The organism is Acidobacteriota bacterium (genome assembly GCA_039028635.1).
GTDB lineage: Bacteria > Acidobacteriota > Thermoanaerobaculia > Multivoradales > JBCCEF01 > JBCCEF01.
The window spans coordinates 1-55,376 of record JBCCHV010000030.1 but is presented as its reverse complement, the minus strand read 5'-3'; the positions used below and the strand labels follow the sequence as shown (position 1 = coordinate 55,376).

General features: G+C 64.8%; 57 protein-coding genes and 1 riboswitch (1 of these 58 running past the window's edge). Of the genes, 36 read left to right on the top strand and 21 right to left on the bottom strand.

Features of this window, described 5'->3' with window-relative positions:
* On the bottom strand, nucleotides 1–202 hold the 5' portion of the coding sequence (locus tag AAF604_13550; GenBank protein MEM7050685.1) for a metalloregulator ArsR/SmtB family transcription factor. It extends 131 nt beyond the left edge of the window; only the first 202 of its 333 coding nucleotides appear in the window; the start codon lies at nucleotides 200–202; the stop codon falls past the left edge of the window.
* A 1-nt stretch (nucleotide 203) separates the two neighbouring features.
* Entirely contained in the window at nucleotides 204–842 is a 639-nt protein-coding gene (locus AAF604_13545) for an SRPBCC family protein (protein MEM7050684.1), read from the bottom strand.
* A 273-nt stretch (nucleotides 843–1,115) separates the two neighbouring features.
* Here AAF604_13545 and AAF604_13540 point away from each other — a divergent pair, with 273 nt between their 5' ends.
* Nucleotides 1,116–1,820 (top strand): hypothetical protein, encoded by a 705-nt coding sequence (locus AAF604_13540; GenBank protein MEM7050683.1) that lies wholly within the window; start codon nucleotides 1,116–1,118, stop codon nucleotides 1,818–1,820.
* Here AAF604_13540 and AAF604_13535 read toward each other — a convergent pair.
* The 3 genes from AAF604_13535 to AAF604_13525 form a co-directional block, all read right to left on the bottom strand.
* The gene (locus AAF604_13535; GenBank protein MEM7050682.1) at nucleotides 1,817–2,173 is read right to left on the bottom strand and encodes a nuclear transport factor 2 family protein; all 357 of its coding nucleotides are present in this window, start codon (nucleotides 2,171–2,173) and stop codon (nucleotides 1,817–1,819) included. The two genes, AAF604_13540 and AAF604_13535, sit on opposite strands and share 4 nt — an antisense overlap.
* 415 nt (nucleotides 2,174–2,588) lie before the next feature.
* Nucleotides 2,589–2,936, bottom strand: a complete 348-nt coding sequence (locus AAF604_13530) for a ClpX C4-type zinc finger protein (protein MEM7050681.1) — start codon at nucleotides 2,934–2,936, stop codon at nucleotides 2,589–2,591.
* A 135-nt stretch (nucleotides 2,937–3,071) separates the two neighbouring features.
* Nucleotides 3,072–3,920 carry an SDR family NAD(P)-dependent oxidoreductase gene (locus AAF604_13525; protein ID MEM7050680.1) on the bottom strand — a complete coding sequence of 283 codons (849 nt, stop codon included), beginning with the start codon at nucleotides 3,918–3,920 and terminating at the stop codon, nucleotides 3,072–3,074.
* 131 nt (nucleotides 3,921–4,051) lie between these two features.
* Here AAF604_13525 and AAF604_13520 point away from each other — a divergent pair, with 131 nt between their 5' ends.
* The 3 genes from AAF604_13520 (at nucleotide 4,052) to AAF604_13510 (ending at nucleotide 8,408) form a co-directional block, all read left to right on the top strand.
* Nucleotides 4,052–4,654: a TetR/AcrR family transcriptional regulator gene (locus AAF604_13520; GenBank protein ID MEM7050679.1), complete on the top strand. Its 603-nt coding sequence runs from the start codon at nucleotides 4,052–4,054 to the stop codon at nucleotides 4,652–4,654.
* A gap of 87 nt (nucleotides 4,655–4,741) precedes the next feature.
* Nucleotides 4,742–7,135: an LPS export ABC transporter permease LptG gene (lptG, locus tag AAF604_13515; protein MEM7050678.1), complete on the top strand. Its 2,394-nt coding sequence runs from the start codon at nucleotides 4,742–4,744 to the stop codon at nucleotides 7,133–7,135.
* Between the two features lie 46 nt (nucleotides 7,136–7,181).
* Nucleotides 7,182–8,408: a multidrug effflux MFS transporter gene (locus tag AAF604_13510; protein ID MEM7050677.1), complete on the top strand. Its 1,227-nt coding sequence runs from the start codon at nucleotides 7,182–7,184 to the stop codon at nucleotides 8,406–8,408.
* A gap of 242 nt (nucleotides 8,409–8,650) precedes the next feature.
* On the opposite strand, the gene AAF604_13505 is transcribed toward AAF604_13510, so the two are convergent.
* Complete coding sequence (locus tag AAF604_13505; GenBank protein ID MEM7050676.1) at nucleotides 8,651–8,962, bottom strand: Tn3 family transposase; 312 nt, start codon at nucleotides 8,960–8,962, stop codon at nucleotides 8,651–8,653.
* Nucleotides 8,963–9,716: 754 nt separating this feature from the next.
* Nucleotides 9,717–10,610 carry an AraC family transcriptional regulator gene (locus AAF604_13500; protein ID MEM7050675.1) on the bottom strand — a complete coding sequence of 298 codons (894 nt, stop codon included), beginning with the start codon at nucleotides 10,608–10,610 and terminating at the stop codon, nucleotides 9,717–9,719.
* Nucleotides 10,611–10,770: 160 nt separating this feature from the next.
* Between AAF604_13500 and AAF604_13495 the strand changes: the two genes are divergently transcribed.
* Nucleotides 10,771–11,760: an alpha/beta hydrolase gene (locus tag AAF604_13495; protein ID MEM7050674.1), complete on the top strand. Its 990-nt coding sequence runs from the start codon at nucleotides 10,771–10,773 to the stop codon at nucleotides 11,758–11,760.
* 278 nt (nucleotides 11,761–12,038) lie between these two features.
* Nucleotides 12,039–12,647, top strand: a complete 609-nt coding sequence (locus AAF604_13490) for an alpha/beta hydrolase (GenBank protein MEM7050673.1) — start codon at nucleotides 12,039–12,041, stop codon at nucleotides 12,645–12,647.
* Between the two features lie 7 nt (nucleotides 12,648–12,654).
* Here the strand turns inward: AAF604_13490 and AAF604_13485 are convergent, their stop codons facing one another.
* The 3 genes from AAF604_13485 to AAF604_13475 form a co-directional block, all read right to left on the bottom strand.
* Nucleotides 12,655–12,990 (bottom strand): tRNA-binding protein, encoded by a 336-nt coding sequence (locus tag AAF604_13485; GenBank protein ID MEM7050672.1) that lies wholly within the window; start codon nucleotides 12,988–12,990, stop codon nucleotides 12,655–12,657.
* A 79-nt stretch (nucleotides 12,991–13,069) separates the two neighbouring features.
* The gene (locus tag AAF604_13480) at nucleotides 13,070–13,552 is read right to left on the bottom strand and encodes an anthrone oxygenase family protein (GenBank protein ID MEM7050671.1); all 483 of its coding nucleotides are present in this window, start codon (nucleotides 13,550–13,552) and stop codon (nucleotides 13,070–13,072) included.
* A complete protein-coding gene (locus AAF604_13475) occupies nucleotides 13,549–14,385 on the bottom strand; it encodes an NAD(P)H-binding protein (protein MEM7050670.1) in 837 nt (278 codons plus the stop codon). Before AAF604_13475 ends, AAF604_13480 begins: the two co-directional genes overlap by 4 nt.
* Before the next feature lie 234 nt (nucleotides 14,386–14,619).
* On the opposite strand from AAF604_13475, the gene AAF604_13470 reads away from it, so the two are divergent.
* Together AAF604_13470 and metB are read left to right on the top strand one after the other, a co-directional pair.
* Nucleotides 14,620–15,564 carry an AraC family transcriptional regulator gene (locus AAF604_13470; GenBank protein ID MEM7050669.1) on the top strand — a complete coding sequence of 315 codons (945 nt, stop codon included), beginning with the start codon at nucleotides 14,620–14,622 and terminating at the stop codon, nucleotides 15,562–15,564.
* 101 nt (nucleotides 15,565–15,665) lie between these two features.
* A riboswitch (SAM riboswitch) is annotated at nucleotides 15,666–15,784 on the top strand.
* A gap of 96 nt (nucleotides 15,785–15,880) precedes the next feature.
* Nucleotides 15,881–17,077, top strand: a complete 1,197-nt coding sequence (gene metB, locus AAF604_13465; protein ID MEM7050668.1) for a cystathionine gamma-synthase — start codon at nucleotides 15,881–15,883, stop codon at nucleotides 17,075–17,077.
* A gap of 28 nt (nucleotides 17,078–17,105) precedes the next feature.
* On the opposite strand, the gene AAF604_13460 is transcribed toward metB, so the two are convergent.
* The 8 genes from AAF604_13460 to AAF604_13425 form a co-directional block, all read right to left on the bottom strand.
* Entirely contained in the window at nucleotides 17,106–17,639 is a 534-nt protein-coding gene (locus AAF604_13460) for a sigma-70 family RNA polymerase sigma factor (GenBank protein ID MEM7050667.1), read from the bottom strand.
* A gap of 157 nt (nucleotides 17,640–17,796) precedes the next feature.
* Nucleotides 17,797–18,420 carry a sigma-70 family RNA polymerase sigma factor gene (locus AAF604_13455; protein MEM7050666.1) on the bottom strand — a complete coding sequence of 208 codons (624 nt, stop codon included), beginning with the start codon at nucleotides 18,418–18,420 and terminating at the stop codon, nucleotides 17,797–17,799.
* A gap of 127 nt (nucleotides 18,421–18,547) precedes the next feature.
* Nucleotides 18,548–19,945 (bottom strand): tetratricopeptide repeat protein, encoded by a 1,398-nt coding sequence (locus tag AAF604_13450; protein ID MEM7050665.1) that lies wholly within the window; start codon nucleotides 19,943–19,945, stop codon nucleotides 18,548–18,550.
* Nucleotides 19,938–20,471 carry a sigma-70 family RNA polymerase sigma factor gene (locus tag AAF604_13445; protein ID MEM7050664.1) on the bottom strand — a complete coding sequence of 178 codons (534 nt, stop codon included), beginning with the start codon at nucleotides 20,469–20,471 and terminating at the stop codon, nucleotides 19,938–19,940. Before AAF604_13445 ends, AAF604_13450 begins: the two co-directional genes overlap by 8 nt.
* Before the next feature lie 141 nt (nucleotides 20,472–20,612).
* A complete protein-coding gene (locus AAF604_13440) occupies nucleotides 20,613–20,921 on the bottom strand; it encodes a hypothetical protein (GenBank protein MEM7050663.1) in 309 nt (102 codons plus the stop codon).
* 259 nt (nucleotides 20,922–21,180) lie between these two features.
* Nucleotides 21,181–21,708 (bottom strand): sigma-70 family RNA polymerase sigma factor, encoded by a 528-nt coding sequence (locus tag AAF604_13435; protein ID MEM7050662.1) that lies wholly within the window; start codon nucleotides 21,706–21,708, stop codon nucleotides 21,181–21,183.
* A gap of 158 nt (nucleotides 21,709–21,866) precedes the next feature.
* Nucleotides 21,867–23,039 (bottom strand): methionine adenosyltransferase, encoded by a 1,173-nt coding sequence (gene metK, locus AAF604_13430; GenBank protein ID MEM7050661.1) that lies wholly within the window; start codon nucleotides 23,037–23,039, stop codon nucleotides 21,867–21,869.
* A 126-nt stretch (nucleotides 23,040–23,165) separates the two neighbouring features.
* Nucleotides 23,166–23,744: a DUF84 family protein gene (locus tag AAF604_13425; GenBank protein ID MEM7050660.1), complete on the bottom strand. Its 579-nt coding sequence runs from the start codon at nucleotides 23,742–23,744 to the stop codon at nucleotides 23,166–23,168.
* Between the two features lie 96 nt (nucleotides 23,745–23,840).
* Here AAF604_13425 and AAF604_13420 point away from each other — a divergent pair, with 96 nt between their 5' ends.
* From AAF604_13420 to AAF604_13400, 5 genes are all read left to right on the top strand, one after another.
* A complete protein-coding gene (locus AAF604_13420; GenBank protein ID MEM7050659.1) occupies nucleotides 23,841–24,623 on the top strand; it encodes an RNA methyltransferase in 783 nt (260 codons plus the stop codon).
* 57 nt (nucleotides 24,624–24,680) lie between these two features.
* Nucleotides 24,681–25,112, top strand: a complete 432-nt coding sequence (gene rpiB, locus AAF604_13415) for a ribose 5-phosphate isomerase B (protein ID MEM7050658.1) — start codon at nucleotides 24,681–24,683, stop codon at nucleotides 25,110–25,112.
* A 31-nt stretch (nucleotides 25,113–25,143) separates the two neighbouring features.
* Nucleotides 25,144–26,082, top strand: coding sequence for a UDP-N-acetylmuramate dehydrogenase (gene murB, locus AAF604_13410; GenBank protein MEM7050657.1), 939 nt, complete (start codon nucleotides 25,144–25,146; stop codon nucleotides 26,080–26,082).
* Nucleotides 26,083–26,213: 131 nt separating this feature from the next.
* Entirely contained in the window at nucleotides 26,214–27,725 is a 1,512-nt protein-coding gene (locus AAF604_13405; protein MEM7050656.1) for a hypothetical protein, read from the top strand.
* A gap of 332 nt (nucleotides 27,726–28,057) precedes the next feature.
* Nucleotides 28,058–29,575: a hypothetical protein gene (locus AAF604_13400; protein MEM7050655.1), complete on the top strand. Its 1,518-nt coding sequence runs from the start codon at nucleotides 28,058–28,060 to the stop codon at nucleotides 29,573–29,575.
* Between the two features lie 98 nt (nucleotides 29,576–29,673).
* On the opposite strand, the gene AAF604_13395 is transcribed toward AAF604_13400, so the two are convergent.
* Both AAF604_13395 and AAF604_13390 read right to left on the bottom strand, forming a co-directional pair.
* Nucleotides 29,674–30,654, bottom strand: a complete 981-nt coding sequence (locus tag AAF604_13395; protein ID MEM7050654.1) for an electron transfer flavoprotein subunit alpha/FixB family protein — start codon at nucleotides 30,652–30,654, stop codon at nucleotides 29,674–29,676.
* Nucleotides 30,654–31,442 (bottom strand): electron transfer flavoprotein subunit beta/FixA family protein, encoded by a 789-nt coding sequence (locus AAF604_13390; protein ID MEM7050653.1) that lies wholly within the window; start codon nucleotides 31,440–31,442, stop codon nucleotides 30,654–30,656. Before AAF604_13390 ends, AAF604_13395 begins: the two co-directional genes overlap by 1 nt.
* Nucleotides 31,443–31,679: 237 nt before the next feature.
* Between AAF604_13390 and AAF604_13385 the strand changes: the two genes are divergently transcribed.
* From AAF604_13385 to rpsT, 8 genes are all read left to right on the top strand, one after another.
* Nucleotides 31,680–32,492, top strand: coding sequence for an LOG family protein (locus AAF604_13385; protein ID MEM7050652.1), 813 nt, complete (start codon nucleotides 31,680–31,682; stop codon nucleotides 32,490–32,492).
* Between the two features lie 320 nt (nucleotides 32,493–32,812).
* On the top strand, nucleotides 32,813–33,538 hold the full coding sequence (locus tag AAF604_13380) for a MotA/TolQ/ExbB proton channel family protein (GenBank protein MEM7050651.1): 726 nt from the start codon (nucleotides 32,813–32,815) through the stop codon (nucleotides 33,536–33,538).
* Between the two features lie 10 nt (nucleotides 33,539–33,548).
* Nucleotides 33,549–33,980: a protein TolR gene (gene tolR, locus AAF604_13375; GenBank protein ID MEM7050650.1), complete on the top strand. Its 432-nt coding sequence runs from the start codon at nucleotides 33,549–33,551 to the stop codon at nucleotides 33,978–33,980.
* Nucleotides 33,977–34,747: a TonB family protein gene (locus tag AAF604_13370; protein MEM7050649.1), complete on the top strand. Its 771-nt coding sequence runs from the start codon at nucleotides 33,977–33,979 to the stop codon at nucleotides 34,745–34,747. Before tolR ends, AAF604_13370 begins: the two co-directional genes overlap by 4 nt.
* 87 nt (nucleotides 34,748–34,834) lie before the next feature.
* Nucleotides 34,835–36,178: a hypothetical protein gene (locus tag AAF604_13365; GenBank protein ID MEM7050648.1), complete on the top strand. Its 1,344-nt coding sequence runs from the start codon at nucleotides 34,835–34,837 to the stop codon at nucleotides 36,176–36,178.
* 141 nt (nucleotides 36,179–36,319) lie between these two features.
* On the top strand, nucleotides 36,320–36,889 hold the full coding sequence (pal, locus tag AAF604_13360; GenBank protein MEM7050647.1) for a peptidoglycan-associated lipoprotein Pal: 570 nt from the start codon (nucleotides 36,320–36,322) through the stop codon (nucleotides 36,887–36,889).
* Nucleotides 36,890–36,906: 17 nt separating this feature from the next.
* Nucleotides 36,907–37,728, top strand: coding sequence for a tol-pal system protein YbgF (ybgF, locus tag AAF604_13355; GenBank protein ID MEM7050646.1), 822 nt, complete (start codon nucleotides 36,907–36,909; stop codon nucleotides 37,726–37,728).
* 109 nt (nucleotides 37,729–37,837) lie between these two features.
* Nucleotides 37,838–38,107, top strand: a complete 270-nt coding sequence (rpsT, locus tag AAF604_13350) for a 30S ribosomal protein S20 (protein ID MEM7050645.1) — start codon at nucleotides 37,838–37,840, stop codon at nucleotides 38,105–38,107.
* 388 nt (nucleotides 38,108–38,495) lie between these two features.
* Here rpsT and AAF604_13345 read toward each other — a convergent pair whose 3' ends face one another.
* Nucleotides 38,496–39,212 (bottom strand): carboxypeptidase regulatory-like domain-containing protein, encoded by a 717-nt coding sequence (locus tag AAF604_13345; GenBank protein ID MEM7050644.1) that lies wholly within the window; start codon nucleotides 39,210–39,212, stop codon nucleotides 38,496–38,498.
* Between the two features lie 272 nt (nucleotides 39,213–39,484).
* On the opposite strand from AAF604_13345, the gene AAF604_13340 reads away from it, so the two are divergent.
* The 15 genes from AAF604_13340 to AAF604_13270 form a co-directional block, all read left to right on the top strand.
* Nucleotides 39,485–40,135: a cytochrome c3 family protein gene (locus AAF604_13340; protein ID MEM7050643.1), complete on the top strand. Its 651-nt coding sequence runs from the start codon at nucleotides 39,485–39,487 to the stop codon at nucleotides 40,133–40,135.
* Nucleotides 40,136–40,177: 42 nt separating this feature from the next.
* On the top strand, nucleotides 40,178–43,360 hold the full coding sequence (locus tag AAF604_13335; GenBank protein ID MEM7050642.1) for a TAT-variant-translocated molybdopterin oxidoreductase: 3,183 nt from the start codon (nucleotides 40,178–40,180) through the stop codon (nucleotides 43,358–43,360).
* A gap of 3 nt (nucleotides 43,361–43,363) precedes the next feature.
* Nucleotides 43,364–44,734 carry an NrfD/PsrC family molybdoenzyme membrane anchor subunit gene (nrfD, locus tag AAF604_13330; GenBank protein MEM7050641.1) on the top strand — a complete coding sequence of 457 codons (1,371 nt, stop codon included), beginning with the start codon at nucleotides 43,364–43,366 and terminating at the stop codon, nucleotides 44,732–44,734.
* A 9-nt stretch (nucleotides 44,735–44,743) separates the two neighbouring features.
* Entirely contained in the window at nucleotides 44,744–45,283 is a 540-nt protein-coding gene (locus AAF604_13325; protein MEM7050640.1) for a DUF3341 domain-containing protein, read from the top strand.
* Complete coding sequence (locus tag AAF604_13320) at nucleotides 45,273–45,899, top strand: cytochrome c (GenBank protein ID MEM7050639.1); 627 nt, start codon at nucleotides 45,273–45,275, stop codon at nucleotides 45,897–45,899. Before AAF604_13325 ends, AAF604_13320 begins: the two co-directional genes overlap by 11 nt.
* A gap of 11 nt (nucleotides 45,900–45,910) precedes the next feature.
* Nucleotides 45,911–47,107 carry a hypothetical protein gene (locus AAF604_13315; protein ID MEM7050638.1) on the top strand — a complete coding sequence of 399 codons (1,197 nt, stop codon included), beginning with the start codon at nucleotides 45,911–45,913 and terminating at the stop codon, nucleotides 47,105–47,107.
* Entirely contained in the window at nucleotides 47,100–47,627 is a 528-nt protein-coding gene (locus AAF604_13310) for a hypothetical protein (GenBank protein MEM7050637.1), read from the top strand. The genes AAF604_13315 and AAF604_13310 overlap by 8 nt, the downstream gene beginning before the upstream one ends.
* Nucleotides 47,617–48,477 carry an SCO family protein gene (locus AAF604_13305; protein ID MEM7050636.1) on the top strand — a complete coding sequence of 287 codons (861 nt, stop codon included), beginning with the start codon at nucleotides 47,617–47,619 and terminating at the stop codon, nucleotides 48,475–48,477. The genes AAF604_13310 and AAF604_13305 overlap by 11 nt, the downstream gene beginning before the upstream one ends.
* A gap of 1 nt (nucleotide 48,478) precedes the next feature.
* Nucleotides 48,479–49,486 carry a cytochrome c oxidase subunit II gene (coxB, locus tag AAF604_13300; GenBank protein MEM7050635.1) on the top strand — a complete coding sequence of 336 codons (1,008 nt, stop codon included), beginning with the start codon at nucleotides 48,479–48,481 and terminating at the stop codon, nucleotides 49,484–49,486.
* Between the two features lie 9 nt (nucleotides 49,487–49,495).
* The gene (ctaD, locus tag AAF604_13295; GenBank protein MEM7050634.1) at nucleotides 49,496–51,112 is read left to right on the top strand and encodes a cytochrome c oxidase subunit I; all 1,617 of its coding nucleotides are present in this window, start codon (nucleotides 49,496–49,498) and stop codon (nucleotides 51,110–51,112) included.
* On the top strand, nucleotides 51,105–51,764 hold the full coding sequence (locus AAF604_13290; GenBank protein ID MEM7050633.1) for a cytochrome c oxidase subunit 3 family protein: 660 nt from the start codon (nucleotides 51,105–51,107) through the stop codon (nucleotides 51,762–51,764). The genes ctaD and AAF604_13290 overlap by 8 nt, the downstream gene beginning before the upstream one ends.
* A 17-nt stretch (nucleotides 51,765–51,781) precedes the next feature.
* Nucleotides 51,782–52,069 (top strand): cytochrome C oxidase subunit IV family protein, encoded by a 288-nt coding sequence (locus AAF604_13285; protein MEM7050632.1) that lies wholly within the window; start codon nucleotides 51,782–51,784, stop codon nucleotides 52,067–52,069.
* A 294-nt stretch (nucleotides 52,070–52,363) separates the two neighbouring features.
* Nucleotides 52,364–53,791: an alginate export family protein gene (locus tag AAF604_13280; protein ID MEM7050631.1), complete on the top strand. Its 1,428-nt coding sequence runs from the start codon at nucleotides 52,364–52,366 to the stop codon at nucleotides 53,789–53,791.
* A gap of 146 nt (nucleotides 53,792–53,937) precedes the next feature.
* Entirely contained in the window at nucleotides 53,938–54,405 is a 468-nt protein-coding gene (locus AAF604_13275) for a MarR family transcriptional regulator (protein MEM7050630.1), read from the top strand.
* Nucleotides 54,406–54,470: 65 nt separating this feature from the next.
* A partial coding sequence (locus AAF604_13270) for a VOC family protein (GenBank protein ID MEM7050629.1) occupies nucleotides 54,471–55,376 on the top strand: 906 nt, incomplete at its 3' end.

Sequence of the window (55,376 nt, the reverse complement as noted above, 5' to 3'; positions counted from 1 at the left end):
AGAGACGCCGGGCGCCATCCACCCGGGCGTTGGCGAAACCCGCCTCGCGCAAGACTCGCAGGTGCTGCGACACCGCCGATTGGGAGATCCCGAATTCCCGAGAGATGACGGCGACGACCTCTCCCGAGCTGCTCTCAGCGACCAGCAGAAGCTCGAGAATGCGCCGCCGGACTGGGTGGCCAAGGACGTCGAAGGCGTGCAATCTACTGACCTTCGCCGGAATAGAAGACCCGCACCCGCTCGGCGCGAGTCAGGGCGGCCGCCTCATCGGTTCCAGCCGCAATCGCCGCCGTTCCCCAGGCATCACTGCTGAGGCGGATGTAGCCCTTGCCCTCATCGGACAGGGCCCAAGCTTCGGCCGCCTGGGGATCGACCTGCTGGCCGGTCGCGAGATGCTCTTCGAGAGCCCGCAAACCGAGCTCCCATCCGATTCCCGTCGCGCCCGGTCCGAATTGATCCCAAGTGCTGTCCGGCATCGGTGCGAAGTGCTCGAGACGCAGCCGCGTCACCTTCTCTGAAACCTCCGCGAGATCGACCCGCACCCAGCTCACCTGGTCGTTCATGCACCAGGTGACCGCCAATCGCTTCGGCGGCTCGCACTCGGTGATCTCGCCACCGGCGTTGCCCTCGAGCTGATAACGACCGCCCAGCCGGAGGTCTCCGGAGACGGGCAAGAACCAGCGGGGCAAGCGTTCCGGATTAGTCAGGGCATCCCACAGGTCGACGATGGAAGTGGGGTAGTCGCGGCTGGCGACGGCACCGCGCACCGGCTGGCCGTCGACCTCCGCGTCGGTAATCTCTCTCGAAACGGCTCCGATCAGGCGATCGATCTCGAAGTGCATACAGAGCTCCCCTTCCTTCTTCAGCTCGGCAGAGCCAGGATCCGGCTCGCGAGGTTTCAAGGTTTATGCGGCTTCCACGGCAAGACGAGGAAATCGTATTAGATCGATCTAATATTAGTCAAATTTTCTGACCGGGAGCCTTGCTGCGAAAAGGCCCTCCCGACCATCCGAACGAGGCTCAAAACTGAAACCGTCGTAACGAGCCCCATCCTCAGGGCGCCAGAGGGAGGGAGAGTCCTGCCCAAAATCCTTATCTCGAAGGGGGTTCCATCAATGCCCGTCGTCTGGCGACCTGCCTTACCGCTCTTCGTCGTTCTCATCCTGATCATCACCGGCTGCCAATCCTCGACGATCCCGACGGCCGACGTACCCGACTCGTGGCGGGTCCGTCCGAACCGCAACGACGACTCACCACCGATCGTGACCATCGCTCCGCTGAACCTTCGAGCTCCCCAGACCCTTCGCGACGGCTCCTTGGCGCCTCCTCCGCTAGATCCCGTCGGGCCGGACAATCCGATCCACCGATACGTCTTCGACCATCCCGAGGGTGGGGGAGACGACACCGTCCAGGTCATGGCGATCGCTCATGATCCAGAGAGCGGAACCGCCCGCCTGACGATCACCGCCCAGCTCCGTCTCTCCTGTGGCAACTCCCAGCCCCAGCAGGACCCCCGGGGATTGAGCTGCCACGATTCCGGAGCAGGCAAGCTCTGCATTGGCAGGATCGAGGTGACCCAGCTTCGCGCCGCAAGCGTCGACATCAATCTCGGATCGACGCTGAGAATCGACGACCTCGCCGACGTCCAATGCCCGCTCGGCGGCGAGCTCCTGATCCAAGGACTGCTCACCGCCAGCGCCAGCAACTTCGCGGGCCAGACCTCCTTGCCGGCGTTCTATCGCTTCTGTGGCTCGAAGCGGCGTCCAGGCGTCGACCGCATCCACGATCGCGACCTCGAGCAGCGTTGCGGAAGCTCCTAGGAGGAACCGCCGGAACGTAAGTCGGTCGCGTCGTAGAAGGAGTGGATGGCTCGAATCTCGCCTTCGGCGATCCACACCCAGTCACAAACGGGAATGGTGCCGTGAGCGGTTTCCATGTCGAAGCGGACCACCGCCTGACCGGGCTCTGCGAGGGTCGATCGAACGGTGAGCGAGGCCACGTTCTGGCGCGACATCGGCTTGACCGTCGCCAGATAGTGCTGCCGCCCCTCGAGGCGCCCGAAGGGACTGGTGTGCACGAAGTCCTCGGCGAGGGGAATCGAGTCGGGATCACCGGCCTGCCAACCTTCGATCCAGGCCAGGGCGAGGCGTCGGGCCTCCGCGGCGTCGCTCATCGTCGAACCTCCCATTGCAGTCGTATCTCCAGTCCGTAGGGCCCCAAGGCCAATAAAGAGAGGGCGAGGCCCGACCCAAACAGATCTTATCGAGCCATCAACCACGGGATTCTCCCACCTGCCATTCTGGACATAAGTTTACATAATATGTCTTATCGGACTCAATACTTGCCGCTGAATCGGGGGCTCTCTGGATCTCGGTGCCGCCCTCAACGAACCGCCACCTCCGAACCCAACGGGAAAAGGCCCCTGGCGCTCAGCCTCCGCCTCGTCTCCAGACGGAGGCTGCAGACCTACGGACAGAACCGGCGCCGTCGAAAATCATGTTGTCTTCGCTAACCGGCCCGACGCGACACCTGACAGCGGCCAGCCGGCCACCATCGAGAAGGCGCCTGCACGACGGCGCCTGCGATTCTCATGAGAACCGCTCCCAGGCGGCCTGTCGCGACACCCCCAGGGCATCGCCGATCTTCTGCCAACTGATCCGCCGGCCACGGGCCTCGTCGATCTGGTCCTGGAGGACGGCGCGCACCGCGTCGAGGGTCCCGTCTGCCACCCGCAGGCCGGCCAGGAGATCGGCGTCGGAGACGCTCTCCCAGCCGGCAAAGGACTCCGGCACCGCCTCCAGGACGCGATTGCAGACACCGACGCACTGGTCACAGATGTGGACCTTGGGCCCCCCCAGCAGCTTGGCGACCTGGGCCGACGTCTTGGCGCAGAAGGAACAGCTCAGGGACTTACGCTGGAAGATTTTCGAGACCATCTCGGGGCTCCTCATGTTTGTCAGGAACATCTTGACAATAATCATGAGAAGACACTCTGTCAAGATTCTCTTGACAGAGTGTCGCGGTAACGGCCCTGATTTGCGGAGCCTGCTTCCTCCCCCGCCGGAATCGCCTCAGCCCTCGATCGATCGACCTTGCAGCGACTCACCACGAGGTTGACTCATGCCGGCCATGATGCGCTCCATCATCAGCACCCGGCCAGCCCGCGGCAGCGTCGCCAGCGAGCCACCCAGCAGCTTCGACAGCCAACCCGGCCGCACCGTGCCTCCGCGCCGCTGCAGGGCCCGCAGAATTCCCTTCGCCACCTCCGAGGGCGTCGACGTACGGTCCATGTGCATCCCAGCCCGCGCCGCGAAGCCACTGCGAACCGGCCCCGGCGCCGCCGCCACCACCGTCACGCCGGCCGACTTCAGCTCGCGGCCGAGGGCCTCGGCGAGGGATTGCACATAGGCCTTGGTCGCCGCATAGTTGGCGGCGCCGGGAACCCCTTGGAAAGCGACGATCGAGCTCATCAGGATCAACCCGCCGCCGCCGCGGGCAACGAGACGCTCCCCAAAACACAGCGCCTGCTCGAGCACGGCGCGACAGTTGACGTCGACCATCGCCAGCTCTTCGGCGAGAACGCCATCGAGCGCCCTTCCCGAGCTTCCGAAGCCGGCGCAGGCCGCCAACAGGCCGACGTCGAGCTCGCTGGTCGCAGCGACCAGGGCCTCGCCGGCGTCCACCTGGGAGAGATCGAGCGGCAACACACGACAGACGACGTCGTGGCGCTCGGTCAGCTCGGCCGCCAGCTCCTCCAGAGCCGGCCGGCGCCGCGCCACCAAAACCGGGCAGACTCCGATCGCGGCGAGCTCGTCGGCGAGAGCGCGCCCGATGCCGTCGGAAGCACCGGTGATCACGGCCCAGCGGCCGAAGCGTGAAAGGAAGCGATCACGGGAGGACTGTGGGACTCGGCTGCTCATGGCTCTTTTTTTCTCCGCCCTGGAAGTTGACACTGTCAACGTAATCTAGCCACAACCGGTAGACAGTGTCAACCGCAGTCTCCCGTCCGGGAACCCGAGAGCGGTTCGGACGAGGCGGTATCATCGCGCCCATGACGGCTCCTCCCCTGCGCGAAGCCTGTATCCGCGAAGCGCTCGCCATCATCGAGCACTCGGGTCTCGAGAACCTCAGCCTACGCGAGGTCTCGCGCCGCCTCGGGGTCTCCCACCAAGCGCCCTACAAGCACTTTCCGAGCCGCGACCATCTCCTCGCCGAGGTGGTCAAGCGCGCCTTTGCAGGCTTCGGCGAACACCTCGCGACGCTGCCCCAGGGAGACGATCCGCAGGGCGATCTGCGGGCGATGGCGCAGGCCTATCTCGACTACGCGACCCGCCATCCGCTGCAGTATCGTCTGATGTTCGGCACCGCCTTGCCCGATCCTCACGCCCATCCGGAGATGATGGCCCAGGCACAACACGCCTTCAGCCTCCTGCAAGAGCGGGTGGCTCGCCTCGCCGAGGCGCCTTCGACGGCGCCGGCGGTCGCCCTCGACGCCCTCTTCGTGTGGGCGACTATCCACGGTCTGGCGACAATTCTCGAATCCTGCGCCGTGGGGCGCCTCGAGATGCCCGAGGCGATGGTGCGAGCCGCCGACGACCATGTCCTCGGCCGGATCGCCACCGCCCTCGCCGGCGGGCCGGCAGGATCCCGCTGACGGTCACGACCGGCCCGACCGCTGCCGCCCTCGGCCCCTGTCTTTCGGCCGTAGCGCCACCCGCCAGCCTCCGATAAGGTACGAGCCATGCTGCGCCGTCTGGACCGCTATTTGATCTCGGAGATGATCGGCCCGCTGGGGCTGGGCTTTCTGGTCTACACCAGCATCCTGCTGATTCGATTTCTGTTCCAGTCGGCGGAGATGATCATCAAGCGCGGGCTGCCGATCTCGGTGGTCGGCGAGCTGCTGGCCTACACGCTTCCCAACATCGTCGTCCTGACGATTCCGATGTCTCTGCTGTTCGGCATCCTGATCGGTCTCGGACGCCTGGCGTCGGACAGCGAGCTGATCGCCATCCGTGCCTCGGGCATCAGCTTGCTGGCCCTCTACCGGCCGATCATTCTGGTCTCGGGATTGTTGACGGTGATCAACATCCTGGCGTCGATCTACATCTTGCCGCGAGGCAATCACCAGCTCCAGCAGCTCCGGCTGCGCATCATCACCGAGACGGTGGCTCAGCAGATCGAGCCGCGTATCTTCTATCCCGAGTTCGAGGGCTTCCTGCTCTACGTCTTCGACATCCCCGAAGACGACCCCGTATGGCACGGTGTCTTTCTCGCCCAGGCGGTCCCGACCAGCCAGAAGAACAACATCACCGTCGCCGAGCGCGGCCGCCTGCGCCTCGACGAAACTGGCGAGAAGGTCGTTCTCGAGCTCGAGAACGCCTACGTCCACGAGGTCGATCTCGGCGAGCCGGATCGCTACGAGGTGACCCTCAACCGCCGTGCCGAGCGGGTCCTCGAGGACGAGTTCGTCAGCACCCAGAAGGCCAAGATCTCGAGCTCCAAAACCCTCCGCGAGCTCAACCTCGCCGAGCTCCGGGACAAGGCCAGGGACCCCCTGGCCAAGGCCGAAGACCGCAATCTGGCACAGGTCGAGATCCACAAGAAGTTCGCCATTCCGAGCGCTTGCCTGGTGTTCGGACTGTTCGCCTTGCCCCTCGGTTTCAACAATCGCCGGGGCAGCAAAGTCTCCGGATTCGCCCTCTCGATGGGGGTCTTCCTGCTCTACTACGTGCTGCTCAACAACGGTGAGGAAGCGGCACGCTTCGGCAAGCTGCCCCCGGCCCTGGCGATGTGGCTCCCAAATCTGCTGCTCGCCGGCGGCGGCCTGATCCTGTTCGCCCGCCGCAACCGCGACAAGAGCTTGATGCTGTCGAAAATCGACCGCTGGATCCGCCAGGACCTGTGGAGCGGCCTCCTCGCCCTCGACCGGCTGCGCAAGAGCAAACAGGCGCAGCGCAAGGAGCGGCGGATTCGCAAGCTGTCGACGCCGCGGGCGACCAATGGCTCGGCCTCCCTGCGCTTGCGCCTCCCCCGCTGGCGGCTGCGGGTCCCGAACCTCCTCGATCGCTATGTCTTTCGCGCCTTCGTCGGCATTCTGGTGCTGGTGTCCCTCTCCGGCCTGCTGCTCTATGTCGTCGGCGACCTGAGCGAGAACGTCGACGACATCCTGAAGAACAACATCCCGAAGTCGGTGGTGCTGTCGTACTACCAGTACCTTTCCCTCAACATCTTCTATGAAATTGCGCCGATCTTGGTCCTGGTGACCACCTTGATCACCTTCAGCCTGCTGTCGCGCACCAACGAGGTCACTGCCTGCCGCGCCCTCGGAATCAGCCTGTTTCGCATCTCGGTGCCGGCGATCATGGCGTCGATCCTGGTCGCCCTGCTGTGCTTTTTCCTCGAAGCCGAGGTCCTGCCGGCCTCGAACCAGCGCGTGCAGCAGCTCAAGGACCAGATCAAGGCTCGCGAGACGGCGCGCACCTATCGCCGCGCCGACCGCCAGTGGCTCTTCGGTCAGGGGCGCTATGTCTACAACTACCTCAACTACGACGACCGCGCCGAGAGCCTGCAGCGCCTACAGATCTTCGAGTTCGACGACGGCCATCGTCTGGTGAGCCGGCTGTTCGCCAACCAGGCGCGCTACTCCGAAAACGACGAATGGCTGTTCGAGGATGGCTGGGTGCGCGACCTGTCGGGACCCGACGTCGCCTCCTACCAGCGCTTCCCGGGCTCCCTGATCGTCGACTACCCGGAGACTCCGGACTACTTCGATTCCGAGATCCGACCGCCGGACCAGATGGGCTACAACGAGTTGCGCGAGTACATCGACGAGCTCGCCGACAGCGGCCAGCGCACCGAGGCCCTCGAGGTGCAGCTCCACCAGAAGCTCGCCTACCCCACCATCTCCCTGGTGATGGCCCTGGTCGGCCTGCCCTTCGCCTTTCGCCTCGGCAAGCAGGGGGCGCTTTACGGCATCGGCGTTTCGATCATCCTGGGGATCATCTTCATCGGCGTCTTCGCCTTCTTCTCCACTCTCGGGGAAACCGGCGCCCTGCCGGCCTCGGTCGCAGTCTGGAGCCCCAACCTGCTGTTCGCCATGCTCGCCGGCTACCTCTTCCTCGGCGTGCGCACCTGAAGGCCCGCTCGGGGGCCAGCTCCCTTCGCCACCGCGAGGACCGTCGATGAGCGAGGGCCAGCGAGCCAGATTCGTCGAGTTCGTCGCCCTGATGGCGACCCTGGTTTCCCTCGTCGCTCTCTCGATCGACGCCATGCTCCCGGCCCTCGGCGAGATCGGCCGGGACCTCGGGGTGGAGCGCGAGAATCAGGCCCAGCTAGTGGTGACCTTCATCTTCCTCGGGATCGCCGTCGGTCAGCTCGCCTACGGCCCCCTCGCCGACTCCGTCGGCCGCAAGCCCGCCTTGCTCTGCGGGCTGAGCATCTACCTGGCAGGCTCGGCCCTGTGCCTGGTTTCGCAGACCTTTCCGGTGATGCTCGTCGGGCGCCTGCTACAGGGGTTGGGAGCAGCCGGCCCACGCATCGTGACCCTGGCCATCATTCGCGACCGTTACGAGGGCCGGCGCATGGCGCAGGTGATCTCCTTCGTGACGGCGGTGTTCATCATCGTTCCGCTGATCGCGCCGGCGATGGGCCAGGCGATTCTGCTGGTCGCCGGTTGGCGCGCCATTTTCGGCGCTTTCCTCGTCATCGCGAGCGGCGCGGGTCTCTGGTTCTGGACTCGCCAAGAGGAGACCCTCCCCCGGGATCACCGCACGACGTTCACCTTGGCACGTATCGGCCAGCGCCTTCGCGAGGTGCTCTCGAGCCGGGCCGCCCTCGGTTACACCATCACCGCAGGATTCGTGTTCAGCCCATTTCTCGCCTACCTGAGCACCGCCCAGCAGGTGTTCGAGGGCCAGTACGGACTCGGCCGGCTGTTCCCGATGTACTTCGCCGTGCTGGCCCTCGCCATCGGCGTGGCGGCACTCTCGAACACCCGCCTCGTGATGCGCTTCGGTATGGAGCGCCTGGTGCGATTCGCCCTCCGGGTGACGGTGGTGAGCGCGCTGATCTTCTTTGCGATCGCCTATGCCGCCGCCGGTCAGCCGCCGCTGGTGGCGCTGGTCGCTTTTCTGCTGGTCGTGTTCTTCTGTCAGGGCATTCTCTTTGGGAATCTGAACGCCCTCGCGATGGCGCCCCTCGGCCGGGTTGCGGGCATCGGAGCCGCGGTCGTGGGGACCCTCTCGATGGTGATCTCGATCGTCGGAGGAACGACCATGGGACAAGCCTACGACGGCACGGTGCTGCCCCTCGTCGCCGGCTACGGACTGTTCGCCATCGCCGCCCTGGGGGCGATCAAGTGGGCCGACCCCGGAGCTGCGGCATCGAGCTCGCTCCAGGGAGAACCATGACCCACCCCGAGCTGCACTCTCACCGGTGAATCGAGGCCTTTTCAGGGTAGTAAGCAGAAACGTGTAACCGTATACGACGGTAGTGATTACCCGCGGCCGACAGCGACGAGCTCCGGCCGGAGTTTGTACTCCCCATAGAGCACGATGTTCTCCCAGCTGATCGGGCTGACATGCGCGAGTAGGTCGACCGGCACGTCCTCCCCAGGTTGGCTCTCCCCGAGCACGCGCTCGATCTCGCGGATCTACCAGTAGACGATGGCGGCCAGGATGATGAGCAGGCAGCTTGCGGTGGACATTTGGCGCCGGAAGTCCCGCCAGGCCGCCTTGCCGAGATTGCCGTAGAAGACACTTCGGGCGAGAACGTGGAGCTCCTCCGATTTCAAGAGCCCTCGGCGCACGCGTCGTCGTAGGTCCGGCCGTCCGAGATACTCGAGGATGAACAGGGTCTTGAACGCTCGGGCGAGCTCACAGATCGCGCGATACAGGTGGTTCTTGGGGCCGAAAGCGACGATCCTCTTCATGGCGACTGAGGCCGTCGTGTAGCCGGTCGCCATGGAAGCAGAAGAACTGTCCCATGCGATCCCACTGCTCTTCGATCCAGCTCAAATGGAGCTTGCGATCGTTGCTCCGCAGCATGGCCTGAAGCGGGCCATAGTCCCGTTTCGGATCCGCGTGGTAGATCCGTCTTGGCGGTGGTGGCGAGCTCCTTGACGATTTGTTGAAGCCGGCGTCGTGAGTAGGCACCTCCGCGCGGAGACGGGAAGACAAAGCCGCTCTCGCGATCACCGAAGTGGATCCGTAGCTCGTTGGCCAAGCTCTTGAGGATCGGAATGTCTCGCGTCCGTCCCCCCTTGTCCCTCACTCGGATCTCGAGCTCCGAAAATGCGATGTCTTCCACGCGGAGCTGATAGAAGGCGCCAACACGGCTTCCTGTTCTCGAGGAGGGTACGGATCATCAAGCCCCGAACACCACTCGTTGAGTAGGCTGCTTCGAGAAGAGCGTCGAGCTCATCCCGTGTCAGTCGCTCGACACTGCCCTTCTTGCGCGGTGGTGGCGTCAGGCCGACCCGGCGGCGAGCTTGGGCGATCAGGTGCTTGGACTGGTCGTAGGAGTAGCCGCCGTCACGGAGGATCTTCGCCAGCCGTTGGACGTCCCGGTGGCGATCACTTGGTTTCGCTTTTGCCATCGTACCGCGCAATAAGAGGCGGTACGGTGGCAGCGAGCAACCCTGAATCGGCCTTCAGCGGCCCTCGGATTTCGCTCTCTGGACGTTCTGCGAAGTTCCGGGCGGCCTGCAGTTCGTTGCTCTACGGCGAACGCAGCTCAGCTACGTTAGCCGCGCTACGCCACTGGCTTGGCGACCGGCGAAACTGCCGCTGGAAGTCCCGAGAGAACTGAGACGGGCTCAGGTAGCCGACCCGTGTTGCTGCTTCACCAACAGATGCGCCCTGGGAGAGCAATCGTGCCCCCTCGTTGAGCCGCAACGCCTTGATGAATTGGATCGGGGTCTGGGAAGTGGCCTGCTTGAAGTAGCGGTGAAACACCGCTTTGCTCATGCCAGCCTGCCGAGCGATCGACTCGACCCTGAGCGGAGTGTCCAGGTGTTTCCGGATGTAGTCGATGACACCAACGAGTGGCCTATGCTGCCGAGACCGAGTCAGGATCATCGGTCCAGCTGGACCTCGGAGGATGGCGATGAGAACTTCTCGGAGACGTCCCGGCCCTACGAGTTGAAGCAGACTCGGTTCGGCTAGTGCTTCGAGGAGTCCTTCGACTGCGGACCGGAAAGCAGGATCCCACGCAACCGACATGAAGTTCTGAGTCCCGGCGTCGGTCGAGCTCGTGGAAGGGTAGGCTGCTTCGTAGGCTGCACAGACTTCCGCCATGGTGGGAGTTTCGAAGCTCACCATCATCCCCAGCAGCGGTCGCTCCCGTGAGGCTTCGATCACCTCTCCCTCGACTGGCAGCGGGACAGAGCTGCAGAGATACCTCGAGGCGTCATAGATGTGTACTCCTCCATCGAAATACGCTCGTTTCACACCCTGCAGGAGAATGCAGACCGCTGCAGGGAACGTCCTCGGTAAGCGATCGATAGGTTCGCTTGTGCGGAAGAGCGTGACGCCGTCCAAGAGCGTTTGCCGCTCCCCATCTCTTGGGAGCAGACTCAAGATGAGAGCTTCAGCGAGGTCCTGCATCTTCATGAGGACATGATGGGCTCTTTGGGCTCCAGAATCAAGCTGACGATACGATTTGGCAGAAATTCGACACGATTCAGCCTTTAATTCTGTTCAGAGAAGTTTAGACTGAGCATGCTTTCATCGGGGCGATCTCAAGAAGTCAATTCTGATCGAGGCTCCAGCCATGAACTTAGTTACCGACAAAACCGGCCATAGCACCGACAAGGAAGAAGTCATGACACTCACAGCTGGCAAAAACAAAGTAACTTTCAAGTCTTTCGGAGTGGATTTGGTTGGCGATCTCTACCTTCCTGAAGGTTTTGATGAAGCCAAGCAATACAAAGCGATCGTGGGCGCTAGTCCGTTCCCTCAGGTCAAAGATCAGATTCCGGCGACCTACGGCCCGGAAATGGCTGCACGAGGTTTCATCTATCTGGGCTTCGACTATCTGGGCATGGGAGAGTCCCCTGCACTGCCTGGCGAGTTCAAGCAGTCCCGCTACATGTTCCGGCTGATCGAAAACACCTGGGATGCGGTTTCCTACCTGGGAACGTTGCCGTTCGTCGAAGAGATCTACGGCCTGGGCGTGTGCCAAGGTGGTTCGATCATCGCATCAGCAGCGGTGACCGACCATCGGATCAGGAAGATCGCCATGGTTTCCGGCATGATGGCAGCAGACGCGCTCCAGTGGACCGACCGTGACGCGGCCAACCAGTTGATCGACTCTGCCAATGCCTCGACGCAGAAGATGTATGAAACTGGTGAGCCGGATTACGTTGCGCCGTTCGGCCTGAACGACGAAATGTCCCGTGAAGAGTTCGTTGAAGCGGCCGCCTACCCGGCGATGGCTGGCGAGACCTATGACTACTATGGTCGTGATGGTGCCAAGGGGCCGGTTGCGATTCCGAACTACACCAACATGCATGTCGGCGATCAGCCCATGCAGTCGCTGATCTCCATCGGCGAGGCCTATGCCGACAAGATCACGCAGCCCTCGCTGACCATCTACGGCACAAACGCCTCCACAGCGCCCTGCTCGACCCAGTTTGTCGCCAAGCTGACGAATGATCACGAAGAGCTGGCCTTTGACGAGTTCAGCCACGTGGACTTCTACTACAAGCCAGAGGCCGTGAAGGCCTCGACGGATGCTGTGGCAGAGTTCTTCAACAAGTGAGTCGCGCGGCTTTGGATAGTGACTGGGGCGAGCCAACCACGGCCTGCAGCGAGCGAGACAAACCATGACCCCCAGGCCGAACGCTGAGCAGTTGGCCTTCATCCAAGGGATGGCAACCGGCAACACACCCCCCCGCCGTTCACCGGTGCTCAAGACGCCCACTGACTACGGCATGAAGTACGAGGACGTGTTCTTCTCCGCGATCGATGGCGTGCCACTCGAGGCGTGGTTCATCCCCGCAGACTCCAACAGGCTGGTCGTTCTGCAACCACCCCCTGATGATGAACCGCTACGGCTTCCCAGGGCACTTGGAGCCGTGGTCTGAGTTTGCGCCCGTCGAAGTCGAGTTCAACAAGGTCTACAAGGCGCTCCACGACGCTGGCTACAACGTCTTGACCTACGACATGCGCAACCACGGACACAGCGGTGCAGCTCACGGTGGCGTGCCTGGATACGGACTCTTCGAGTGGCGCGACGTGGCGGGAGCGCAGGCCTATGTTCAGCAGCACCCCAACCTGAAGGAAATGACCGTTGGACTCTTCAACCCCTGTGCGGGGGGCAACGCAGCGATGGTCGCCATGAACCGGCGGCCGGACTTCTTCGAGGAGGTCAAGGCATTCGTGTGCCCGCAGCCTTGCTCAGCGCGCATCGCGGCTGAGGAGATCGCCAAGCTCCAGGGCATCGGTGAGTTCGTCGACGAGTCTCGTCACGGCATCCTAGGGGCCACTACCGTATACGGTTACACGGTTCTGCCTACTACCCTTTTTCGGAGAATGAGTGACGGGAGAGCGATGCAGAACCCCGAGCCGAAGCGGAATGCCGGAGCCCTTGCGCCGCTGGATCGAGCAGGCCGCCGACCTGCCGGGCGAAGAGGTCTTCTAGACTGACTGACGATCAGGCCAGACGGGTGCCGTTCGGCACCTCGCCATCGGGAACCGCCAGCACCACGGCACCGTCCGGACGATAGAAGCCGGTGACCAGGACTTCCGAAACGAAGGGACCGATCCGCTTCGGCGGAAAGTTGGTCACCGCGATGACTTGGCGCCCCACCAGCTCAGCACGATCATAGAGATTGGTGATGCGAGCACTCGAGCTCTTGACGCCGACCTCCGGGCCGAAGTCGACCCTCAACCGATAGGCCGGAACCCTCGCCTCCGGAAACTCGTCCGCCCGCACCACCGTTCCGACCCGCAGCTCGACCGTTTCGAACTCCTGCCACGAAATCTCCATCCCCTCGCCTCCCTCTTCTCTGCTGCCGAGAGCTCATCGGCACCGGCTGAAAGCTTCCGCCGCAACGAGATCCTCCTCCCTACTCCGGTATCAGCGAAGCGACCAGGAGGAGCGCGGCGACCAGCGGCGCCAGCGTGCGCCAGTGGTTCATTCTCACCCACTCTCGAAGATAGATCTGCCAGTAGTCCATCCCTGCGCGGCTCGTCGGATCGACCGCCTCGAGGCGATTGTTGCGGGGAACGTGGTAAAGGCCCGTCAGAATGACCGCGCCGAGGATGTAAAGGGCTCCGGCGAGGAGCCGGAACTTGGCTCGCGGATCGTCGAGGTCGAGGAGCGCCGCGACCATCAGGACGGCGCAAACGGCGGCGGTCCCGAAGAGCAGGAGCATCAACGGAGGTTTCGGTGCCTCGCGATTGATCGCCTGCATGGCGGTCGCTCCGGGCGTCGGCTGCAGCCGACGCAGGCCGGCCATGGTGAAGGTCGAAAAGGTGAAGAAGACGCCGGCCGACGCCGCCGATCCGACGGCGGCGACCAGGGTCAGAAAATCACTGGAGGAGATCACGACGCGCGCTTCCAGGCACCGGCCGCGGCGGCGGCGCGAGCGAAATCGGAGAAATCGCGGGGAGCCCGCCCGAGGGCGCGCTGGACGCCGTCCTCGAGGGATTCGTTACGACCATCGAGCACCGAGGCGATGAGGCCGGCGATCGGCTTCGCCTCACTCGGCGGCATGCCGTGCTCCATCAGCTGCTCGGCATAGTCGGCGGGGCTCAGCGGGACATAGCGAACCTCCCGACCGATCGCCTGGCCGAGCTCCGCGGCGACGTCGGCGAGACCGAGCAGTCGGGGACCGGTGAGCTCGTAGAGCTGCCCCTGATGCCCGTCCTCGGTGAGGACCGCGAAGACGACATCGGCGATGTCGTCGGCATCGAGGAAGGGCTCCCGCGTTTCGCCGGCGGGCATGGCGATGACACCGTGGCGAATCGCTTCTGCGAAGGTCTCGCTGAAGTTCTGGTTGAAAAAAGCACATCGCACCACGGTCCAGTCGGCACCGGATTCTTGCAGTCGCTTCTCCGCTCCCTGCGCGCCCTCTTCCCCGCGGCCGGAAAGCAGGACCAGCCGTCGGACTCCGCTGGCCACCGCCAGATCGACGAAGTCCCCGACGGTGTCGGCCGCCCCCGGCAGCGCGAGATCGGGATAGAAGGTGATGTAGGCGGCGCGGGCCCCGTCGAGGACCGGTCGCCAGGTGGCCCGATCCTGCCAATCGAAAGGAAAGGCCGAAGAGCGAGAGGCGCCGCGCACCGGCAGACCGGCCTGCTGGAAGCGATCGACGACCCGCCGGCCGGTCTTGCCGCGAGCTCCGAGAACGACCGTAACGGCTGGGGAAGCTGACGTCATCTGAGGCATCTTGGACTCCTTCGAGGTTGGTTTCGGGCCGTTCATTCGACCTGGAAGAAGTCTAGAAAGGAGTCCTCTCGGGGACCATCGTCGAGGCGCTCAACATCATTCGCAAACGTCTCAATCGGCCAGATTCTCGCTCCAAGGTCGCCAGAGGCAGCCAGCGGAGCCGGCGAGGGGGTGCGACTTCCCCTTCCTCCCCGGACGAGTCCCGCGGGCTAGAATCAGCGCACGATGGATCCCTTCGTCGGCCTTCTCGATGGTCCGCGGGCGCGCGGCGCCTTCGCCCTGCGTTGCGTGATGACTCCCCCGTGGTCGCTGCGCATCCGCGCCGAGTCGCCCCTGACCCTGATCGCCGCCATCCGAGGGGAGATTTGGATCCTTCCGGACGACGCTGCGCCCATCCAGTTGGAGACCGGCGACCTCGCCGTCACCCGCGGGCCCGACCACTACACCGTCGCCGGATCCGCCGAGACGCCCCCCAGCGTGATCATCCATCCCGGTCAGCACTGTTGCGATCTCGAAGGCCGATCCCTCCTCGAAGAGATGACCCATGGCACCCGCACCTGGGGCAACGACCCGCACGGCGAAACCCTGATGCTGGTCGGGGCCTACGAGAACATGGGCGACGTCAGCGACCGCCTGCTACGGGCTCTGCCACCGGTTCTGTCCCTCTCTCACCGCGAGTGGGAATCGCCCCTCGTCGCCATGCTGTGCGACGAGGCGGGCAAGGATCAGCCCGGTCAAGGGGCGGTTCTCGATCGCCTCCTCGACCTTCTGTTGATCGCCGTCCTGCGCGCCTGGTTCGACCGACCCCAGGCCGAGCGACCGGCCTGGTACCGATCCCAAGCGGATCCGGTCGTCGGCAAGGTTCTGAAGATCATGCACCAGGATCCCGCCGAGTCTTGGACTCTGGCTCGCCTGTCCTCCGCCGCCGGCGTCTCGCGCGCCGCCCTCGCGAGGCGTTTTCACGAGGTGGTCGGCGAACCACCGATGGCCTTCCTCACCGCCTGGCGTCTCGCCCTGGCGGCGGATCTCCTCTGCGAGTCCGAAGAGACCGTTGGGACCGTGGCCCAGAAGGTCGGCTACAGCAGCCCCTTCGCGCTCAGCTCGGCCTTCAAACGGGTGCGCGGCATCAGCCCCCAAGAGCATCGCGCCCGCGCCCGCGCCGCTTCCTAGCCCGACCTGCGCGGCCCGGCTCGGCCCTCAGCCGCCGGCCATCGGCGGACCGATCTCGGCCGCCCCTTGACCTGCGGCTCACCCATGCCGTAGATTTCGCCCACTCATCGAGACCGGCTGAGGGACAGGCCCGAAGACGCCGGGGCAACCTGCGGAGCTAACCACTTCGCCACGGTGCCAATTCCTACGAAGGCGGAGGTCAGCCTTTGAGAGATGAGTTGCCGGGAAGCGCCCCGCACCGCTCGGGGTCGTAGGAACCGGCAGCGATCCTCCGTAGGGTTTCCGATGGGAGAACCTGAACCACGAGGAGGATCCGATGCCTTCACCCTGTCCGCGTTCCCCCACCGCCCTTCCGTTCTCGGCCCGAGCGCCGCGCTTCGCCACCCGCTTGGTGCGCAGCGGGCTCGAATCCGATGCCCAGCACGGCGCCGTCGTTCCCCCCATCCACCTCTCCTCCACCTTCTCCTTCGCCGACCTCGGGGAGCCTCGCCGCTTCGACTACACCCGCTCCGGCAATCCGACTCGCTGCCTGCTGGCCGAGGCTCTGAGTGCCGCCGAAGGTGGAGCGGGGACCACGATCACCGCCACCGGCATGGCGGCCATCACGGTGGTGGCTTCCTTACTCGAGCCCGGCGAGGTGCTGGCAGCTCCGATCGACTGCTACGGCGGCAGCCACCGCCTGTTCTCCACTCTCCACGAAAGCCGACGCCTCGAGGTGGTGTGGTTCGATCCCGATCGCCCCGCGACCCTCGACGCCGCCTTCGAGCGGCGACCACGGCTGGTGTGGGTCGAGACGCCGAGCAATCCCCTCCTGCGGATCAGCGATCTCGGCCAGATTCTGTCGGCCGCTCGCCGAGTCGGCGCCTGGGTGGCGGTGGACAACACTTTCCTTTCCCCGGCGCGTCAAAATCCTCTGCGCCTGGGCGCCGACTTCGCCGTCCATTCGACCACCAAGTACATCAACGGCCACAGCGACGTCGTCGGTGGAGCGGTGGTTTCGGCGACGGCGGAGCTCGCCGAGCGGGTCGATTGGTGGGCCAACTGTCTCGGTCTGACGGGCTCTCCCTTCGACAGCTATCTCACCCTGCGCGGTCTTCGCACCCTCGGCGCTCGCCTGGCGGTCCACGAGGCCAATGCCCAAGCCATCGCCGAGCTGCTGCTCGCTCAGCCGGCCGTCGAGCGGGTCTACTATCCGGGCCTCGAGGAGCATCCCGGCCACCACCTCGCCTGTCAGCAGCAGAGCGGCTTCGGGGCGATGATCAGCTTCGAGCTCCGCGGCGGGCGGGAAGCGGTCCGACGCTTCGTCAGCGGGCTCCGGTACTGGTCCCTCGCCGAGTCGCTGGGCGGAGTCGAGAGCCTGATCGCCCACCCCGCCTCGATGACCCACGTGGTGATGAGTGAGGAAGACCGCCGCTGCGCCGGCATCGGCGACGGCCTGCTCCGCCTGTCGGTGGGAATCGAGGACGTCGCGGATCTCGCGTCCGATCTCCGGGCGGGGTTCGACCGCGTGTGAGGAAGGACCGCTGCGGGCGGCCGAAGGCCTACGGCTCGTCTTCGACGCCGGCCGCCCGCGGGCTGACCAATCGCTTGGTGAGGGCGGCGATGCAGCGGTTGGTGACCTTGCTGATGCTCAACGGGCTGTAGCCGAGGTACCGGGCCACCTCGGGGGCCTCGTAGCCCAGCCCGTAGCGCAGCTTCAGCAGCGACCGGCAGCGTTCCGGAAGGTGCTCGAGGGAGGCCTCGAGATCGCGCCAGAGATCGCGACGCTCCTGGGCCGGCGGCTCGGGTCCAGCCATCCACTCGAGCATCACCGCGTCGACCGCCTGGTAGAGGCGGCGCCGGCGCTCGCGCCAGTAAAGCCGGCACTTGTTGCGCACCGTCCCGACCAGCCAGGCCTCCGGATCCCGCACTTTCTCCCACTGGTAAACCAACGCCAGTAGCGTCTGCTGGAGAATATCCTCGGTGTCCTCGGCGGGAATGCGATGACGCGAGAAGAGGGCCTTGAGCTTCGGCTGAACCTCTTGGAGAAAGGACTCCAGGGAAGTCTCGAGGGGAGCGTTGTCCAAAGCTCTCATGACCTTAAGCGAGCCAATGTCATCCTGTACGTGTCTACGTTTTCAGGCTAGCAGTACAGCCGGGCCTTGTCCAGAGTCGCGAACGGCCCCTGGCGGAGGCTCGCCTCCAGCCAATGGTGGGTGCACTCGGATGGGCTTCGCCGGGAAGATGGGAGGCTCAAGAATTGCGCGTCGTGGATCGCTTGAGGGCAAAACCCTCGCCCACCAGTTGATCGGCGAGCTGGGACAGGCAGCGATGAGTCACTTTGGGAACGCTCGAGGGCTGATAGCCGAGGCGCTTGCCGACTTCGGCGGCGCTGCAGCCGAGACCGTAGCGCAGACGCAAGACTCGCTGGCAGCGCTCCGGCAGGCGCTCGAGGAGGCCATCGAGGTCGACGCGCAGCTCCGCCTTCTCCTGCTCCGGCGCCTCGCCGTCCGAAAGGAACTCGAGGATGGCATCGTCCACCATGTCGTAGAGGCGGATCTTGTGGCGACGCCAATAGATGACACAACGATTGCGCAGGGTGATCGCCAGCCAGGCGTCGGGATTTCGGATGCTCTCCCACTGCGACACCAGGATGAGGAAAGTCTCCTGTAAGAGATCCTCGGCGTCCTGGGCCGGAATGCGATACCGATAGAGAATCCGACTCAGCTTCGAGCGGGATCGGGTGAGAAGCTCCTCCAGAGACGAGGACTCGACGGAGTTGCGTTCGGCTTTCAGGGTCCTCGTTCCTCCCAGCAGCGATCGAAGGTGATTATGTAAATAAAATACACCATGTCCTATCTTCAGTCTACCGCTCAACGCTGTCGGAGAGTAGCCCCTACAAGAAATCCTTCGCGAAAAGGCCGAAAAAAGTAAAACGAGGAGCGACCGGCACGGCCACTCCTCGTTCTATCTCATGCCGTCGCTGGGCGACGGGGGTCCAGGCTCAGCGAGCCGCCGACGGCTGCGAGCCGCTGCGCAGCCGGAGCTGTGCCTCGCCCCCCGGCAGCTGACGCAGGTGCTCTGCCACCTCGCGGACCAAGCCCAAACTGACCTGCTCCATCTCGACCGCCTCGCGGAAGACCAGAAGAGCGGCGATCGCCTCGCGACCAATCTGCCGAGATCGAAAGATCGGCAGCATCGCCTCGGCGAGTTGCTTCATCTCGCCATGGCGCCCCTGGCAGCTGTAGATCGCCGCCAGGTCGAGGCAGACGAGAGCGGCATCGTAGTCGAGCTCGGCCTTGAGGAACTTGTCCTGGGCGCTGCGGTAGAGGGCCTCCGCTTCGCGCGTCCGGCCGAGTCCCTGGTAGACCCGTCCCTCGATCCAGCTGAATCGGATCAGGTCCAGCTCGTTGCCGAGCTTGTGGTGAAGCGCTCGCGCTTCGTCGATGCACTCCAGGGCCTCGTGGTAGCGCCCGGCACTGACCAGCGAGTGGATCAAGTTGTGGCGCACCACCAGCACCAGGCGCGGATCGAGCCCCGGATCGATCAGGTCGACGCCCTCTCGGATGAGCCGAATTTCATCGTCCGCCTGGCCGCGGAAGCCTTCGCACATTCCCTTGCTGATCAAGGCCTTGCCCCAGAGGTGCGACTCACCGTGGCGGCGGGCCGTACGAATCACTCGTTGGAGCAAGGCGAGGGCGCCGTCGAAGTCCCGCAAATCGACTCGCAGCGAAGCTTCGAGCCACAGGATGTGGGCCTTCTCGATCGGATCGCCGGTGCCATCGGCGGCCCACTGACGGGCCTTCTCGAAGGCGGCTTCGGACTCCGGAAACTGACCCCGAACCCGCTGCGCCGACGCCAGCTCGGCCCAGGCTCGGGCCTTGAGGTCGTGGGCCAGGGGTTCGCTGTAGCGGTCCGCCGGAAGGTTCTCGGCGACCGCCACCGCCAGGCGGGCGAAGTCCACCGCCGCTTCCGGATTGCGCGGTCGCTGCGCCTGGCAGTCGACGAGCAGAGACTCGGCGAGAGACCAGACCTGGAACCGGCGGCTGTTCTGAATCAGGACGAGCTGACGATCGACGGGATGGCGCGACAGGTCTTCCCGGAGCCGCGGTACCACCGCTTGCTCCTCGGCGAGCTCGAGCTTGCGCTCCAAGAGCTCCTCCGACAAACGCTCGAAGACCTGCTCGTAGTCGTACCCTCTTCCATCCCTCTCGTTGAGTGAAACCACTCGACGAATGACAACATCTTGATGCGAGCTGGTCGGCCACCACTGCGAGGTGACCTCCTGACAGCTCGCGCAGCCCGAGAGCAGGTGGCGCACGACGCCTCGCGCTTTCTCGCGCGAGAGCTCGCAGCGCCGGAACTGCTCGAGTTGAGCTGCACCCGGATGAGCTTCAGTCATTTTTCGACTTTCTCCAAAAGCCGGCCGTGAATAATTCGCGGCTCAAGGCCGCAAGACAGCGGTTCGTGATCTTGCGGATGCTGGAGGGTCGATAACCCATCTTCTCCGCCACTTCCGTCGGTCCGTAGCCCAGTCCGTATCGCAAACGGAGCAGGCGCTGACAGCGATCGGGAAGCTTGATCAGAACGCGCTTCAAATCATGAGAAAGGTCCGCGCGAGACTGCGAAGGTGTCTGTGGCTCGGCCAGCAGATCGAGAATCGCGGCATCCACCGCCTCGGTCATGCGCCCCCGGCGTTTACGCCAATAGACGATGCACTTCTTGCGCAGAGTCCCTACGAGCCAGGCTTCGGGATTCTGAATCTTGTCCCACTTGTACAGCAGGGTAAGTTGGGCATCCTGCAGGATGTCCTCGGCGTCCTCGGGGGGGACGTCGTAGTGACGTAAAACCCTCTCGAGCCCAGGGCGAATCTTTCTCAGGAGCTGATTGAGGGGCTCTCGAACTTCCGGGCGATCCAGTGTGGCCATTCCGGGCTGATCCCTTTGTGTCCTCCCAGACAGGGTAGCACCGCCTTTCGTGCCTGTCCAGGACGCTGGATTCGATGCTCCAACGCCCTGCGGTGATTTTCATGGCCCCAAGATCGTCGCGGCGAGCGCCCAGCGACTACCCTAACCGCCGCCCGTCGGATCGAGGCCCGGTCCCCGCTCGTCTTCATCTCCGGACTCGGAGTTGTTCATGGGATCCGGCGGATCACCACTACCGACGAGCGTATTGTCGTCCCCATCGGGAACCGGCTCGACGACCGGCACCAGGGTCTTCAGAACCCAGGTCCAGAACTGCCCCCAGGACTCGGTGAAGCTGCGCTCCCCGACATCCTCGCTGCGCTCCGGCGCGATCGCCAGTGCAGGCATCGCCAGGCTACCGGCGAGCACTGCCAAGCAAAGCCACGCCGCCAAACGAATCGATCTCGACTTCATTGTGTCCTCCCAACAAATGAAAAGGTTCCGCCGCAAGCCAATCGGCTGCTCATCCCAATAGTGCGGCCTTCGTAATAAAGCGGGACACACATATGTAGATCTTTCCCGGCACCTAAAAAGGTTCGCAATCACGTTCCCAATGGGTCTCATCAAGGACTACGGAAACCGCTGCGCAAGCCCGCCGTAGGTCGTCCATCAACGCCAAAAGGACCGCTCCGGAGAGCGGTCCTTCAAAGGTTCGACCGGCTTTGCGGAGAGGTCAGTCGTCGGCGCAGAAGCCGACTTCGACGAGCTGCTTGGTCAGGCGCGTCAGGCAGCGACTCGTTACCTTGCGGATGCTCGAAGGTTGGTAGCCGAGGGTTTCGGCCACTTCGACCGGCTTGTAGCCCAGGCCGTAGCGCAACTTGAGCAGCGACTGGCAGCGTTCCGGGAGCTGTCCCAAGACTCGCTCCAGATCGTGCCGCAGGGCCGCCTTGGACTGTTGCGGGGCTTCCGGCTTGGCGATCATCTCGAGGATCGACATATCCATCGCCTCGCAGACCTGCGAACGGCGGCGGCGCCAGTAGATGATCGAGCGGTTGCGCACCGTCGCCAACAACCAAGCTTCCGGGTTGTAGATCGACTTGCGCTTGTAGACCAGGTCGAGAAACGATTGTTGCAACAGATCTTCAGCGTCCTGCAGCGGTACACGGTAACGCGCGAGTATCCGCCGCAGCTTCGGCTGAAGCTTCTCGATCAGCTCTTCGATCGAGGTGTCTGGGTGACTCTGCTCAGCGGGGGACGTCATGGCCTATGCATTTTTATGGCCTGTAGTTTTTACCAATCGCAAGCTCAGGCTACCACCAAGATGCCAAATCTGTCCAGTGACAGCATGGCCCGCGGCCGCGGCTCGCTCGATCCGCTCGGGGAGCGGCCACCGCCGTCTCCCCGTTGCCGGATTCTCCGTCAGGTGGTGGCCGGAGCGTTCTCGAGGCCGGCGAGCTTGCGAATCTCGTCGGCACGGTTGGTGGCCTCCCACAGCAGGTCCGCCTCGCTGCGACCGAAGTGACCGAAAGCCGCCGTCTGGCGATAGATCGGTCGCAGCAGGTCGAGGTCGGAAATGATCCCCTTGGGGTCGAGGCGGAAGGTCGAGCGGACGATCTCTTCGATCGCCCGAGCCGGCAAAGCTCCGGTGCCGAAGGTCTCGACGTGGACGGACACCGGATCGGCGACGCCGATGGCGTAGGCGAGCTGCACTTCGAGGCGCTCGGCAACACCGGCGGCCACCAGGTTCTTGGCGATGTGACGCGCCATGTAGCTCGCCGAGCGATCGACCTTGGTTGGATCCTTGCCCGAAAAGGCGCCGCCACCGTGCTTGCCGACTCCGCCGTAGGTATCGACGATGATCTTGCGCCCGGTGAGACCGCAGTCACCTTGCGGACCACCGATGACGAAACGACCGGTGGGGTTGATGTGGAAAATGGTGTCGTCGTCGAGCATCTCCGCCGGCACCACCGGGCGCACCACCCGCGCGATCACCTCGCGCCGGATCTCCTCGGCGGAGACTTCCGGGGCGTGCTGGGTCGACACCACCACCGTGTGCACGCGCACCGGACGCGACCCCTCGTACTCGACCGTCACCTGGCTCTTGCCGTCCGGCCGCAGCCAATCGACCTCGCCGGCGCGACGAACCTCCGCCAGGCGCCGCGTGATGCGGTGGGCCAGCACCAGCGGCAGCGGCATGAGCTCTTCCGTCTCGCGGCAAGCGAAGCCGAACATCAGTCCCTGGTCGCCGGCCCCACCAGGATCGACGCCCATCGCGATGTCCGGGCTCTGGGGATCGAGGGCCGAGACCACGGCGCAGCTGTTGCCGTCGAAGCCGAGGGCCGGGTCGTCGTAGCCGATCTGGCGGATCGTCTCCCGCGCCACCGATGCGAAATCGACCTTCGCCGAGGTGGTGAGCTCACCGGCCAACAGAACCATTCCGGTGGTGACCAAGGTCTCGCAGGCCACCCGCCCCTGAGGGTCCTGCGCCAGCACCGCGTCGAGGATCGAGTCCGACACCTGGTCGGCGATCTTGTCCGGATGCCCGTCGGTCACGGACTCGGACGTGAAGAGATAGGTCTTGGGGTCGGCCATCGGTCAGTACCTCGGATATCGGAATCTGGTGGATTTCGGGTCGTGCAGAGTGCAGCGGAAAACTCTCGCCTCCGGGGGCCTCGAGCCGGTTCCGGCCAGCCGCCCGATCGGCGGATGGTAGCACAGTCAGGGTCCCGAGCGGGGCCCTCCGGCGGTACCGTAGAAAAGGGCGCAGAGGGCATGAAAGGTGGCCGTGGCGGTCGCCCTGCGGCGGTTTTCCTGTCCGCCTGTCAGGGAGCTCAACATGCCCCCGCTACGGCGCGTCCCTCCCCGGCCGAGAGCCCCGGACCGCATCATGACTTCGGCCGGGAGCTCGATCGAGCCGCTGCTGCCGAGACCCTCTCCGAAGCTCGTGCGCACCACCGCCCAACTGGTGACGAAGGACTTCGGTCCGAGGTCGAGGTCGAGGCTGTGCACCCCGCCTTCGGCGGCCACCAGCAAGGCGTACTCCTCCCCCACCTGGAGCTCGACCTCCTGTAACCGCGAGCGCAGCGCCTCCACCACCTCGACTTCCGAGACGGCTAGCCCGCGCGACCCGGTGTCGACCGGCTGCGGCACCACCGCGACGGAGGTCTTCAGCCCGACGACGTGATGCAAATAACGCAGCACCGCGTCGCGGACACCCAGCAGATGGGCCGGCGTCGCGCCGGCGACGGCGACCGCCAGACCTTTCTGTAGGTCACGCCAGAATTGCTTGTCGTCCATAGGTCGTTTTCGCTCTCGCGACCTTCCGATCGGCACTGCTAAGCTGCCGCTCGGTCGGCGCGTTCCCGCCACCCGATTAGATTGTCGGAGAGGGTCATGATCACCAGCCGCCACAATGCAAAGCTGAAGGATATTCGGCGCCTGCGACGATGTAAAGATGACCGGGCGCTGCTCGAAGGCCCGCGCCTGATCGACGAGGCCCTCGCCAGCGGCTGCACCATCGAAGAGATCTTCATCACTCCCGAAATGCTCACCGCCGGCTCCTGGCAGCCACCGGCCGACCGAGCGCCGACGCTGGTCGACGGCCGCCTCCTCGACGAGCTCGCCGACACCGACAGCCCGCGCGGTCTCCTCGCCGTCGCCCGCCTGCCCCGGGCCACCGTCCCGAAGGTTCCCGACGGCCTCTATCTCTACGTCGACGGGCTCCAGGATCCGGGCAATCTCGGCGCCCTGGCACGGGTGGCCGAGGCCGCCGGCGTCGCCGGCCTGTTCCTGGCCATCGGGACTGCTCACCCGAATCACCCACGGGCATTGCGCGCTTCCGCCGGCAGTCTTTTGCGGCTGCCCACCGCGCGCCTCGCGGAGGTCGAGGCGACTCGCCGACACCTCGGCCCCGAGGTCCCCTGGTTCAGCCTGCAGCCGCGCGGCGGCGACAGCCTCTACCGGGCCTCCCTACCGCGTCCCGCGGTGCTCGCCCTGGGCGCCGAAGGGCCAGGGCTGTCGCCGGCCGTCGCCGCCGTCGCCCGCCGCTCCCTGACCATTCCCCTGGCGGCTCCGGTCGAATCCCTCAACGCCACCGTCGCCGCCGCCCTCGCCCTGTTCGAATGGCGGCATCGGTCGGCCGGCAAGGCCCTCGATCAGCCCTCCGACTCCCGATAGAATGAGCTTTCCCGACCCTCTCCCCCCAACCGACGCCCTGCGCGAGGATTGCCACCGATGAAGATCGCCCTCGGCTGTGACCATGCCGGCTACCGCTATAAAGAAGAGATCAAACGCCACCTGCAGCAGCAGGGCCACGAGGCGGTCGACTTCGGGACCGACTCGACCGAATCCACCGACTATCCGCTCTTCGTGCGGCCGGCGGCCGAAGCCGTGGCCCGCGGCGAGTGCGATCGCGCCATCGTCCTCGGGGGCTCCGGCAATGGTGAGGCGATGGCCGCCAATCGCGTCGTCGGCGTGCGCTGCGCCCTGTGCTGGAACGCCGATTCGGCGCGCCTGGCGCGCGAGCACAACGACGCCAACGCCCTCTCCCTCGGCGAGCGCATGATGTCCCTCGATACCGCCCTCGAAATCGTCTCCATCTGGCTCGAGACACCCTTCGAGGGCGGCCGTCACGTGCGTCGGATCGCTCTCCTCGACCAGCCCTGAGCCAACCGGCCAGCGTCCCGAGCCGAGCGCCGTGACCGCCCCCTACCCCGTCGTCGAGCAGCTCGCCGCGAGCTGCCTGGACCGCGATCACCCCCTGGGGCCCTGGACCACCTTCGGCATCGGAGGCCCGGCGGACCTCTTCTACCGCGCCGACTCGAGGGACGAGCTGGTCCGCGCCGTGAGCGCCGCCCGCAATACCGAGACGCCGTACTTCCTGCTCGGCAGCGGCGCCAACATCCTGGTTGGCGACCGGGGCTTCCGCGGCCTGGTCATCCACAATCGGGCCGCCCGCCTCGAGCTCGACGGGTCACGAAAAACGCTCTGGGCGGAGAGCGGCGCCACCATGTATCCGACGGTGATCGAGACCGCCGTCGGGGCCGGCCTCTCGGGCCTCGAGCACTACGTCGGCATTCCCTCGAGCGTCGGCGGAGCCCTTTGGCAAAATCTTCACTTCCTTTCGCCAGCTCCCGAGCGCGAACGAACGATGTTCATCGCCGAGGTCCTGACCCAGGCCGAGATTCTCGCTGCCGACGGCGAACGCCGCACCGTCGACGCCGATTACTTCGAGTTCGGCTACGACTACTCCATCCTGCACGACCGGGACGACATCGTCCTGGCCGCGACCTTCGGCCTCGAGCCCGCTGACGAGGCCCGACTGCGGCGGGTGATGGCCGAGAATCTCGACTGGCGGCGCCAGCGCCACCCGCCCCTCGATCGTGAGCCCAGCGCCGGATCGATCTTCAAGAAGATCGAAGGCATTGGTGCCGGCCGCTTGATCGACGAAGCCGGGCTCAAGGGCTTCACCATCGGCGGTGCTCAGATCAGTCACCGCCACGCCAACATCGTCATCAACCTCGGAGGGGCCCGGGCTCGGGATGTACGCCAGGTGATCGATCACGCCATCCAGGTGGTGGCCGATAGAACCGGATACATCCTCGAGCCGGAAATCTCTTTCGTGGGCGAGTTCTGAGGGGCCCATCTCCTCTCCAGCGAAGAGCTGGCGCCTGTTATGGTACAATTGCATATTGTAAGTTTGGCAGGCTTTCGGCCATGCCAAACGCTTTGAATTCGATTTCGATCTGCCCAGGAGACCTGCCTCGTATGCGATCCCTCCGTTTGCCGCTGTTTTTCTTTCTCCTCTCTTTACTGCTCGGCACCGCCTCCGCCTGGGCCGCCGCCTGCTCCTCGAGCGTGAGCTGCGGCTTCAACGCCTGCCAGACGCCCTCCGATGCCGTCGCCCCGGATCTCTGGACCCGCCTCGAGCCGGTCGACGCCCTCGGCCTCCCCACCGGGACGTCATCCACCATCGAAAGCCGCGACACCACCTGGAATGATCGCAACGGCGCCTACTCCCTGAGCAAGCCCTACTGGCAGTCGATGGATATCGAGGATGGCTGGCTCTTCGCCGGCGTCAATCTCGGATTCCAAACCTGGTCGTTGTCCAACCCGCGCTCTCCGAACCGCGCCGGCAACGTCTCGTCGAGCGCCATCCCGAGCCTGTTCTCGGACCCCCACGAGTACTTCCTGATCAAGGACGTCGACGCCCCGGCCGGCAACTCCAATGTCGTCACGATGACCGGCGGCGGCTCCATGGGCATGGTGATTTGGGATACCAGCAACAAGAACTCGCCACGCATCGTCTACCAGGACGGCGGCCAGTCCAACGAAAAGTACGGCGAGGAGGTTTACGCCACCACCATCAACGGTACCGTCTACGGCTTCCTGGCAGCCGCTCGCTTCGACGGGGCCGGCCTGTGGATGTACGACGTCAGCCGGGCCCTCGGCCTCGGCTCCGGGGTCTGTATCGAGCAGCGCCCGACGATCACCAACTCGAACTGCAACGGCGTCTTCAAGGCCAAGCTCTCGAACGCCCCCATGAGCCACGTCGATGGCGCCGGCAACGACACCGACGGCCACTTCGTCGTCTTCAGCGGCGGCCTCGCCGGCGGCACCGGTTTCGAAATCTGGAACGTCTCCGATCCCGATCAGCCGCAGTCGGTGATGACCGGTCTGTCCTCGGACAAGGTCCACGGCGGAGCCCTCTGGCTGCACGAGGACAAGCTCTACCTCGCCCTCGCCGTTCGCTTTCGTGATGAAGGGTTGATCTACGACGTCAGTTGCCTGCTGACGGGGGCCTGTACTCTGCCGAGCTCGCCCCTCTACTCCTTCCCGCTGGCCAACTACTCGGCCCTCACCATCGCCACCGTCACCGCCTCCGAGAGCAACGGCAAGCCCTTCGTGTTCTTCGGCCGCCGGAGCGGCTACAGCTTGAGCGGGCTGCAATCGGAATGGCTGTTCGATGCCTCGGGCCTGCCCGCCGCCGACCCGGTGGAGATCACCGGCGGCGATCCGAACAACGGCAATCTCGGCCAGCCCACGATGACCGTCTCCGGCACCACCGTCGGCTACTGGAGCTGGTATTACTCCTGCCATCCCACCGGCTCCAACTTCTTCGAGCCCACCGACGGCATGTTCAACGGCGAGTACTTCTACCGCGCCGGCTCTTCCCTGTTCGACGTCCACGAGCTCCAGGATGTAGTGGTCTCTCCAAGCATCTTCGACAGCGGCTTCGAGACCGGCAACCTGACCGAGTGGACCTCTTCCGCGCAGTGATCTGAATCTCCCGACGGGTCTCCGAGAGCACGTCCCGGAGACCTCGCCCCGCCAACCTCCCGCGCCAGCTTCTTCCCGCCGGCCTCGGCTGATCCAAAATCGGCCCGAGGCGAGCCAGGGGCGGCTTCTGGGCGATCGAGTCGTCCCGCGGCCGCAGTAGCCCCGGCCCCTCCGTCCTCGCCCAACGCGAGGCGCCCTCGGCAGAGCTTCACCCGAGAGCGCGGCTCAGTCCGAATCTTCTTACCATCAAATAGGCCTTGACGACATAGGAATAAATGCTGTAAAAACATGACCATTCAGTTGCCGATTCTCATAATCCTTGGGAGGTCGTGATGCCGATGACCCTCGTCCGCCGCCTGTTTGCCATCCTCATCGCCTTCTCGACAGCCCCAGGCATCGCCACCGCCGCCACCTGCTCCACGCCCGTAGGCTGCGGCTTCAACCCCTGCAAGTCACCCTCCGACCACGTTCCCTCGTCCCTCTGGGGCCGCCTCCAGCCGGTCGACGTCGACGGCCTGCCCAGCGGCACCTTTGCCGGGCAAGAGAGCCGCGACACCACCTGGAACATCCGCAACGGCTCCTACGGCCTCAACAACCCCTTCTGGCAATCCCTCGACATCGAGGACGGCTGGCTGTTCGCGGGCATCAACAAGGGCCTCCAGATCTGGTCTTTGGCGAATCCCCGCTCGCCGGACCGCACCTCCAACATCTCCACCGCCGCCATCCCGAGTCTGTTCGAAGCCGGCCACCACACTCATCAAGTCAAAGACGTCGACGCCCCGCCGGGCAACTCGAACCTCCTCACCCTGACCGGCCAGAGCGCTATCGGTATGGTGGTGTGGGACACCAACAACAAGTTCTCGCCCCGCATCGTCTACCAGGACGGAGGAGTCAGCGGCTCGAAGTTCGGCGAGGAGGTCTACGCCACGACAATCGCTGGACGCCACTATGGCTTTCTCGCCGCCCTGAATCATCCGGGATCAGGTCTGTGGATCTACGACTTGAGCCGCGCCCTCGAAGTCGGCGGTTCGGGGCCCTGCGTCGAGCGGCGCCCCGGAACCGTCAATCCGGCCTGCAACGGCGTCTTCCTCGGCAAGCTCAGCGATGCCCCTTTGAACCACGTCGATGGCACCGGCGATGACGCCTCCGGCCACCTCATCGTCTTCAGCGGCGGCTACTGGGGGGGCAACGGCCTCGAGATCTGGAACGTCTCGGAGCCAGCTCGCCCCGCGCTCCGGATGACCGCTCTGGCGAACCGGAAGGTGCATGGCTCGGCCCTCTGGATGCGCGCCGGTCGCCTCTTTCTGGCCACCACCCTGCGCTATCCCGACTTCGGGGTGATCTACGACGTCAGCTGCGCCCTGAGCGGCCCTTGCAGCCTCCCGTCGACGCCCCTCTACAGATTCCCCCTCGCCAACATCGACGACCAGACCATCGCCACCGTCACCTATTCCGAGAGCCAGGGCAAGCCCTTCGTCTACTTCGGCCGGCGCAACGGCCACTCCTTGAGCGGCCTGCAGGCGGAATGGCTGTTCGATGTCTCGGACCTGCCGTCGGGCGTGCCTCGAGACGTCCTCGGCGGCAACCCCAACAACGGCAATCTCGGCCAACCCACCACCAGCGTCGTCGGCACCACCGTCGGCTACTGGAGCTGGTACTACGCCTGTCATCCCAGCGGCTCGAATCACTTTGAGCCCACCGACGCGATCTTCGCCGGCAAGTATCTCTACCGCGCCGGCTCTTCGATCCTCGACGTTCACGAGCTCACCGACGCGATTCTGCCCGCAACCATCTTCGCCAGTAGCTTCGAGAGCGGTGACCTCGACGAGTGGAGCGCGGCGACATTCTGAATCCAACCTGGGACCGGGCAGAAAAAGAAACGCCCGCTCCGAAGGGAGCGGGCGTTTCAATCCATCGGTGAAGGCCGTGGCTCGCGCCGGGGAGGCCGTCAGCCTTCCCGCGACTCGCGAATCGCCGCCGTCAGCGCCGGCAAGACCTCGTGCAGGTCCCCGACGATGCCGTACTGGGACATGCCGAAGATGGGTGCCCCCGAATCCTTGTTGATCGCCACCACGCAGGACGATCCCTTCATCCCCACAGCGTGCTGAATCGCCCCCGAGATTCCAACGGCGATGTACAGCTTGGGGCTCACCGTCTGGCCGGAGGAACCGATCTGACGGTCCCGCGGCAGCCAACCGCTGTCGATCACCGGACGGCTGGCGCCGATGTCGGCGCCCAGCACCTCGGCCAGCTCGTGAATCGGACCGAGCTTGTCCTCGCCACCGACGCCTCGTCCGACGGCGATGATCACATCGGCCTTGGTCAGATCGACCTCGTTGCCGCCGGCATCCTCGATCGACAAGATCTCCCGGTCGGCGGTCACCTCGCCCAGGGCCAGAGCCTCGACGGGAGCACTGCCGGCCGCCAGGGCATCGCCCGAGAAGGCACCCGACTGCACCGACAGCAGCACCGTCCCGGTACCGCGCATGCGCACCTTGGACGTCATCTTGCCGGCCAAGATCGGGCGGCTCCAGAGGAAGCCCTCGCCGTCCTGCTCCCACGCCGTCACCTCCGGCAGCAGGCCGGCGCCGAGGCGCTGGGCGAGACGAGCGAAGTAGTCCACCGTTTGATAGTTGTGGGCAAACACCACGAACGCTGGCGACGCCGCCTCGATGGCCGGCGCCAGGGCATCGCAGTAGGCCCCCGGCGTGTAGACGGCGAGCGCCTCGTGCTGTGCCGTGTGAACTCCCGCCAGGTCCGCCGAGGCGGCCAGGTGATTGGCGACGGCCGAGACGTCGGCCCCCAGCAACAGGACTTCCGCCTTGACCCCGAGATCGGCCGCCAGCCGCTGGCCGGCAACCAGCGCCTCGCGACCGGGCCGCGTCAGGCGCTCTCCGTTGTGCTCCGGAACGATCCAGACACGGCTCATTACAAAACCCTCGCTTCCTGGCGCAGCTTGTCGACCAGCTCGCGACTCGCCTGCTCCGGCTCACCTTCGATGATCTGGGCCCCGGCACCGCTATCCGGGAAGGCGACGGAAACGATCTCGAGGCGCGATCCAGCTTGCCCCACGTCCTCTGGACTGAGGCCGAGATCGGCCGGCGCGAGGGTGTCGATGGGCTTGCGCTTGGCCTTCATGATGCCCTTCAAGGAGGCGTAGCGCGGGTGATTGATGCCGGCCTGAACTTCGAACACCGCCGGCAGAGGCAAGCGAGAGATCTCGTTCTTGCCACTCTCCATCTCGCGGGTGACCTTGGCCGTCCCGTCTTCGATCTCGACCCCCATCACCAGCCAGGCGTGGGGCCAGCCGAGGAAGCCGGCGAGGACCGAGCCCGTCGAGCCGAAGCCGACGTCGTCGGACTGCGAACCGGTGAGCACCAGCTCACACTCTTCCTTGGCGACGGCGGCCGCCAGGGCACGGCCGGTGGCAAGAGCGTCACCGCCCGAGAAGGCCTCGTCCTCGAGGTGCACGGCGCGCGCCGCCCCCAGGGCCAGTCCCTTGCGCAGCGCTTCCTTGACGCGCGCCGGTCCCAGGCTGATCACCACCACCTCGCCACCGGAAGCCTCGGCGATTCGCAAGCCTTCTTCCAGTGCGTACTCGTCGCTCTCGTTGATGATGAACGGCAGATCTTCCTCGTCCAGCCAGCGACCGTCCTTGGCGACTCTCAGTCGAGCCTCCGTGTCCGGTACCTGTTTGATACATACCGCAACGCGCATTCGCTTCTCCCTTGCTCCGCGGATTTCGTATGGGGACGAGCCTGGGGCCTGGTGATGGAGTCCGTTACGGTCCTCAGGCGTCGTGGAATAAGTCGGTTCGGCGGGCGCCGAAGCGACTCCAGTCTAGCATGGTGGGAGCTGCCATCGCAGTGCCGCAGAGCGCCGTCCGCGGGCGTCGACGGGCACCGTGAGCAATCCGATCCGGGGAAGCGAGCCGTCCTATTCCGATAGAGGACTATGAACGCACAGCATCGAGCACTCTTCCCCAACCCTCCCTCGCCACTGCCGGAAAGCCGCTGGGGCCGCCTGCGCCGCCGTGCCCGGCAACGTCTGTTGCGGCTCTTCGATCGCACCATTCTCGCCCTCTACGAGCTGATCTCCTGGCTCGATCAGCGCGCCCCCATCGAGCGGCGCTTCTTCCGTGTCGCCATCTTCGGATCGAGCCGCCTCGAGCGCACCGACCCGCAGTACGCCGAGGTGCGACAGCTCGCCAAAAACCTCTCCCTCGCCGGTTGCGACATCGTCACCGGTGGCGGACCGGGCCTGATGCGCGCCGCCAACGAGGGCGGCCGAGCCGGCTCCGCCGCCCTCAAGACGCGCTCCTTCGGCCTCACCATCCTGTTGCCCTTCGAGGAACAGCCAAACCCCTTCCTCGACGAGGTCGAGGAGCACAAGACGTTCTTCTCCCGACTCCACCACTTCATCCGCATGAGCCATGCCTACGTGGTGGTCGATGGCGGCCTCGGGACCACTCTCGAGGCCCTGATGGTCTGGCAGCTCCTCCAGGTCGGGCTGCTCGAAGACGACCGCGAGCTGATCTTCGTCGGACCGATGTGGAGCGGCCTCCGGGAGTGGGTGCAGCGAGACATCGTCGCCCGCAACCTGGCGTCTGCCGGCGACCTCCGCAAGGTGCACTGGGTGCGCGATACGGATGAGGCCATCGAGATCGTGCGCGACGCTCGCCGCCGATTCATCGAGCGCCACGGCACCATCGTCTCGCCGCGCTCCGTCACCTTCCCCAAACCGCCGGCTCGCGACCTGCGGCCCTGACGCCGGATCGACCGCAGTGGCACCCCGGGGGGCGCACCCGCGCGCCCTCCATCCTGCGCGAGCGGCACTGGCGGCCTTGGCCGCCGATCGGGAGACCGCGGTGACCACCGCGCCGTGGCTGAACTCAACTCTGGTCCACACCTTGCATTCTTCGACGGCGATGACGGCTTCGATCAACCCTGCGGGAACTTCGGGACGTATCGGCACGTCTCAATAGCGAAGCTTCTCGGGAAGAGTGCCAAGACGGCAGAACCGCGCTTGGACAGACGGCGCACCCCTGCTATCGTCCGCACGATTTCGTTTCAGGAGAGCGACCTAAGTTGAATATCTCTGCCCATTTGCCGTTTCTCACCGTGCCTGCCCTCGGGAGCGAGGAGATTGCCGGACCGACCATCTTCGAGACCTTCCTGGAAGCCGGATGGATGGCCAAGGGAGTCTTCCTGGTGCTGGTGATTTTTTCCCTGCTTTCCTGGGCCGTGGTGGTGGCGAAGGCCTTTCAGTTTCAACGCGCCGACCGCCAAAGCGAGTCCTTTCTACAGATCTTCCGCAAGAGCCGCCGCTTCAGCGAGGTCTCTTCGGCCACCGGCAACCTGGCGGCTTCGCCCCTGGTCGGTCTGTTCCAGACCGGACACGCCGAGATCGACGCGCAGATCAAGCAAGCCGACGGCGGAGCCCTGCGGCTGCGCTCCCTGCCCGCCCTCGAGCGCAGCCTGCAACGAGCGGTCAACGTCGAGCTGCAGTCCTTCAGTCGCTGGACCAGTCTGCTCGCCACCACCGCCGCCGCCACCCCCTTCATCGGCCTCTTCGGGACCGTCTACGGCATCATGATCGCCTTCCAGGACATCGGTCTCACCGGCTCGACCTCGCTGGCGGTGGTCGCCCCGGGCATCGCCGAGGCGCTGGTCAACACGGCGGCTGGCCTGGGCGCCGCGATCCCGGCCCTGGTGGCCTACAACTACTTCGCCAACCGGCTGCGACGGCTGCGCCTCAAGCTCGAGGACTTCGCCCTCGAGTTCCTCAACCTCGCCGAGCGCAACTTCACCTGAGGACGAGCCCATGGCCTTCAAGCTCGGCGATTCCGACGACTCCGTGCTGGCGGACATCAACGTCACCCCCCTGGTCGACGTCATGCTCGTCTTGCTGATCGTCTTCATGATCGCCGCACCGATGCTGCATCAGGGGATCGAGGTCGACCTGCCCAAAGCCGATCAGCGTGCTCTGCCGATGCGCAAGCAGGACCCCCTGGTGATCTCCGTCAACCGAGACGGCATCGTCTACCTGCGCGAGACGCCGGTCCACCCGTCACAGCTCGTTGAACGCCTGACGCCGATCCTCGAAGGGCGCGATGACGATGCGGTCTTTCTCAAGGGTGATCGCGAGATCCCCTACGGCAAGATGGTCGAGCTCCTCGACATTCTTCAGAAGGGCGGCATCACCCAGGTCGGCCTGGTGACGGAAACGGAGCGGCGCAACCGGAGATCACGGTGACCACCCCGATTCCGACCGTCGGTGCGGTGCTCAGCCGGCGGCAGGCGCGCGATTCCGGCCGCCTGCCGCGCTCGGCCATCGGCTGGGCCCTCGGAATCCACCTGTTGATCGTCGCCCTGGCGCTGATCGCTCCACTCCTCGACGGAGAGCCTCGCCGCCCGCTCGAGTTCGTCCCGGTCCGACTGGTCCCGGCCCGCGCCCTCGGCAGTGAGGTCGCCAAGCCACAGCCCAAGCCGCCTCCGAAGGCGCCCGAGCGCCCACAGCCCAAGGCCCCTCCCCCGGAACCGGAGGTCGAGCCGGTCGCCGAGGAGCCTGCCCCTCAGCCTGCGCCTCAGCCGCCGCCGCGACAACCGGCACCCCAACAGCCGACCGCCGCCCCACCCAAGCCGCAACCGGCGCCACCGCCGGCGCCGGTCGATCGTCAGGGCTCTGCACGGGGTAATCCGCTGGGCACCTCGGCGACGCTGGGGGCCAATGTCGCGACCGTCGACAACCCATCGTTCACCTATAGCTACTACCTCGACCGCATGCTGCTGCTGATCGAGGCCCAGTGGCGACGCCCGTCGACCGGTCAGCCGGTGGAAGCCTTGGTGCACTTCCGAATCCGTCGGGACGGCCGCCTCGAGAATCTCGAGGTGGTGGAGAGCTCCGGCTCGAGTAGCTTCGATCTCGCCGGCCTGCGAGCGGTCCAGAACGCCGCGCCCTTTCCGCCCCTGCCGGCGGGCTACCGCAGTGACTCCTTGGGGGTGAACCTTGTCATTCGATAGACCGAATCCGCAGCGTTCGCCAGTGCCCCCGAGTCGGCACTCCGATTCTTCCGATCAGCCAACCTCATCTCCCCAAGGAGACCCGGCATGAAACTGCGCCTTACCGCTCACCTCCTGATCGGCATCCTGGCCGCCCTCATCCCCTTGGCCGCCGCGGCTCAAGACCCGCCGCCGGGGCTTCCGGAGGACGGCCAGGACGTCACCCTCATTCTGGAGGGCAACCAGCGCGGCCTCTACCGCCTGGCCTTTCCCGAGGTCGAGGGGCGGGCCCAGCTCACCGCCAGCACCCGCCGGGCGGCGGACGTGCTCGAAACCACCTTGCGCAACGATCTCGCCCTCAGCCGGGTGGTGGAGGTCCAGGGACCGACCGAGCTCGCGGTGATCGCTTTGACCGGCGAGCGCGGTCGCGACTTCGAGCTCTACCGCTCCCTCGGCAATGAGCTCGTCCTGCTGGCCAGCGTCCGCGGCGAAGGCGCCAAGGTGGTGTTCGAGGGTCGCCTCTACGATCTCAATGCCGGTCAAGCGATCCTCGGGAAACGCTACAAGGGCTCCGCCGCCGCCATGCGCCGCATCGCCCACATCTTCGCCGACGAGGTGATCGCTCACCTGGCGGGCCGGCGCGGCATCGCCCTCACCACCATCGCCTTCACCTCCGATCGCGGCGGTCGCAAGGAGATCTACCTGATGGACTACGACGGCGCCGACCAGCGACCGATCACGGGCCACAAGTCGACCTCCATGTCCCCGGACTGGCTCCCCGGCAACGGCTCCCTGGTCTACACCTCCTTCGTCGGTGGCAGTCCCGGCATCTACCGGGCCGATCTCTCGAATGGCCAGAAGAATCAATGCATTACGGACGGCGAGCAGAACATCTCCCCATCGGTGGCACCAAACGGCCGGCGGATGGCCTTCTCGCGCGCCCTGGGTGCCAACTCGGAGATCTTCGTCGCCGACGTCGCCGGTGGCAATCTCAGCCGCCTGACCCATTCCCGCGCCATCGACACCAACCCGGCGTGGAGCCCCAAGGGAAGCGAGATCGCCTTTACCTCGAGCCGCTCCGGCAATCCCCACATCTACGTGATGGACACGGAGGGCACCAACGTTCGGCGAATCAGCCGCGGTGGCACCTACAACGACGGCGCCGCCTGGAGCCCGGAAGGCGACAAGCTCGCCTACGCCAGCCGCATCGGCGGCAAATTCGAGATCGTGGTGACCGACATCGTGACCCTCGAGAGCAAGGTGCTGACCCGCGGTGCCGGCAGTCACGAATCGCCCACCTTCTCGCCCGACGGTCGCTGGATCGCCTTCGCCTCGAACCGCTCCGGCAGCAAGCAGATCTGGGTGATGTCGGCGGACGACGGCAGCGACCTGCGTCAGGTCACCGCCGAGGGCCGGAACGAATCCCCGGCATGGTCCGGCTACTATCCCTGAGGAGGCGTCGTGACGGCCTCCGCAATGACGCCAAAGTCCTTGAAAGCAGGCAGCTTCTTCTGCTACAGTTTGGCCGCCTTCTAGGCAGCGCGAAGACAATTTCGGACCAGGCGATCGATTCGATTTGAGGAGAGACTCAGGATGAGCCGCAAGTGGTTGGTGTGCGTGGTGATGCTATTGATCCTGCCGATGTTCTATGGCTGCCCGAAGAAGCCGCCCGAGACACCGGACGAGGTGCTGGAGGTCGAGACGACGCCGGTCGAGGAGCCCGCGGTCGAGGTCGAGCCGCCGCGGCAAGAGGTGGTCGAAGACGTTCAGGAGGACACTCTGCCGACGGATCTCGTCGAGCTCAACGAGTACCTCAAGGAGCGCGAGCTGATCGCCGACGTATATTTTGATTTCGACCAGTCGGAGCTGCGCGACGAGGCCCGTGAGCGCTTGGCCAAGAACGCCGCCTTCATGCGCGAGAACGCGGACCTCGTGTTCCGCATCGAGGGCCACTGTGACGAGCGCGGAACCAACGAGTACAACCTGGCCCTCGGTCAGCGGCGCGGCAACACCGCCAAGGACTACATCACCAGCCTGCGAGTTCCGGCGGACAGCATGTCGATCGTGAGCTACGGTGAAGAGCGTCCTTTCTGCACCGAATCGGACGAGGCCTGCTGGCAGCGCAACCGGCGCGCCCACTTCGTGGTCGTCGGCCGCCGCTAGACTCCACCCGACTCGACATGCGCCAGCGTTTCTTTGCCACGGCCGGCGTCCTCCTCCTCGCGGGGTGGTCGTCGGCCTGTGTCTCGACCTCCGACATCGAGACCATCCAGAGCCAGCTCAACGACATCCAGAGTCAGATCTTGCAGGCTCAGGCGCAGGCGCCGAGCAAGGAAGAGGTCAGCAGCATCGAGGTCGAGGTCACCCGCCAGATGGAGACCCTCCTCAAGTCCGAGGCCGACATGCAGGTGAAGCTGCAGGAGCTCTCGACCCAGATCGAGCAGCTGCAGGCCAATCTCGAGGACACCAACTATCGGTTGTCGCAGCTTTCCCAGCAGATTGCTTCGACCAATCAGGAGCTCAAGACCTTCCGCGTTCCGGCACCGGTCCCGGCGCCGGTGGAAGGTGACGAGACCGAAGTCACCAATCCCGGCACCGCCGCAGCGCCCGTCACCGCTGATCCGCAGATCCTCTACCAGTCGTCCTACAACGACTATCTGCGCGGTAACTACGATCTCGCCGTGCAGGGCTTCGGCGAGTATCTGCAGGCGTTTCCGGAAACCGACCTGGCTGACAACGCGGTCTACTGGATCGGTGAGTGTCATTACCGTCAGGGTCAATATCGCCAGGCGATTCGCCAGTTCGACGACGTCTTGCGGCGTTTCCCGCGCAGCGACAAGCTGCCCAGCGCGGTACTCAAGAAGGGCTATGCCCACTTGCAGCTCGGCGAACGCGCCGATGGCGTGCGCCAGCTCCGGACGGTGGTCCAGCGCTACCCCAACAGCGACGAAGCCAATCTGGCGCGCCAGCGCCTGCGCGAAGTGGGAGTTGAATCCCGCTAGATCTCTGTGGTAAAAATCGCAGGCCGGCCGCACTGGATCCGCGGCGGCTTTTTTGTGTGCAGCGGACCTCGATCCGATCGGTTCGAGCCGCCCCAGGAGAGTAACGAGAATGGCCAACAACAAGTCTGCCGAAAAGCGGCACCGTCAGAACCTCGAGCGTCGCGACCGCAACCGCTCCAACCGCAGCCGCATGCGGCACGCCATCCGCAATTTGCGGTCGGCCGTCGACAGCGAGGACGGCGCCAAGGCTCAGGAGCTGCTGGGCTCGACCCTCAGCCTGATCGACACCACCGCTCGCAAGGGCGTCATCCATCGCAATACGGCGGCACGCTACAAGTCCCGCCTGTCGAAGGCCGTCGCCGCGCTCGCCAAAGCGTAGCTTCGGGCCTCTCTGTCGATGGTCGAGCACCCTCTTCCGGAGGGTGCTTTTTCATGTCCGAAAGAATCTCTCCGGCCGGCTCAGCGCGGAACCTGGCCTGCCAGCATCCTTGAAATCAGCCAGCAGGCGCTGAATAAGTCGCCACGCGACTCTTTCAGCAGCCTGCTAGCAGGCTGTTGAAAAAGTCCGCTTCGCGACATTTCCAACGCTGCTAGCTGTTTGTCTCAGGGGGGCGAGAGGCGCCCCCCTCGGCCGCACGCACATGTCGTGCGGCCTCACCCCCGACCTCGGCGGCTCTTGCCGCCGCCGGGCCCACGCGGGCCCGGTCGCAGGTTGCCGACGAGTTTTTCAGCAACCTGCTAGCAGGCTGCCGAAAATGCCTGCGGTCTCAGGGGGCGGCTGCGAAGTCGAGCACGACTTCGGTGGCGAGGCCCGCCGTCACGGTGACGGCGGCGCGGCGCTCGCCGAGCTCCGGGTGCCATGCGATCAGGGTGTGGTCGCCGGTTGGTGGGGCAGGGATCTCGAAGCCGCCGGCGGCGTCGGTGACGGCGAACCAGGGGTGGTCGAGAACTCCCAGGTGGGCCTTCATCCAGGGATGGGAGGCGCAGCTCACCTCGGCCATCAAGCGCGGTCGATCGAATCTCAGCTCGGACCGCATGCCTTCGAAGGGCTGCTCGAGACGCAGCTCGTTGCCGTCGGGTTGGGCGGTGACCGGCTGGTGCAGGGTGGGGTCGCCGTTCTCGAGCACCACCCGCTGGCCGACACGGAGGCCGACGACGGCGGGCTCGTATTGGCAACGCTTGGCGGTGATGGTGAGGGCTTCCCTGGGAGGCGGTCCAGGAACCGCCGACGGGGGTGGATCGGCGAGGTAGACGAAGACCCGCTCGAGGCCGTCTTCGATGGTCTCCGAAGCCGCCTCCTGGAGGGCGGCGCAGGTGGGGTCGATGCGGCCGATCTCGGTCGCGCTCGGTCGCGCCTCACCGGTGAAGAGAGCTTGTCCGCGAAGGCGTGTCGGGGCGATCTCGACGGGCTCTTCCGGCGGCGGTGGGGAGGCGCCGCAGGCGAGCACGGCAAGAGGTAAGAGAAGGCGCAGAAAAGGCAGCATCGCGGGCTTCCGTGGGCGCCCGCCGATCACTCGCGGGTGGGGCGATTATACTGCCCGATCGATCTTGAGTCGCTGTCTTTTCGAGCGTAGAATGCGGCAGTTCCATCCCGGCGCGCCCGGGCAGCCTCCTAGCACTCGACATCAGGGCCCCTTGCGTCATAGTCTCTGTCTCGATAGGATCTCAACAGGCTTGTGAAATTTTTCACAAAGCCCTCTTGATATAGGCCGCTTCGTCCTGCGAAGTGTGGCTTGTTTGACGGGAGCACTAACGGATGCCGCAAATCTTCCACAAGAGTGCGAATGCCCTCGCGCGGGTAAGCATCGTCTTGGGGTTGGGAACTCTCGCCGGATTGGTGTGGGCTGGTGCGACGATCAGTACGTCGGGCTATGTCACCGGTGAGGATGTGGTCATCAGCCAGCCGGTGCCCTTCTCCCACGATCATCACTTCAAGGGCCTCGGCATCCACTGCCTCTACTGCCACACGACCGTCGAAGAGTCGGCCTTCGCGGGGATTCCCCCGACCGAAACCTGCATGAATTGCCACAAAGAGATCTGGACCAATGCCGAGCTGCTCGAGCCGCTCCGCGAGTCCTATCGCAGCGGCATTCCGATCGAGTGGGAGCGCCTCCACGATACGCCCGACTACGTGTACTTCAACCACAGCGTGCACATCGCCAAGGGCATCGGCTGTGAGTCCTGCCATGGCCGCGTCGACGAGATGCCGCTGATGATTCAGGCCGAATCGCTGACCATGGCCTGGTGCCTCGACTGCCACCGCGATCCGGCGCAGCACGTTCGGCCGCGGGAAGAGATCTACACCTTCGGTTGGGTTCCGCCGATTCCGCAGTCCGAGCTTGGGCCACAACTGGTCGAAGAATATGAGATTCAGAGCGTCACTAATTGCTCCGCGTGCCATTACTAGGTCGTCGTCGGCAACGGACGACATGGAGAGGGTACTGAAGGCATGGATATCCTGAAGATCTTGAAGGAGCAAGAGGAGCCGCCCAGCATCGCTGCGCCTCGAGTCGACCTGACCGAGATCCGCGAGCGCTTGGAAAAGGCCGAGGGGCGCCAGTTCTGGCGCAGCCTCGATCAGCTCGCCGACACGGAGGAGTTCCGTGAGCTGGTGTTCCGCGAGTTCCCGCGGCAGGCCAGCGAGTGGGCCGGCGGCGCCACCAGTCGGCGCCGGTTCCTGCAGCTGATGAGCGCCTCCCTCGCCCTCGGTGGTCTCACCGGCTGCGTCAAGCAGCCGAGCGAGAAGATCGTGCCTTACGTTCGGCAACCTCCCGAGGTCAAGCCGGGCACGGCGCTCAAGTTCGCCACCATGACCTCTCTCGGCGGCTACGCCGCGTCGCTGTTGGCGGAGAGTCACACCGGTCGGCCGACCAAGCTCGAGGGCAATCCTCAGCATCCGGCGAGCTTGGGAGCCTCGGACGCCTATTCGCAGGCCAAGCTGCTCGACCTCTACGATCCCGATCGATCGCAGCAACTCAAGGACTCTGGCCGGCCGCGGACCTGGGACGCCATGGTCGCGGACCTCCAGCCGCGACTCGAGGCGATGGCCGCCCTCGGCGGTGCCGGGCTGCACGTCCTGACCGGCAAGGTCTCCTCGCCGACCCTCGCCAAGCAGTTCGACCAGCTGCGCGAGAAGATGCCGCAGGCGCGCTGGCACTGCTGGGAGCCGGCGTCGGCGCATCCGGCGTCGGAGGCCCAGCGTCAGGCCTTCGGGCGACCCGTCGAGGTGCGCTACGACCTGTCGCAGGTCGATGTCCTGGTGACCCTCGACTCCGACTTCCTCACCCGCGGTCCAGGAAGTCTGCGCTACGCCGGCCAGTTCGGTGAACGGCGCCGCATCTGGGAGATCGATCCCGAAAGCGTCAAGAACGTTTCGGGCGGCCACGGTCACGGTGGCGACCATGGTGATGACGGCCACGGATCCGGCGATGATCACGGCGGGCAGGAAGCGCACGGCGAGGCCTCCGACCATGCGGCCGTCGAAGACCACGATGGCGGCGCTCCCGGTCCCAAGGCGGGGGAGCGCAAAATGGCGCGCTTCTATGCCCTCGAAGCGTCTCCGACGTCGTCTTCGACGCTCGCCGATCACCGCCTGCCTCTGACGCCGGCGGACCTCACCCGCGCCGCCGCCGCCCTGGCGGCCCGCGTCGGTGTGGCGGGGGCGACGGACTCGGCGCCGGCTGCGGCCGAAGAGATGATCACCGTGATCGCCGAGGACTTGAAAGCGGCTGGCAAGGCCGCCCTGGTGGTCGCCGGTCGCTATGCCGATCCGGCGCTGCAGGTGTTGGCCTTCGCCATCAACGAGGCGCTTGGTAGCAGCGCCATCTCCTTCAGCGAGACGATCGACGCCAATCCGGTCGAGCAGATTTCCGATCTCGCCGATCTGGTCGACTCGATGAACTCCGGTCGTGCCGACTTAGTGGTGATTCTCGGTGGCAATCCGGTGTTCGATGCGCCGGCCGAGCTGGGCTTCGGTGATGCCCTCCTGAAGGCGACGGAGGCGATCTACCTCGGCCCCTATGAGAACGAGACCTCGAATCGCTGCCGCTGGCACGTGCCCGAGCTGCACTTTCTCGAGACCTGGGCCGATGCGCGCTCTTACGACGGAATCGCCACCCTGGCGCAGCCCCTGATCGAGCCCCTCTACTGGCCCTGTAAGTCGGCGGGACAGATCGTTTCGATGCTGGCGGGACGGACCGACGCCACCGACTACGACTCGGTGCGGACCTACTGGGAGGAACAGGGCCTCGATGAAGATGCCTGGCGCCGGGCGGTCCACGATGGCTTCGTTGCCGATACGGAAGCGCCGGCGGTCGCCTTGGCCGTCGCGCCGGCCGCCATCGCCAACGCCTCGAGCTCTGCCGCCACCACCCCGGTGGGGGATCTCGAGCTCAGCCTGCGCCCGGACCCGACCATCTGGGACGGTCGTTTCGTCAACAACGGCTGGTTGCAGGAATGTCCCAAGCCGCTCACCAAGCTGACCTGGGACAATGCCTTCCTGATCGGTCCGAGCACCGCCGAGAGCCTCGGCTTGAACAACAACGATCGCGTCGACCTGACGGTCGGCGAGCGCACCCTCTCGGGGGTCGCGGTGTGGATCCAGCCGGGGATTCCGGCGGGTGCCGCGACGCTGCACTTCGGCTACGGCGGCAAGGGCCTCGGGCGGGTCGGTGCGGGTACCGGATTCAACACCTACGCCATCCGGCAAAGCGCTCATCTGTGGACCTGCCCGGTGACCCTGCGCAAGGCGTCGGGAACCTACGAGCTGGCTTCGACCCAGGACCACGGCAGCATGGAGGGCCGTCATCTGGTGCGCACGGCGACCCTCGACGAGTACTACCATCACGCCGATTTCGCCAAGCACAAGGTCCATCGTCCGACCGTTGAGCAGTCGATGTACCCGCCTCACAAGAGTCGCTACGCCTGGGGTATGGCGATCGACCTCAACAGCTGTCTCGGCTGCGGAGCCTGCGTCATCGCCTGCCAGGCGGAGAACAACATTGCGGTGGTGGGCAAGGACCAGGTCCTCAAGGCGCGCGAGATGCACTGGCTGCGCATCGACCGCTACTACTCCGGTGACCTCGACAACCCCGAGGTCTACCAGCAGCCGGTGTCGTGCCAGCACTGCGAGCAGGCGCCCTGCGAGGTGGTCTGCCCGGTGGCGGCGACGGTGCACAGTCCGGAAGGTCTCAACGACATGGTTTACAACCGTTGCGTCGGGACCCGGTACTGCTCCAACAACTGCCCCTACAAGGTGCGGCGCTTCAACTTCTTGCAGTACTCGGACATCACCACCGAGAGCCTCAAGCTGGGGCGCAACCCCAACGTCACGGTGCGCAACCGCGGCGTGATGGAGAAGTGCTCCTACTGCGTGCAGCGCCTCAACAAGGCCCGCATCGCGGCCAAGGTGGAGCAGCGCAGCGTCACCGACGAGGATTTGCTCACCGCTTGCCAGCAGGCCTGCTCGACGAAGGCGATCCGCTTCGGCAACATCAACGACGAGACCGCGGGGGTGACGGCTTGGAAGAACCTGCCCCTCAACTACGGCCTGCTCGAAGAGCTCAACACGCGCCCGCGGACGACCTATCTGGCGAGGGTCACCAACCCCAACCCCAAGCTGGAGAGGACCTAGACCATGGCGACGATGGATCCTCGACCCCTGATCGAGCCCGGTGTCCCGCCGGTCATTACCGGCGAGCACACGCCGGGATCGGTGACGGACGACATCACGCGGCCGATCTTCGGTACCACCAAGCCTTGGTGGTTGGTGGGCCTGGCGGCGAGCTTCGCCCTCTTGATGCTGTTCTTGATGGCCGCTGCCAAGCTGGTTACCGAGGGCACCGGGATCTGGGGCCTGAACATTCCGGTGGCTTGGGGTTTCGCCATCATCAACTTCGTCTGGTGGATCGGCATCGGTCACGCCGGTACCCTGATCTCGGCGATTCTGCTGCTCTTCCGGCAGGACTGGCGAACCTCCATCAACCGCTTCGCCGAGGCCATGACGCTGTTCGCCGTGGCCTGCGCCGGGATGTTCCCGATTCTCCACTTGGGGCGCCCCTGGCTGTTCTACTGGTTGATGCCCTATCCCAACCAGATGAGCCTCTGGCCGCAGTTCCAGAGCCCGTTGATCTGGGACGTGTTCGCGGTCTCGACCTACGCCACCGTCTCGCTGCTGTTCTGGTTCACCGGCCTGATCCCGGACCTCGCCTCGCTGCGTGATCGCGCCAAGAACATCTGGATCAAGCGCCTGGCGGGGATCTTCTCCCTCGGCTGGCGGGGCTCCTCCAAGCACTGGCAGAACTACGAGTCCCTCTACCTCCTGCTCGCCGGCCTGTCGACGCCGCTGGTGCTCTCGGTGCACACGGTGGTCAGCTTCGACTTCGCCATCAGCATCGTGCCGGGTTGGCACACCACCGTGTTCCCGCCCTACTTCGTCGCTGGAGCGGTGTTCGCGGGCTTCGCCATGGTGTTCACTCTGATGCTGCCCCTGCGGCCGCTCTTCGGCCTGCACAACTTCATCACCGATCGTCATCTGCAGGCGATGGCCAAGGTCATGCTGACCACCGGCTTGATCGTGGCCTACGGCTACATCGTCGAGATCTTCGTCGCTTGGTACAGCGGCAACACCTACGAGTGGTACATGGTGAAGAACCGCTTCTTCGGTCCTTTCGCCTTCCAGTACATGATGCTCTGGGTGTGCAACATCGTCATTCCGCAGTTCCTGTGGATCAAGAAGGTGCGCACCTCGCCGTGGATCCTGTGGCTGATCTCGATGGCGATCAACGTCGGCATGTGGCTGGAGCGCTACATCATCGTGGTGGTCAGCCTGTCGCGCGACTTCCTGCCATCGTCCTGGGACGTCTATGCGGGCACGCGCTGGGACTGGGCGGTCTACGTCGGCACCATCGGTCTCTTCATGACTCTGATCTTCTTGTTCATTCGCTTCCTGCCGGTGATCTCGATCTTCGAGGTGCGGCATCTGGCGCATGAGAAATCCCATCACTGAGGCGGCACCATGAGCAGCGATCAGCTCTACGGCCTGATGGCCGAGTTCCCGAACCCGGAGACGCTCACGGAGGCGGCCCGCAGGACGCACAAGGCGGGGTATCGCCTGGTCGACGCCTTCACGCCTTACCCGGTGGAGGCCCTGTGGGAGGCTCTCGAGCACAAGCGCTCCTGGGTGCCGGCGGTGGTTTTGACCGGTGGCATCTGCGGCGGTCTCGGTGGTCTGACGCTGCAGTACTGGAGCAGCGTCATCCACTATCCGATGATCGTCGGCGGCCGCCCCTTCGGCGCCTGGCCGGGCTGGGTGGTGGTGACCTTCGAGTGCACCATTCTGCTGGCCGCCATCTCCGGCCTGCTGGGGATGATTTTGCTCAACAAGCTGCCGCAGCCTTACCACCCGGTCTTCAATGTCGAGTCGTTTCGCAAAAAGGCGTCCAGCGAGGGCTTTTTCCTGTTGATCGAGTCTGCCGACGAGCAGTTCGATCACGCCGGTACGAAGTCCTTCCTGCAGGGCTTGAATCCCATCGAGGTGTCTGACGTTGAAGAGTAGAGCGACGACTCTGTTGCTGGCCCTCGTCCTCGTCGGCTCCTTCGGCTGCCGCCAGGGGATGTTCGACCAGGCGAAGTACGAGCCGCTCGAAAAGAGCGACTTCTTCGACGACGGTGCTTCGGCGCGGCCGCTGCCGGCGAACACCATCGCTCGCGGCTTCCTGCGCGATGACCGCGCCTTCTGGTTCGGCGTCGACGCTGACGGCCAGGCCGTGGATCGGATCCCGCGACCGGTCGACGCCGCCATGCTCAAGCGCGGTCAGCAGCGTTATGCGGTCTTCTGCTCGCCCTGTCACGGCATGACCGGCGAAGGCAACGGCGTGATCGTGCAGCGCGGCTACCCGGTACCGAGCTCCTTTCACGAGCAGCGTCTGCGGGACATGCCGGACGGCTATTTCTTTAGCGTGATCAGCGAGGGCTTCGGCCGCATGCCGAGCTACCGCAGTCAGATCACGGCCGAGGATCGCTGGGCCATCACCGCCTTTCTGCGCGTCTTGCAGCAGAGCCAGGGCATGTCGTTGGAAGGGCTGCCGGCCGCCGAGCGCCGGGCCTTCGAAGAAGCTCTCGCGGCGCCGGCCGACGAGCACGATTCTGATCACGGAGCGAGTGCACACTGATGAGCGATTCGATGGCTACGCAACGACCCGAGCCGGCCTTCTATCAGGCGCCTGCGGACCTCGGGGGGCTTCAGCGGCTGGCGCTCGTCATCGGTGGCCTGGCGGCCGCCGGCTGCCTCCTGGGCTTTTTCTCGGACAGCCCTCAGTTCTACCGCTCCTACTTGGTGGGTTGGTTCTTCGTGCTCTCGATTCCCCTCGGTTGCTTGGGTTTCTGCATGATCCAGCACCTCACCCAGGGGACCTGGGGCCTGCTCGCCCGGCGCATCTATGAAGCGGCCGCCCAGTCCATCGTGGCGCTCTTCTTCCTCGGTTTGCCGATCGTCTTCGGCGGCTTCAGCTCGCTCTACATCTGGGCGACGCCGGAGAAGGCGCCGCCGGAGCTGGTGCACCTGCTGCACCACAAGGAGCCCTGGCTCAACCCGTCGGCGGTGACCCTGCGCTACTTCATCGTCTTCGCCGTCTGGCTCGGTCTGGCCTTTTTGCTCACCCGCCTGTCGAATCGCCAAGACAGCACCGGCAACGTTCGCTTGTCGCGCAAGATGCGGGTGGTGGCGGCCCCCGGACTGGTGCTCTTCGTCTTCTCGATCACCGTCGCCGCCTTCGACTGGCTGATGTCGATCGAGCCGGCCTGGTTCTCGACCCTCTACGGCGTCTGGTTCATCGCCGCCATGGGCCTGGGGGCACTCTGCTTCACGGTCATCCTGATGAATCGGTTGCAGCGTGCGGAGCCGCTGTCGCGCTACGTCGATCGCAGTCATTTCCACGACTGGGGCAAGCTGATGCTGGCCTTCGTCATGCTGTGGGCCTACTTCACCTTCTCGCAGTTCCTGATCATCTGGTCCGGAAACCAGCTCGAGGAGACGGAGTGGTACTTCCACCGCCTGCGCAACGGCTGGGGACCTTTCGCCGTCTCCCTCTTCGTACTGCACTTCTTCGTGCCCTTCGCGCTGCTGCTGTCGCGCGATGTCAAGCGCAACACTCGCCTGCTGGCGGTGGTCGCCGCCTTCCTGCTGGTGATGTGCTGGTTCGACATCTTCATGCAGACGGTGCCGAGCTATCTCAAGAAGGGGCCGGTGGTTCACTGGCTCGACCTCGCCGCACCGCTCGCCGTCGGTGGACTCTGGCTCGCCACCTTCGTCCACTTCGTGCGAAGACGACCTCTCCTGCCCTACAACGATCCTTACCTCAAGGAGCCCGCCGATGGCTGATCACTCTCAGGATCCGGATGCGGAGCTGACGCTGGGTGGCATCCTGTGGACCGCCGCCGGCACGGTCATCATCACTGTGGTGGCGGCGGCTCTGATGTGGCTCCTCGGGGATGTCTTGCGCGATGGTCTCGCCGAGGATCAGGCGCCGATGACGCCGATGGAGATGCGGCGCGTGGAAGCGGCCCTGGCCGACGAGCAGGCTCGCGAAGCGATGCGGGTGCCGTCCCGTCCGACGCTCATCCTGCCGGACCACGTCGCCCTGCCACCGGGGCCCAATCTCGAGCTGGTGGAAGGGCACGAGATCGACGTTCTGCGGGTTTACGAGGAGGAGGTCCTCGACAGCTACGGCTGGGTCGATGAGGCCGCCGGGACGGTGCGTATTCCGATCGACCGGGCTCTCGAGATGGCGGCCCAGGGGCAGCTCGGCAGCTTCTCGGAACCGACCGCCGAGGTGGTCGACGCCGCCTCGGAAGACGAGGCCGACGATGCCGCTCCGGAAGAAGAGGCCGATGATGGCTAGACTCGCCGCCTTCGCCGTCGCTTTCCTGCTCGCCAGCGGAGCCTTCGCTCAGGCCTACGCGCCGATGGGGCCGGCTCCGATGGGCCTCGATGCCGCCGCTTCGGATCTGCCGGCACCGCTGCGCGAGGTCGGCTTCGACCAGAACCTCGGCGGCCAGCTGCCGCTCGATGCGCCCTTCCTCGACAGCACCGGGAACCCGGTGGTGTTGGGCGACTTCTTCGGCGACAAGCCGGTGGCCCTGACCCTGGTCTACTTCGACTGCCCGATGCTGTGCCCGATGACCCTCGATGGTGTCGCCCGCAGCCTCAAGGCCCTCGCCTTCAATATCGGCGCCGACTACGAGATGGTGGTGGTCGGCTTCGACCCGAGCGAGGGCCCTGAGCTCGCCGCCGAGGCCCGGCAGCGCGCGATCCAGCGCTATGGTCGGATCAACACCGAGCAGGGGTGGCATTTCCTGACCGGCGACGAAGAGTCGATTCGTCGGGTCGCCGAGGCGGTGGGCTTTCGCTACACCTGGGACGAAGAGCGCGGCGAGTTCGCCCACGCCGCCGGGTTGATTCTCAATACGCCAGACGGTGAGATCGCGCGCTATTTCTTCGGCATCGACTATCCGCCCAAGGACCTCCGTCTCGGCTTCGTCGAGGCCGGCAGCGGCACCATTGGCAATCCCATCGACCAGATTCTTCTCTACTGCTTCCACTACGACGCCGTCACCGGCCGCTACACCGCCGTCACGATGAACATCGTGCGCATCGCCGGCCTGCTGACGGTGGCGATTCTCGTGACCTTCATCGTCGTGATGGTGCGGCGCGAGAAATCCAAGTCTGTCACCGACCTGAGGACCGCCTAGCATGTGGTCGGATTTTCCCCTGTTTCCTCGAGCTGCTTCGACCATCGCGCGGGATGTCGATGCCCTCTACTTCGTGTGGGTGGGTATCAGCCTGTTCTTTTTCTTCTTCATCGCCGCCCTGATCACCACCTTCTTCATCAGCTTTCGGCGCCGTGCCGGTCATCAGTACGGCTCCGCCGGCGACCTCAAGACGCTCCCCCTGGAGCTCACCTGGTCCGGCATCCCGCTGGTGATCACGCTGGTGATGTTCGGCTGGGGCGCCCAGGTCTTCTTCGAAGCGTCGCGTACGCCGGCGGACGCTGACAGCTACTTCGCCGTCGGCAAGCAGTGGATGTGGAAGTTTCAGCATCCCGAAGGGGTGCGCGAGATCAACGATCTCCACATCCCCGTCGGCCGTCCGATCAAGCTGACGATGACCTCCGAGGATGTCATTCACTCCTTCTACGTACCGGCATTCCGGGTCAAGAAGGATGTCGTCCCCGGTCGTTACTCGACGGTCTGGTTCGAGGCCACCGAGCCGGGCAGATATCATCTGTTCTGCGCCGAGTTCTGCGGCACTGAACACTCGGTGATGATCGGTAGCGTCTACGCCCTGACGCCGGAGGATTACGAGACCTGGCTGGCGACCGGCGATACCGGTCCGCCGGTACAGGTCTCCGGCGCCGAGCTCTTCGACCAGCTGAGCTGCTCGACTTGCCACCAGGGCGCGGATCAGATCGATGACGGGATTCGATTGGCCCGTGGACCTCATCTCGAGGGCGTCTTCGGTACCGAACGGACCCTCGTCAGCGGTAGCACGGTGGTCGCCGACGAGAGCTATATCCGCAACTCGATCATCAATCCTCAGTCGCAGATCGTGGCTGGCTGGCAGCCGATCATGCCGACCTTCAAGGGGCAGGTGACCGAAGAGCAGATCAACGCCTTGATCGACTACATCAAGTCCCTCGAGGTGCCCCAGACGGCGCAGCAGAACGTTGTCGCTCCCCCCAACGCTTCCAATGCGGGCTAGAGAGACGTCATGAGCACTCACGCAGCTGAACTCGGTAGCAACTATCTGACCAACGGCTTTAGCCTCAAGTCCTGGTTGCTGACCAAGGACCACAAGCGGATCGCGATCCTCTACATGATCTCGATCACCTTCTTCTTCATCCTCGGTGGTCTGTTCGCTTTCGCCGTCCGCCTGGAGCTCCTCACTCCCGCCGGCGACTTGATGGAGGCGGACACCTACAACCGCATGTTCACCATGCATGGCGTGGTGATGATCTTCTTCTTCCTGATTCCGTCGATCCCGGCGGTGTTGGGCAACTTCCTGGTGCCCTTGATGGTCGGTGCCAAGGACCTCGCCTTTCCGAAGATCAACCTCGCCAGCTGGTACGTCTACAACCTCGCCGGCATCATCACCCTCGGCGCGATCTTCATGGGCGGCGTCGATACCGGCTGGACCTTCTACACGCCGTTCTCGACCACCTATTCCAATAGCTATGTGGTCTTGACGGTGGTGGGCCTGTTCATCAACGGCTTCTCATCGATCTTCACGGGGCTCAATTTCATCGTCACCATCCACCGGATGCGTGCCCCGGGGCTGACCTGGTTCCGCTTGCCCCTGTTCATCTGGGGGCACTACGCCACCAGCCTGATCATCATGCTCGGAACGCCGGTGATCGCCATCACCTTGGCCTTGCTGGCGGCGGAACGCTCGCTCCATCTCGGCATCTTCGATCCCGCCCTGGGCGGCGACCCGATCTTGTTCCAGCACCTGTTCTGGTTCTATTCCCACCCGGCGGTCTACATCATGATCCTGCCGTCCATGGGAGTGATCAGCGAGATCATCTCGGCCTTTGCGCGGCAGAAGGTCTTCGGCTACCACTTCGTGGCCTTCGCCTCCATCGCCATCGCCATCCTCGGCTTCCTGGTGTGGGGCCACCACCTCTTCGTCAGCGGCCAATCGGTCTACGCCGGCTTGGTGTTCTCGGTGCTCTCGATGCTGGTCGGCGTGCCCTCGGCGGTGAAGGTGTTCAACTGGACTGCGACCATGTTCAAGGGCTCGATCTCGCGCGAGACGCCGATGCTCTATGCCCTCGGATTCATCGGTCTGTTCACCATCGGCGGTCTGACCGGCGTCATGCTCGCGACCCTCGGCTTCGACGTCCACGTCCACGACACCTACTTCGTCGTCGCCCACTTCCACTACATCATGGTGGGCGGGGCGATCATGGGCTATCTCGGCGGTATCCATTTCTGGTGGCCCAAGATGACCGGTCGCCTCTATCCCGAGTTCTGGTCGAAGCTCTCGGCGGGGTTGGTCTTCATCGGTTTCAACCTCACCTTCTTCCCGCAGTTCGTGCTCGGGTACCTCGGCATGCCACGCCGCTACTGGAGCTACCCGGACGAGTTCCAGGTGCTCAACGTACTGTCGACCGCCGGCGCGACGGTGCTGGGCGTCGGCTATGTCATGCCGCTGTTCTATCTGACCTATTCGCTGGCCTTCGGACGCGCCGCGGGAGACAACCCCTGGGGTGCCTACGGCCTCGAGTGGGAAACCACATCGCCACCACCGACGGAGAACTTCCACCACCAACCGGTGGTGACCGGCGAGGCCTACGACTACCCGAGCCTGGAGGCGAAAAGTGTCTGATTCCGCTTCGATGCTGGCGCATCATTTCGACGACCTCGATCAGCAGCGGGAGGCTTCCTCCCTCGGCATGTGGCTGTTCCTGGTCACTGAGATCATGTTCTTCGGCGTGCTCTTCTGCGCCTACTTGATCTACCGGGGCGCCAACTTCGCGGCCTTCGCCGAAGCCAGCCACTCCCTCGATATCGGACTCGGGGCCTTCAATACGGCGGTTCTCATCGGCAGCAGCCTCACCATGGCACTGGCGGTTTGGTCGGCGCAGGTGGGGCGGCGCAAGGCGACGGTTTGGTTTCTGGTGTTGACCATCATCCTGGGATCCGTCTTCCTCGGCGTCAAGGTGATCGAGTACAGCGCCAAGTTCGAGCATCACCACGTTCCCGGTGCGACCTTCGACTGGCATGCTCCCTACGGCGACCCGGTCAATCAAGATGGCGCCGAAATGTTTTTCAACCTCTACTTCGCGATGACCGGGCTGCATGCGATCCACATGGTGATCGGCATCGCGATCTTGGCCGTGCTGATCATTCCGGCCTGGCAGGGGAAGTTCACTCCCGAGTGGCACAACCCGATGGAGTGTCTCGGCCTCTATTGGCACTTTGTCGATATCGTTTGGATCTTCCTCTTCCCCTTGCTCTACCTGATCGGGCGCCACTGACGGCGAGGAGAATCCTGATGTCTCACCATGTGGTCTCTCGCAAGGTCTATCTGGCCATCTTTCTGGCCCTGATGGTGCTCACGGTGGTCACCGTGGCGGTGGCTTTCGTCGATCTCGGCGTTTTCAATGACATCGTCATGTTGACCATCGCGGTCACCAAGGCGGTGTTGGTGATCCTGTACTTCATGCACGTCAAGTACAGCGGCAAGCTGACGGCACTGACGGTGATAGCGGGCTTCTTCTTCTTTGTGGTCATGATCCTGCTGATCATGATGGACTACTGGACCCGTGGCTTCGTGACCTGAGCGCGGCGCCTGCGCCGGCCTTACCGAAGCCCCCTCGAAGGAGGGGGCTTTTTGGTGTCCGGTTTTTTGTTGACAGAGCGGCCAGGCTGTCAGCCTCCGTCGCGGCCAGGCACTCTACCCTTTGGAAGGGGACGTCCCGTGACGCACCTATTCGGCTGGGTAGGGAATCTAATGCGTACATGGTGGGATGAATTTTCTCCTCGGGTGGCGGTTATTTCGCCCCTTTCCAATACGATTCTTGTGTCGGAATCTTGACAGCAGTGATTCAGCACGAGCTGTGGAAAGGAGAGACGGATGCTGCGCAACCTAGCTGCCCCGAGCTTCCTTGGACGAGCCCTTTCGGTGACCCTCTTGCTGCTGCTCACCTCTTCGGTGCCGCTGGCTGGGGAGGCACCGGACACCGAGTTCTCCTACTCCCTGCGTCTGCGCCACGAGCTGTTCGATACACCGGCCGGTAATCCGGCGGCGGACCGCAGCTTCGACTTCGGAAATGGCAGGCTCCGGCTGGTGGGCGACATCGCCTGGGAACGGGTGGAGATCCACGGTGTCTTGCAGGGAGCCGCTAGCTTCGGTCTGCCGGAGAACGGTGCTTTCGGTATCGGACCGGTCTACACCGCGGCCAATGGCGGTGAGACCGATCCCGACCAGTTCGGTTTGGCCGAGCTTTCCGTTGCCTTCGTCGGCGACGAGTACGAGGTGCGTGCCGGCCGTCAGCGCTCGACGGCGGGATTCGAGACCAAGACCGGAGTTCAGCACCTCGACGGCATCAAGAAGCGGCGGCTGGCGGAACGCTTGGTGGGCAACTGGGATTGGGTCAACGTCGGTCGACGCTACGACGGCCTCTCCGCCTTCTGGGAGAGCGACACCGTGCATCTGGCGGGCTACGCCTATCGGCCGCTGGCGGGCGGCGTCAACTACGAGGACGCCTTCGATCAGCTCGACGACCTCACCGTGGTCGGTGCCACCGTCACCGGCAAGTACGGCGGTTGGTTGCCGTCCAGCGAGCTGCGCTTCTATGGCATCCAGTACGAAGACGATCGGCCCGGGGCTCGCGCCGCCAGCGGTGGTGAGCTCTCGATCACCACCTTGGGAGCCAGTGCTCTGTGGGGTGGCGATGATCGCGACCTGTTGATCTGGAGCGCTTTCCAGAGCGGTGATTGGGGGGTGAGCGATCACCAGGCCTTTGCTTTCCTGGTGGAAGGCGGGCGCAAGCTGGCGCTCGAGAAGGTCACCTGGACTCTGCGCGCTGGTCTGGCGCAGGCTTCCGGTGGTGCCGGTGACGATCACGAGACCTTCTTCAATCTTCTGCCGACGAACCACAAGTTCTACGGCTCCCTCGACTACAGCGCCTTCCAGAATCTGCGGGATGTCTATCTCGAGGGCCTGGTCACTACGGGTGGACCCTGGAAGCTGCGCCTCGCCGGTCACCTCTTTGAGCTGGTCGATCGCGACGACGCCTGGTATGGCGGTTCCGGGGCCTTCGACGAAGCCCGCCTGGGCTTTGCCGCCCGTCGTCCCGGGGGCGGTAGCTTCCGCGGTGAAAACATCGGCTCGGAGCTCGATCTCGACTTTTCCTACAAGCTACCCAAGGGCTTCACGTTGGCGGCCGGCGGTGGCTTCTTCTTCGGTGGCGATGCTGCCGAGGAGATTCTGGTGGAGGAGGCCGACGGCTCCTGGGCTTACCTCCAGGTGTCCTGGTCCGGCAAGCTCGGCGGCGACTGAGCCTCGCTGATCCGCGGTCTGGACCGGCGAGTCCGGAACCGATCTTGGCCTTCGTGAGGCGGCCTCCGGACGTCGTCTCACGCGGCCTCGGGAATGTTTTCGGTCCTCTCCGGTTGTGATCTCTCGACACCCATCTGGGAGAAATCGTGGGCAATAGCTTGCGGCGGGAGATTCAACAGAGTAAGCCGTTCAGTAGCCTCGAGGAGGAGGTCTTTCTGGCCTTGCTGCGCACTGCCGGCGTGCTCGAGCAGGCGGTGGCTGTTCGCCTCAAGGCCTGCGGTCTCACCACCACCCAGTACAACGTCCTGCGAATCTTGCGCGGCAGCGAGCCGGAGCCCTTGACCTGCGGCGAGGTCGGCAAGCGCATGGTGACGCCGGTGCCGGACGTCACCCGGTTGGTGGATCGATTGGAGCGTTCGGGCCTGGCCCGTCGGGAAAGGGCACAGACCGACCGACGGATCGTCATGGTGCGCATTACGGCGACCGGCCTCGAGGTGCTGGAGGATCTCGATGGGCCGGTCGACGATTGGCTGAGGGACCTCCTCGGTCACCTCTCTCGGGACGAGCTCGCTCGCCTCAACCAGCTGCTGGAGTCGGCCCGATCCTGTCTGTGAGGAATTTTATCGATCCAGTGTTTGTTATAACTAATATCGTTATGACTGACAATGAGGAAAGACCCATGAAAGTTGGAGGTTTGCACCACATCACGGCGATGGCGTCTTCGCCGCAGCGAAATCTGGAGTTCTATACCGAGGTGCTTGGTCTGCGTCTGGTCAAGCGGACGGTGAACTTCGATGATCCCGGGACCTACCACTTCTATTTCGGCGACCCGACCGGTCGGCCCGGCAGCCTGCTGACCTTCTTTCCCTGGCCTCTGGCGCGACGCGGCGCGATGGGCTCGGGGGAGACCACCACGGTCACGCTGGCGGTGGCGCAGGGCAGTCTCGGCGGCTGGCTCGATCGACTCGATCGCCACCAGGTCGAGCGTGAAGCTCCGCGGCAGCGGTTTGGTCGCGAAGGGGTTCGTCTGCGCGATCCCGATGGTCTGATCCTCGAGCTGGTCGAGGGCGTGGCGGAGCGCGGGCCGCACCTCGCCGGCGTGACCTTGCAGGTTCGTGACCTCGATCCCACCTCGGAGATGCTGGCGTCCGCTCCCTTCGACCTGTCGCTGATCGAAGAGGGCAAGGACCGGCGACGCTTCGAGTCCGCGACGGGAGAGGCGATCGATCTGGTCGCCGTGCCCCTCGTCGAGCGTGGTCGCCTGGGGGCCGGTAGCGTCCACCATGTCGCCTGGCGCGCTGCCGATGCGGCGGCTCAGCTCGCGCTGCGGAGTGCTCTGCTCGGTCGCGGTCTGTCGGTGACCCCGGTTCAGGACCGGCGCTACTTCGAGTCGATCTATTTCCGCGAGCCGGGCGGCGTGCTGTTCGAGATCGCGACCGATGGACCGGGCTTCCACCGCGACGAGGCACGCGCCGATCTCGGCCGAGCTCTCAAACTACCGCCCTGGCTGGAGAGCGAGCGCCGGCGCATCGAGGAGATGCTGCCGGAAGTGGACTTCGCCGAGGGTGGCGCCTCGGAGGACTCG

Excerpts from the sequence above, each read along its gene's own strand:
- rpiB (MEM7050658.1), top strand. The coding sequence starts at position 24,681 with ATGAAGATCGCCCTCGGCTGTGACCATGCCGGCTACCGCTATAAAGAA.
- ctaD (MEM7050634.1), top strand. The coding sequence starts at position 49,496 with ATGAGCACTCACGCAGCTGAACTCGGTAGCAACTATCTGACCAACGGC.
- ybgF (MEM7050646.1), top strand. The coding sequence starts at position 36,907 with ATGCGCCAGCGTTTCTTTGCCACGGCCGGCGTCCTCCTCCTCGCGGGG.
- AAF604_13340 (MEM7050643.1), top strand. The coding sequence starts at position 39,485 with ATGCCGCAAATCTTCCACAAGAGTGCGAATGCCCTCGCGCGGGTAAGC.
- AAF604_13520 (MEM7050679.1), top strand. The coding sequence starts at position 4,052 with ATGACGGCTCCTCCCCTGCGCGAAGCCTGTATCCGCGAAGCGCTCGCC.
- AAF604_13395 (MEM7050654.1), bottom strand. The coding sequence starts at position 30,654 with ATGAGCCGTGTCTGGATCGTTCCGGAGCACAACGGAGAGCGCCTGACG.
- AAF604_13305 (MEM7050636.1), top strand. The coding sequence starts at position 47,617 with ATGATGGCTAGACTCGCCGCCTTCGCCGTCGCTTTCCTGCTCGCCAGC.
- AAF604_13470 (MEM7050669.1), top strand. The coding sequence starts at position 14,620 with ATGGATCCCTTCGTCGGCCTTCTCGATGGTCCGCGGGCGCGCGGCGCC.
- AAF604_13540 (MEM7050683.1), top strand. The coding sequence starts at position 1,116 with ATGCCCGTCGTCTGGCGACCTGCCTTACCGCTCTTCGTCGTTCTCATC.
- AAF604_13400 (MEM7050655.1), top strand. The coding sequence starts at position 28,058 with ATGCCGATGACCCTCGTCCGCCGCCTGTTTGCCATCCTCATCGCCTTC.
- AAF604_13325 (MEM7050640.1), top strand. The coding sequence starts at position 44,744 with ATGAGCAGCGATCAGCTCTACGGCCTGATGGCCGAGTTCCCGAACCCG.
- AAF604_13460 (MEM7050667.1), bottom strand. The coding sequence starts at position 17,639 with ATGAGAGCTTTGGACAACGCTCCCCTCGAGACTTCCCTGGAGTCCTTT.
- AAF604_13310 (MEM7050637.1), top strand. The coding sequence starts at position 47,100 with ATGGCTGATCACTCTCAGGATCCGGATGCGGAGCTGACGCTGGGTGGC.
- AAF604_13390 (MEM7050653.1), bottom strand. The coding sequence starts at position 31,442 with ATGCGCGTTGCGGTATGTATCAAACAGGTACCGGACACGGAGGCTCGA.
- metK (MEM7050661.1), bottom strand. The coding sequence starts at position 23,039 with ATGGCCGACCCCAAGACCTATCTCTTCACGTCCGAGTCCGTGACCGAC.
- AAF604_13345 (MEM7050644.1), bottom strand. The coding sequence starts at position 39,212 with ATGCTGCCTTTTCTGCGCCTTCTCTTACCTCTTGCCGTGCTCGCCTGC.
- AAF604_13280 (MEM7050631.1), top strand. The coding sequence starts at position 52,364 with ATGCTGCGCAACCTAGCTGCCCCGAGCTTCCTTGGACGAGCCCTTTCG.
- AAF604_13420 (MEM7050659.1), top strand. The coding sequence starts at position 23,841 with ATGATCACCAGCCGCCACAATGCAAAGCTGAAGGATATTCGGCGCCTG.
- pal (MEM7050647.1), top strand. The coding sequence starts at position 36,320 with ATGAGCCGCAAGTGGTTGGTGTGCGTGGTGATGCTATTGATCCTGCCG.
- lptG (MEM7050678.1), top strand. The coding sequence starts at position 4,742 with ATGCTGCGCCGTCTGGACCGCTATTTGATCTCGGAGATGATCGGCCCG.
- metB (MEM7050668.1), top strand. The coding sequence starts at position 15,881 with ATGCCTTCACCCTGTCCGCGTTCCCCCACCGCCCTTCCGTTCTCGGCC.
- AAF604_13505 (MEM7050676.1), bottom strand. The coding sequence starts at position 8,962 with ATGGCGACCGGCTACACGACGGCCTCAGTCGCCATGAAGAGGATCGTC.
- AAF604_13450 (MEM7050665.1), bottom strand. The coding sequence starts at position 19,945 with ATGACTGAAGCTCATCCGGGTGCAGCTCAACTCGAGCAGTTCCGGCGC.
- AAF604_13445 (MEM7050664.1), bottom strand. The coding sequence starts at position 20,471 with ATGGCCACACTGGATCGCCCGGAAGTTCGAGAGCCCCTCAATCAGCTC.
- nrfD (MEM7050641.1), top strand. The coding sequence starts at position 43,364 with ATGGCGACGATGGATCCTCGACCCCTGATCGAGCCCGGTGTCCCGCCG.
- AAF604_13475 (MEM7050670.1), bottom strand. The coding sequence starts at position 14,385 with ATGACGTCAGCTTCCCCAGCCGTTACGGTCGTTCTCGGAGCTCGCGGC.
- AAF604_13490 (MEM7050673.1), top strand. The coding sequence starts at position 12,039 with ATGATGAACCGCTACGGCTTCCCAGGGCACTTGGAGCCGTGGTCTGAG.
- coxB (MEM7050635.1), top strand. The coding sequence starts at position 48,479 with ATGTGGTCGGATTTTCCCCTGTTTCCTCGAGCTGCTTCGACCATCGCG.
- AAF604_13525 (MEM7050680.1), bottom strand. The coding sequence starts at position 3,920 with ATGAGCAGCCGAGTCCCACAGTCCTCCCGTGATCGCTTCCTTTCACGC.
- AAF604_13530 (MEM7050681.1), bottom strand. The coding sequence starts at position 2,936 with ATGGTCTCGAAAATCTTCCAGCGTAAGTCCCTGAGCTGTTCCTTCTGC.
- AAF604_13440 (MEM7050663.1), bottom strand. The coding sequence starts at position 20,921 with ATGAAGTCGAGATCGATTCGTTTGGCGGCGTGGCTTTGCTTGGCAGTG.
- AAF604_13510 (MEM7050677.1), top strand. The coding sequence starts at position 7,182 with ATGAGCGAGGGCCAGCGAGCCAGATTCGTCGAGTTCGTCGCCCTGATG.
- rpsT (MEM7050645.1), top strand. The coding sequence starts at position 37,838 with ATGGCCAACAACAAGTCTGCCGAAAAGCGGCACCGTCAGAACCTCGAG.
- AAF604_13500 (MEM7050675.1), bottom strand. The coding sequence starts at position 10,610 with ATGAAGATGCAGGACCTCGCTGAAGCTCTCATCTTGAGTCTGCTCCCA.
- AAF604_13285 (MEM7050632.1), top strand. The coding sequence starts at position 51,782 with ATGTCTCACCATGTGGTCTCTCGCAAGGTCTATCTGGCCATCTTTCTG.
- AAF604_13495 (MEM7050674.1), top strand. The coding sequence starts at position 10,771 with ATGAACTTAGTTACCGACAAAACCGGCCATAGCACCGACAAGGAAGAA.
- AAF604_13435 (MEM7050662.1), bottom strand. The coding sequence starts at position 21,708 with ATGACGTCCCCCGCTGAGCAGAGTCACCCAGACACCTCGATCGAAGAG.
- AAF604_13545 (MEM7050684.1), bottom strand. The coding sequence starts at position 842 with ATGCACTTCGAGATCGATCGCCTGATCGGAGCCGTTTCGAGAGAGATT.
- AAF604_13425 (MEM7050660.1), bottom strand. The coding sequence starts at position 23,744 with ATGGACGACAAGCAATTCTGGCGTGACCTACAGAAAGGTCTGGCGGTC.
- AAF604_13535 (MEM7050682.1), bottom strand. The coding sequence starts at position 2,173 with ATGAGCGACGCCGCGGAGGCCCGACGCCTCGCCCTGGCCTGGATCGAA.
- AAF604_13335 (MEM7050642.1), top strand. The coding sequence starts at position 40,178 with ATGGATATCCTGAAGATCTTGAAGGAGCAAGAGGAGCCGCCCAGCATC.
- AAF604_13405 (MEM7050656.1), top strand. The coding sequence starts at position 26,214 with ATGCGATCCCTCCGTTTGCCGCTGTTTTTCTTTCTCCTCTCTTTACTG.
- AAF604_13315 (MEM7050638.1), top strand. The coding sequence starts at position 45,911 with ATGGCTACGCAACGACCCGAGCCGGCCTTCTATCAGGCGCCTGCGGAC.
- AAF604_13365 (MEM7050648.1), top strand. The coding sequence starts at position 34,835 with ATGAAACTGCGCCTTACCGCTCACCTCCTGATCGGCATCCTGGCCGCC.
- AAF604_13485 (MEM7050672.1), bottom strand. The coding sequence starts at position 12,990 with ATGGAGATTTCGTGGCAGGAGTTCGAAACGGTCGAGCTGCGGGTCGGA.
- tolR (MEM7050650.1), top strand. The coding sequence starts at position 33,549 with ATGGCCTTCAAGCTCGGCGATTCCGACGACTCCGTGCTGGCGGACATC.
- AAF604_13385 (MEM7050652.1), top strand. The coding sequence starts at position 31,680 with ATGAACGCACAGCATCGAGCACTCTTCCCCAACCCTCCCTCGCCACTG.